The 53,060-nt window shown below is 68.1% G+C and carries 63 protein-coding genes (2 of these 63 only partly in view); 39 read left to right on the top strand and 24 right to left on the bottom strand.

Annotated features, from left to right (window positions below):
- From HDC96_RS16995 to HDC96_RS16975, 5 genes are all read left to right on the top strand, one after another.
- Window positions 1-557, top strand: the 3' portion of a protein-coding gene (locus tag HDC96_RS16995; RefSeq protein ID WP_179460967.1) for a PepSY-associated TM helix domain-containing protein. Its footprint begins 82 nt before the window's first position; the window shows 557 of its 639 coding nt (coding positions 83-639); its start codon lies off the left edge, out of view; it ends in the stop codon at window positions 555-557.
- 23 nt (window positions 558-580) lie between these two features.
- Window positions 581-1,099 carry a DUF2271 domain-containing protein gene (locus tag HDC96_RS16990; RefSeq protein WP_179460966.1) on the top strand — a complete coding sequence of 173 codons (519 nt, stop codon included), beginning with the start codon at window positions 581-583 and terminating at the stop codon, window positions 1,097-1,099.
- A 25-nt stretch (window positions 1,100-1,124) separates the two neighbouring features.
- Window positions 1,125-1,931, top strand: a complete 807-nt coding sequence (locus tag HDC96_RS16985; RefSeq protein WP_179460965.1) for a DUF4198 domain-containing protein — start codon at window positions 1,125-1,127, stop codon at window positions 1,929-1,931.
- A 122-nt stretch (window positions 1,932-2,053) separates the two neighbouring features.
- The gene (locus tag HDC96_RS16980) at window positions 2,054-3,034 is read left to right on the top strand and encodes an FAD:protein FMN transferase (protein WP_179460964.1); all 981 of its coding nucleotides are present in this window, start codon (window positions 2,054-2,056) and stop codon (window positions 3,032-3,034) included.
- Entirely contained in the window at window positions 3,031-4,644 is a 1,614-nt protein-coding gene (locus HDC96_RS16975) for a flavodoxin domain-containing protein (RefSeq protein ID WP_179460963.1), read from the top strand. Before HDC96_RS16980 ends, HDC96_RS16975 begins: the two co-directional genes overlap by 4 nt.
- 17 nt (window positions 4,645-4,661) lie before the next feature.
- Here HDC96_RS16975 and HDC96_RS16970 read toward each other — a convergent pair whose 3' ends face one another.
- From HDC96_RS16970 to HDC96_RS16955, 4 genes are all read right to left on the bottom strand, one after another.
- Window positions 4,662-5,273: a HutD family protein gene (locus HDC96_RS16970; RefSeq protein ID WP_179460962.1), complete on the bottom strand. Its 612-nt coding sequence runs from the start codon at window positions 5,271-5,273 to the stop codon at window positions 4,662-4,664.
- 36 nt (window positions 5,274-5,309) lie between these two features.
- Window positions 5,310-6,017 (bottom strand): murein L,D-transpeptidase catalytic domain family protein, encoded by a 708-nt coding sequence (locus HDC96_RS16965; RefSeq protein WP_179460961.1) that lies wholly within the window; start codon window positions 6,015-6,017, stop codon window positions 5,310-5,312.
- 27 nt (window positions 6,018-6,044) lie between these two features.
- On the bottom strand, window positions 6,045-7,124 hold the full coding sequence (locus HDC96_RS16960) for a L,D-transpeptidase (protein WP_179460960.1): 1,080 nt from the start codon (window positions 7,122-7,124) through the stop codon (window positions 6,045-6,047).
- Window positions 7,125-7,507: 383 nt separating this feature from the next.
- Window positions 7,508-7,783 (bottom strand): ComEA family DNA-binding protein, encoded by a 276-nt coding sequence (locus tag HDC96_RS16955; RefSeq protein ID WP_179461006.1) that lies wholly within the window; start codon window positions 7,781-7,783, stop codon window positions 7,508-7,510.
- 253 nt (window positions 7,784-8,036) lie between these two features.
- Here HDC96_RS16955 and HDC96_RS16950 point away from each other — a divergent pair, with 253 nt between their 5' ends.
- The 4 genes from HDC96_RS16950 to murU are packed head-to-tail and all read left to right on the top strand — an operon-like array spanning window position 8,037 to window position 11,645.
- Window positions 8,037-9,530 carry a M20 family metallopeptidase gene (locus HDC96_RS16950; RefSeq protein WP_179460959.1) on the top strand — a complete coding sequence of 498 codons (1,494 nt, stop codon included), beginning with the start codon at window positions 8,037-8,039 and terminating at the stop codon, window positions 9,528-9,530.
- A 60-nt stretch (window positions 9,531-9,590) separates the two neighbouring features.
- On the top strand, window positions 9,591-9,860 hold the full coding sequence (locus tag HDC96_RS16945) for a GlsB/YeaQ/YmgE family stress response membrane protein (RefSeq protein ID WP_176990824.1): 270 nt from the start codon (window positions 9,591-9,593) through the stop codon (window positions 9,858-9,860).
- A gap of 58 nt (window positions 9,861-9,918) precedes the next feature.
- Window positions 9,919-10,944: a phosphotransferase gene (locus HDC96_RS16940; RefSeq protein WP_179460958.1), complete on the top strand. Its 1,026-nt coding sequence runs from the start codon at window positions 9,919-9,921 to the stop codon at window positions 10,942-10,944.
- Window positions 10,941-11,645, top strand: a complete 705-nt coding sequence (gene murU / locus HDC96_RS16935) for an N-acetylmuramate alpha-1-phosphate uridylyltransferase MurU (protein WP_179460957.1) — start codon at window positions 10,941-10,943, stop codon at window positions 11,643-11,645. The genes HDC96_RS16940 and murU overlap by 4 nt, the downstream gene beginning before the upstream one ends.
- A gap of 8 nt (window positions 11,646-11,653) precedes the next feature.
- Here the strand turns inward: murU and hda are convergent, their stop codons facing one another.
- From hda to HDC96_RS16920, 3 genes are read right to left on the bottom strand one after another with little or no spacing between them, the layout of a single operon-like run.
- On the bottom strand, window positions 11,654-12,364 hold the full coding sequence (gene hda, locus HDC96_RS16930) for a DnaA regulatory inactivator Hda (protein WP_176990827.1): 711 nt from the start codon (window positions 12,362-12,364) through the stop codon (window positions 11,654-11,656).
- Window positions 12,361-13,533, bottom strand: coding sequence for an AI-2E family transporter (locus tag HDC96_RS16925; RefSeq protein WP_179460956.1), 1,173 nt, complete (start codon window positions 13,531-13,533; stop codon window positions 12,361-12,363). Before HDC96_RS16925 ends, hda begins: the two co-directional genes overlap by 4 nt.
- Window positions 13,530-14,648 carry a DUF2066 domain-containing protein gene (locus tag HDC96_RS16920; protein WP_257018780.1) on the bottom strand — a complete coding sequence of 373 codons (1,119 nt, stop codon included), beginning with the start codon at window positions 14,646-14,648 and terminating at the stop codon, window positions 13,530-13,532. The genes HDC96_RS16925 and HDC96_RS16920 overlap by 4 nt, the downstream gene beginning before the upstream one ends.
- A gap of 108 nt (window positions 14,649-14,756) precedes the next feature.
- Here HDC96_RS16920 and purM point away from each other — a divergent pair, with 108 nt between their 5' ends.
- The 5 genes from purM (at window position 14,757) to HDC96_RS16895 (ending at window position 18,484) form a co-directional block, all read left to right on the top strand.
- The gene (purM, locus tag HDC96_RS16915) at window positions 14,757-15,812 is read left to right on the top strand and encodes a phosphoribosylformylglycinamidine cyclo-ligase (RefSeq protein WP_179460954.1); all 1,056 of its coding nucleotides are present in this window, start codon (window positions 14,757-14,759) and stop codon (window positions 15,810-15,812) included.
- Window positions 15,813-15,820: 8 nt separating this feature from the next.
- Window positions 15,821-16,303 carry a hypothetical protein gene (locus tag HDC96_RS16910; protein WP_257018779.1) on the top strand — a complete coding sequence of 161 codons (483 nt, stop codon included), beginning with the start codon at window positions 15,821-15,823 and terminating at the stop codon, window positions 16,301-16,303.
- On the top strand, window positions 16,300-16,953 hold the full coding sequence (purN, locus tag HDC96_RS16905; protein WP_179460953.1) for a phosphoribosylglycinamide formyltransferase: 654 nt from the start codon (window positions 16,300-16,302) through the stop codon (window positions 16,951-16,953). Before HDC96_RS16910 ends, purN begins: the two co-directional genes overlap by 4 nt.
- A gap of 101 nt (window positions 16,954-17,054) precedes the next feature.
- The gene (locus HDC96_RS16900; protein WP_257018788.1) at window positions 17,055-17,798 is read left to right on the top strand and encodes a DUF3108 domain-containing protein; all 744 of its coding nucleotides are present in this window, start codon (window positions 17,055-17,057) and stop codon (window positions 17,796-17,798) included.
- Between the two features lie 2 nt (window positions 17,799-17,800).
- The gene (locus tag HDC96_RS16895) at window positions 17,801-18,484 is read left to right on the top strand and encodes a DUF3108 domain-containing protein (protein WP_179460951.1); all 684 of its coding nucleotides are present in this window, start codon (window positions 17,801-17,803) and stop codon (window positions 18,482-18,484) included.
- A gap of 34 nt (window positions 18,485-18,518) precedes the next feature.
- Here the strand turns inward: HDC96_RS16895 and HDC96_RS16890 are convergent, their stop codons facing one another.
- From HDC96_RS16890 to HDC96_RS16880, 3 genes are all read right to left on the bottom strand, one after another.
- Window positions 18,519-18,827 carry an EF-hand domain-containing protein gene (locus HDC96_RS16890; RefSeq protein ID WP_179460950.1) on the bottom strand — a complete coding sequence of 103 codons (309 nt, stop codon included), beginning with the start codon at window positions 18,825-18,827 and terminating at the stop codon, window positions 18,519-18,521.
- Window positions 18,824-20,098 (bottom strand): UDP-N-acetylglucosamine 1-carboxyvinyltransferase, encoded by a 1,275-nt coding sequence (murA, locus tag HDC96_RS16885; RefSeq protein WP_179460949.1) that lies wholly within the window; start codon window positions 20,096-20,098, stop codon window positions 18,824-18,826. The genes HDC96_RS16890 and murA overlap by 4 nt, the downstream gene beginning before the upstream one ends.
- 82 nt (window positions 20,099-20,180) lie before the next feature.
- The gene (locus HDC96_RS16880) at window positions 20,181-20,411 is read right to left on the bottom strand and encodes a BolA family protein (protein WP_088432818.1); all 231 of its coding nucleotides are present in this window, start codon (window positions 20,409-20,411) and stop codon (window positions 20,181-20,183) included.
- A gap of 53 nt (window positions 20,412-20,464) precedes the next feature.
- On the opposite strand from HDC96_RS16880, the gene HDC96_RS16875 reads away from it, so the two are divergent.
- The 17 genes from HDC96_RS16875 to HDC96_RS16795 all read left to right on the top strand — a co-directional run bounded on the left by HDC96_RS16875 (window position 20,465) and on the right by HDC96_RS16795 (window position 34,073).
- Complete coding sequence (locus HDC96_RS16875; RefSeq protein WP_179460948.1) at window positions 20,465-21,466, top strand: KpsF/GutQ family sugar-phosphate isomerase; 1,002 nt, start codon at window positions 20,465-20,467, stop codon at window positions 21,464-21,466.
- A 43-nt stretch (window positions 21,467-21,509) separates the two neighbouring features.
- On the top strand, window positions 21,510-22,058 hold the full coding sequence (locus HDC96_RS16870; protein WP_179460947.1) for an HAD hydrolase family protein: 549 nt from the start codon (window positions 21,510-21,512) through the stop codon (window positions 22,056-22,058).
- Window positions 22,055-22,615: an LPS export ABC transporter periplasmic protein LptC gene (gene lptC / locus HDC96_RS16865; protein WP_179460946.1), complete on the top strand. Its 561-nt coding sequence runs from the start codon at window positions 22,055-22,057 to the stop codon at window positions 22,613-22,615. Before HDC96_RS16870 ends, lptC begins: the two co-directional genes overlap by 4 nt.
- Before the next feature lie 115 nt (window positions 22,616-22,730).
- Entirely contained in the window at window positions 22,731-23,279 is a 549-nt protein-coding gene (gene lptA, locus HDC96_RS16860) for a lipopolysaccharide transport periplasmic protein LptA (protein ID WP_179460945.1), read from the top strand.
- Window positions 23,279-23,998, top strand: coding sequence for an LPS export ABC transporter ATP-binding protein (gene lptB, locus HDC96_RS16855; RefSeq protein ID WP_019185407.1), 720 nt, complete (start codon window positions 23,279-23,281; stop codon window positions 23,996-23,998). Before lptA ends, lptB begins: the two co-directional genes overlap by 1 nt.
- Window positions 23,999-24,040: 42 nt before the next feature.
- Window positions 24,041-25,480, top strand: a complete 1,440-nt coding sequence (locus HDC96_RS16850; RefSeq protein ID WP_179460944.1) for an RNA polymerase factor sigma-54 — start codon at window positions 24,041-24,043, stop codon at window positions 25,478-25,480.
- A 58-nt stretch (window positions 25,481-25,538) separates the two neighbouring features.
- Window positions 25,539-25,865 carry a ribosome-associated translation inhibitor RaiA gene (gene raiA, locus HDC96_RS16845; RefSeq protein WP_046274055.1) on the top strand — a complete coding sequence of 109 codons (327 nt, stop codon included), beginning with the start codon at window positions 25,539-25,541 and terminating at the stop codon, window positions 25,863-25,865.
- A 21-nt stretch (window positions 25,866-25,886) separates the two neighbouring features.
- A complete protein-coding gene (locus tag HDC96_RS16840; RefSeq protein ID WP_088432825.1) occupies window positions 25,887-26,339 on the top strand; it encodes a PTS sugar transporter subunit IIA in 453 nt (150 codons plus the stop codon).
- Entirely contained in the window at window positions 26,336-27,286 is a 951-nt protein-coding gene (gene hprK, locus HDC96_RS16835) for an HPr(Ser) kinase/phosphatase (protein WP_176990842.1), read from the top strand. Before HDC96_RS16840 ends, hprK begins: the two co-directional genes overlap by 4 nt.
- Window positions 27,283-28,173: an RNase adapter RapZ gene (gene rapZ, locus HDC96_RS16830; RefSeq protein WP_179460943.1), complete on the top strand. Its 891-nt coding sequence runs from the start codon at window positions 27,283-27,285 to the stop codon at window positions 28,171-28,173. Before hprK ends, rapZ begins: the two co-directional genes overlap by 4 nt.
- 128 nt (window positions 28,174-28,301) lie before the next feature.
- Window positions 28,302-28,694 (top strand): PTS sugar transporter subunit IIA, encoded by a 393-nt coding sequence (locus tag HDC96_RS16825; protein WP_019185401.1) that lies wholly within the window; start codon window positions 28,302-28,304, stop codon window positions 28,692-28,694.
- On the top strand, window positions 28,687-28,956 hold the full coding sequence (locus tag HDC96_RS16820) for an HPr family phosphocarrier protein (RefSeq protein WP_179460942.1): 270 nt from the start codon (window positions 28,687-28,689) through the stop codon (window positions 28,954-28,956). Before HDC96_RS16825 ends, HDC96_RS16820 begins: the two co-directional genes overlap by 8 nt.
- Before the next feature lie 59 nt (window positions 28,957-29,015).
- On the top strand, window positions 29,016-30,725 hold the full coding sequence (ptsP, locus tag HDC96_RS16815; protein ID WP_179460941.1) for a phosphoenolpyruvate--protein phosphotransferase: 1,710 nt from the start codon (window positions 29,016-29,018) through the stop codon (window positions 30,723-30,725).
- A 226-nt stretch (window positions 30,726-30,951) separates the two neighbouring features.
- Window positions 30,952-32,313: a magnesium transporter gene (mgtE, locus tag HDC96_RS16810; RefSeq protein WP_176990845.1), complete on the top strand. Its 1,362-nt coding sequence runs from the start codon at window positions 30,952-30,954 to the stop codon at window positions 32,311-32,313.
- A gap of 15 nt (window positions 32,314-32,328) precedes the next feature.
- The gene (locus HDC96_RS16805; protein WP_176990846.1) at window positions 32,329-32,595 is read left to right on the top strand and encodes a hypothetical protein; all 267 of its coding nucleotides are present in this window, start codon (window positions 32,329-32,331) and stop codon (window positions 32,593-32,595) included.
- A gap of 67 nt (window positions 32,596-32,662) precedes the next feature.
- Complete coding sequence (locus tag HDC96_RS16800) at window positions 32,663-33,463, top strand: prolyl oligopeptidase family serine peptidase (protein ID WP_179460940.1); 801 nt, start codon at window positions 32,663-32,665, stop codon at window positions 33,461-33,463.
- A gap of 151 nt (window positions 33,464-33,614) precedes the next feature.
- Window positions 33,615-34,073, top strand: a complete 459-nt coding sequence (locus HDC96_RS16795) for a transposase (RefSeq protein WP_179460939.1) — start codon at window positions 33,615-33,617, stop codon at window positions 34,071-34,073.
- An 85-nt stretch (window positions 34,074-34,158) separates the two neighbouring features.
- Here the strand turns inward: HDC96_RS16795 and HDC96_RS16790 are convergent, their stop codons facing one another.
- From HDC96_RS16790 to HDC96_RS16780, 3 genes are read right to left on the bottom strand one after another with little or no spacing between them, the layout of a single operon-like run.
- Window positions 34,159-35,109 (bottom strand): aspartate carbamoyltransferase catalytic subunit, encoded by a 951-nt coding sequence (locus HDC96_RS16790; protein WP_123728554.1) that lies wholly within the window; start codon window positions 35,107-35,109, stop codon window positions 34,159-34,161.
- A gap of 16 nt (window positions 35,110-35,125) precedes the next feature.
- Window positions 35,126-35,623: a Holliday junction resolvase RuvX gene (gene ruvX / locus HDC96_RS16785; protein WP_179460938.1), complete on the bottom strand. Its 498-nt coding sequence runs from the start codon at window positions 35,621-35,623 to the stop codon at window positions 35,126-35,128.
- Window positions 35,616-36,182, bottom strand: a complete 567-nt coding sequence (locus tag HDC96_RS16780) for a YqgE/AlgH family protein (RefSeq protein ID WP_179460937.1) — start codon at window positions 36,180-36,182, stop codon at window positions 35,616-35,618. Before HDC96_RS16780 ends, ruvX begins: the two co-directional genes overlap by 8 nt.
- Before the next feature lie 109 nt (window positions 36,183-36,291).
- Between HDC96_RS16780 and HDC96_RS16775 the strand changes: the two genes are divergently transcribed.
- On the top strand, window positions 36,292-36,828 hold the full coding sequence (locus HDC96_RS16775) for a DNA-3-methyladenine glycosylase I (RefSeq protein WP_179460936.1): 537 nt from the start codon (window positions 36,292-36,294) through the stop codon (window positions 36,826-36,828).
- The gene (locus HDC96_RS16770; protein WP_179460935.1) at window positions 36,825-37,964 is read left to right on the top strand and encodes a hypothetical protein; all 1,140 of its coding nucleotides are present in this window, start codon (window positions 36,825-36,827) and stop codon (window positions 37,962-37,964) included. The genes HDC96_RS16775 and HDC96_RS16770 overlap by 4 nt, the downstream gene beginning before the upstream one ends.
- 7 nt (window positions 37,965-37,971) lie before the next feature.
- Here HDC96_RS16770 and HDC96_RS16765 read toward each other — a convergent pair whose 3' ends face one another.
- Window positions 37,972-38,679 carry a YitT family protein gene (locus tag HDC96_RS16765; RefSeq protein WP_179460934.1) on the bottom strand — a complete coding sequence of 236 codons (708 nt, stop codon included), beginning with the start codon at window positions 38,677-38,679 and terminating at the stop codon, window positions 37,972-37,974.
- 187 nt (window positions 38,680-38,866) lie between these two features.
- Here HDC96_RS16765 and HDC96_RS16760 point away from each other — a divergent pair, with 187 nt between their 5' ends.
- Entirely contained in the window at window positions 38,867-39,688 is an 822-nt protein-coding gene (locus tag HDC96_RS16760; RefSeq protein ID WP_179460933.1) for an alpha/beta hydrolase, read from the top strand.
- 87 nt (window positions 39,689-39,775) lie between these two features.
- Here the strand turns inward: HDC96_RS16760 and HDC96_RS16755 are convergent, their stop codons facing one another.
- Both HDC96_RS16755 and HDC96_RS16750 read right to left on the bottom strand, forming a co-directional pair.
- On the bottom strand, window positions 39,776-40,912 hold the full coding sequence (locus tag HDC96_RS16755) for a PilT/PilU family type 4a pilus ATPase (RefSeq protein ID WP_179460932.1): 1,137 nt from the start codon (window positions 40,910-40,912) through the stop codon (window positions 39,776-39,778).
- Between the two features lie 51 nt (window positions 40,913-40,963).
- A complete protein-coding gene (locus HDC96_RS16750; RefSeq protein ID WP_038690018.1) occupies window positions 40,964-42,001 on the bottom strand; it encodes a type IV pilus twitching motility protein PilT in 1,038 nt (345 codons plus the stop codon).
- A gap of 108 nt (window positions 42,002-42,109) precedes the next feature.
- Here HDC96_RS16750 and HDC96_RS16745 point away from each other — a divergent pair, with 108 nt between their 5' ends.
- Genes HDC96_RS16745 through HDC96_RS16735 form a run of 3 tightly spaced genes read left to right on the top strand, consistent with a single transcriptional unit; the run spans window position 42,110 to window position 44,302 of the window.
- A complete protein-coding gene (locus HDC96_RS16745; RefSeq protein WP_179460931.1) occupies window positions 42,110-42,790 on the top strand; it encodes a YggS family pyridoxal phosphate-dependent enzyme in 681 nt (226 codons plus the stop codon).
- A gap of 27 nt (window positions 42,791-42,817) precedes the next feature.
- A complete protein-coding gene (proC, locus tag HDC96_RS16740; RefSeq protein ID WP_179460930.1) occupies window positions 42,818-43,639 on the top strand; it encodes a pyrroline-5-carboxylate reductase in 822 nt (273 codons plus the stop codon).
- A 60-nt stretch (window positions 43,640-43,699) separates the two neighbouring features.
- Window positions 43,700-44,302 carry a short chain dehydrogenase gene (locus tag HDC96_RS16735; RefSeq protein WP_179460929.1) on the top strand — a complete coding sequence of 201 codons (603 nt, stop codon included), beginning with the start codon at window positions 43,700-43,702 and terminating at the stop codon, window positions 44,300-44,302.
- Between the two features lie 25 nt (window positions 44,303-44,327).
- On the opposite strand, the gene soxR is transcribed toward HDC96_RS16735, so the two are convergent.
- Window positions 44,328-44,762: a redox-sensitive transcriptional activator SoxR gene (soxR, locus tag HDC96_RS16730; protein ID WP_179460928.1), complete on the bottom strand. Its 435-nt coding sequence runs from the start codon at window positions 44,760-44,762 to the stop codon at window positions 44,328-44,330.
- A 91-nt stretch (window positions 44,763-44,853) separates the two neighbouring features.
- Between soxR and HDC96_RS16725 the strand changes: the two genes are divergently transcribed.
- Window positions 44,854-46,227 carry an MFS transporter gene (locus HDC96_RS16725; RefSeq protein ID WP_179460927.1) on the top strand — a complete coding sequence of 458 codons (1,374 nt, stop codon included), beginning with the start codon at window positions 44,854-44,856 and terminating at the stop codon, window positions 46,225-46,227.
- Between the two features lie 19 nt (window positions 46,228-46,246).
- Here HDC96_RS16725 and HDC96_RS16720 read toward each other — a convergent pair whose 3' ends face one another.
- Together HDC96_RS16720 and HDC96_RS16715 are read right to left on the bottom strand one after the other, a co-directional pair.
- On the bottom strand, window positions 46,247-48,154 hold the full coding sequence (locus HDC96_RS16720) for an alpha/beta fold hydrolase (protein ID WP_257018787.1): 1,908 nt from the start codon (window positions 48,152-48,154) through the stop codon (window positions 46,247-46,249).
- 38 nt (window positions 48,155-48,192) lie between these two features.
- On the bottom strand, window positions 48,193-49,170 hold the full coding sequence (locus HDC96_RS16715) for a DUF4105 domain-containing protein (protein ID WP_179461004.1): 978 nt from the start codon (window positions 49,168-49,170) through the stop codon (window positions 48,193-48,195).
- Between the two features lie 211 nt (window positions 49,171-49,381).
- On the opposite strand from HDC96_RS16715, the gene HDC96_RS16710 reads away from it, so the two are divergent.
- On the top strand, window positions 49,382-49,588 hold the full coding sequence (locus HDC96_RS16710; protein ID WP_179460925.1) for a hypothetical protein: 207 nt from the start codon (window positions 49,382-49,384) through the stop codon (window positions 49,586-49,588).
- On the opposite strand, the gene HDC96_RS16705 is transcribed toward HDC96_RS16710, so the two are convergent.
- From HDC96_RS16705 to HDC96_RS16685, 5 genes are all read right to left on the bottom strand, one after another.
- Window positions 49,585-49,809, bottom strand: coding sequence for a hypothetical protein (locus HDC96_RS16705; RefSeq protein ID WP_241696635.1), 225 nt, complete (start codon window positions 49,807-49,809; stop codon window positions 49,585-49,587). The two genes, HDC96_RS16710 and HDC96_RS16705, sit on opposite strands and share 4 nt — an antisense overlap.
- A gap of 116 nt (window positions 49,810-49,925) precedes the next feature.
- Window positions 49,926-50,804 carry an SDR family NAD(P)-dependent oxidoreductase gene (locus tag HDC96_RS16700; RefSeq protein ID WP_179460924.1) on the bottom strand — a complete coding sequence of 293 codons (879 nt, stop codon included), beginning with the start codon at window positions 50,802-50,804 and terminating at the stop codon, window positions 49,926-49,928.
- Window positions 50,805-50,890: 86 nt separating this feature from the next.
- Entirely contained in the window at window positions 50,891-51,274 is a 384-nt protein-coding gene (locus HDC96_RS16695) for a YbjQ family protein (protein WP_088432854.1), read from the bottom strand.
- A 120-nt stretch (window positions 51,275-51,394) separates the two neighbouring features.
- Window positions 51,395-51,691 (bottom strand): hypothetical protein, encoded by a 297-nt coding sequence (locus tag HDC96_RS16690; protein WP_179460923.1) that lies wholly within the window; start codon window positions 51,689-51,691, stop codon window positions 51,395-51,397.
- 99 nt (window positions 51,692-51,790) lie between these two features.
- Window positions 51,791-53,060, bottom strand: partial view of an alpha/beta fold hydrolase gene (locus tag HDC96_RS16685; protein ID WP_179460922.1) — the 3' portion only. The gene runs 248 nt beyond the window's last position; 1,270 of the gene's 1,518 nt are visible here — the last part of the coding sequence; the start codon falls outside the window, past its right edge — the gene reads right to left on this strand; it ends in the stop codon at window positions 51,791-51,793.

Genomic DNA, 53,060 nt, shown 5'->3' with positions numbered 1-53,060 from the left:
TCAGCTCCGCGGTGTGCCTGATCGGCATGCTGCTGTTCGCCGCGACCGGCATCACCTTGAACCACGCGTCCAGGATCGAAGCCAGGCCGGAGGTGGTCAGCCGCCAGCTGGCGCTGCCTGCCGACCTGCTCGGCAAGCTCGGCGACCGCGCCGATGGCAACGCACCGATTCCCCGCGTGGCCACCCGCTGGCTGGATGCGCAGCTCGGCATTTCGATCGGGCGGCGCCCGGCCGAGTGGTCCGATGGCGAAATCTACCTGTCCCTGCCCAGCCCGGGAGCCGATGCCTGGTTGAGCATCGACCGCGAATCGGGCGCTGTGGAGTACGAATCCACCGCGCGCGGCTGGGTGTCCTATTTCAACGATCTGCACAAAGGGCGTAACGCCGGGCCAGCCTGGGGCTGGTTCCTGGATATCTTCGCCGTGGCCTGCCTGGTGTTCTGCATCACCGGCCTGTTCCTGCTGCACCTGCATGCCCGCCAGCGCCGCATGACCTGGCCGCTGGTCGGCCTGGGCCTGCTGATCCCGCTGCTGATCGCCCTGATCCTCATCCACTGACCTTCCCTTCCCGGAGCCGCACCATGCGCGTCACCCTGACCATCGCCCTGAGCGGCCTGCTGGCCACCTCGCCGGCCTATGCCACCACCCTGGACATCAACGTCGAGGTGCCCAAGCTCAACGTGGCCGAGTACCACCGCCCATATGTGGCCATGTGGCTGGAAGGCGCCGACCAGAAGGTCGCCGCCAACCTGTCGGTCTGGTACCAGCAGACCGGCAACAGCGAAGGCCATGGCACCAAGTGGCTGCCCGACCTGCGCCAGTGGTGGCGCAAGAGCGGCCGCACCCTGGAGGTGCCGGTGGACGGCGTGACCGGTCCGACCCGCCCGGTCGGCAAGCATGCGCTGTCGTTCAACGACAGGCAGCCGGCGCTCAAGGCACTCGCGCCGGGCAACTACACCCTCGTGGTGGAAGCGGTGCGCGAAGTCGGCGGCCGCGAACTGCTCAAGATCCCCTTCACCTGGCCGGTCACGGCCGCACAGACGGGCAAGGCCCAGGGCGCGACCGAACTCGGTCTGGTCACCCTGTCCGCCAAGCCCTGATACCCCATCCACCTGGAGTTTTTCGATGAAGCGCACGCTCGTCCTCGCCGCCGCCATGGCCGCCGCACTTCCGTTCTCCGCCCTGGCCCACAAGGCCTGGCTGCAGCCCTCGCAGACCGTGATCGCAGGCACCCACCCGTGGATCACCGTCGATGCGGCGGTCTCCAACGACCTGTTCTACTTCAACCACGTGCCGCTTCGCCTGGACAACCTGGTCATCACCGCGCCCGATGGCAGCACCGTGCAGCCGCAGAACGCGGCGACCGGCAAGTTCCGCAGCGTGTTCGATGTCGAGCTGACCCAGCAGGGCACCTACCGCCTGGCCACGATCAACAACGGCCTGTCGGCCAGCTGGGAAGAAGACGGCAAGCCCAAGCGCTGGCGGGGTACCCCGGCCACCTTCGCCACCGAGGTGCCGAAGAACGCGAAGAACCTGCAGGTCTCGCAGTCGGTCGGCCGCGTGGAAACCTTCGTCACCAACGGCACCCCGAACGACACCGCGCTCAAGCCGACCAACCAGGGCATCGAGATGATCGCGCTGGCCCACCCGAACGATCTGGTCGCCGGTGAAGCCGCGCGCTTCCGCGTGCTGGTCGACGGCAAGCCGACCGCCGGCCTGGCGTTCGAGATCACCCGCGGCGGCACCCGGTACCGCAACGCGCAGGACGAGATCAAGGTCAGCACCGATGCCAAGGGCGAGTTCGCCGTCACCTGGCCGGAAGCGGGCATGTACTGGCTGGAAACCGGCACCGAAGACAGCAAGACCTCGATCAAGGAAGCCAGGAAGCGTCGCCTGAGCTACGTGGCCACGCTGGAAGTGCTGCCGGAGTAACCGCCTGCGGCGCGGGCGCTGCACGCGCCCTCCACCTCACCCGCCCCCGTCGACACGACGGGGACTTTTCACCCGACGCAGTCCGGCCATCGGGCTTACTAGGCCCCGACGTGCCCACCTCCATGAACAACCCGGATCTCGACATCGCCAGCCTCGGCGGCCACACCATGGGCACCACCTGGCAGGTAAAGCTGGCCGTGGCGCGCAGCCGCGACCTGCACCCGCTGCACGTCGGCATCCAGGCGCAGTTGGACGCCATCGTGGCGCAGATGAGCACGTGGGAAGCCGACAGCGACATCGCGCGTTTCAACCGGGCGCCCGCCGGTGAATGGCAGGCGTTGCCGCCGTTGTTCGACACGGTGATGCAGTGCGCGCTGGAGATCGCACAGCGCAGTGGCGGCGCCTTCGATCCGACCATCGGCCCGTTGGTGGCCTTGTGGGGGTTCGGCGCACAGGCGCAGGCCCGGCAGATTCCCGATGCGGCCACCCTCGCCGCGGCCCGTGCGCGGTGTGGCTGGCAACGCCTGCAGTGGCAGCCCGGTCGCCTCCGGCAACCCGGTGGGCTGGCGTTGGATCTCTCAGCGATCGCCAAAGGCTTTGGGGTCGATCAGGTCAGCGCGTGGCTGCGCCAGAACGGCGTGCACGCAGCGCTGGTGGAGGTCGGCGGCGAGCTGCACGGGTTCGGCCACAAGCCCGACGGTCAGCCGTGGCGCGTGCTGGTGGAATCCGCGCCGGAAGACGATGCACAGGCAGACCATCCGCCGCGCGTGCTCGCGCTGACGGAGCGTGCGGTCGCCACCTCCGGTGATCGTTGGCACCATTTCGAGCACGGCGGTGAGCAGTACAGCCACACCCTGGATCCGCGCATCGGTGCGCCGGTCACACGCGCCGCGGCCGCAGTCACCGTGGTTGCCGACAGCGCCATGCAGGCCGATGCCTGGGCTACCGCATTGACGGTGATGGGCGCCGACGACGGCATGGCATTTGCGCGCACCCATGCGCTGGCCGCACGCTTTGTCAGCCGGGGGACGCACGGTATCGAGGAACACATGAGTCCCGCCTTCGAGCACCTGCTCGCCGACGATCGCGTGGACGCGGCATGAGCCTGCGTCCTTCCCGTGCGTGGCTGGGCAACCTGGCGGTGATGCTGGTGCTGGCGGCCGTCGCCTGGGCGCTGCTGCGGCTGCACCTGGGTGAAGCGTGGTGGCAGAGCGCACCCCTGGCCTCGCAGTGGCGCTGGGCCGCCGGCAGCCTGGTTCTGTATGCGGCGTTCTGCGCGCTGATCTGGTGGCGTGGACGACCGCGCGAGGCGCGCGTGGCCGATGACGGACCCGCCCCGATCCTGCTGGTCTGGGCGAGCCAGACCGGCTTCGCGCAGCAGCTGTGCGAACGCAGTGCGGACGCGTTGCGCGCTGCCGGACTGCCGGTCCGCATCCGCGCGCTGCATGCGGTGACGGCCGAGCTTCTGCAGCGCAGCGGGCAGGTGCTGTTCGTGGTCAGCACCACCGGCGAAGGCGATGCGCCGGATCATGCGCTGCCCTTCCTGCGCAACGTGATGCCGCAGGCGCTGGCCCTGCCACAGCTGCAGTACGGCGTGCTGGCGCTGGGCGACCGCAGCTATGGGCACTTCTGCGCGTTCGGCCACCAGCTCGATGCGTGGCTGCGCCAGCACGGCGCGCATCCGCTGTTCGACACGGTCGAGGTGGACAACGCCGATCCCGGCGCACTGCGCCACTGGCAGCAACTGCTCGGCCAGCTGGGCGGTGAAGCCACCGAACTGCCGGACTGGGCGCCGGCCGAGTACCTGCCGTGGCAACTGCAGGCGCGGCACCTGGAAAACCCGGGCAGCCCGGGCGCACCGACCTACCGCATCACGCTGGTGCCGTCCGACGGCGTGATGCCGGTGTGGCAGGCCGGCGACGTGGTCGAGATCGGACCGCAGCATGCACCGGCCGAGGTCGAGGCCTGGCTGCGGGATACCGGGTGGGAGGGCGATGCGGACATCGATGGACAGCCGCTGCGCGCGCATCTCGCGCGTGCGCACCTCCCGCACGCCGATGAAATTCCAGCATCGGCCGACATGGCCGCACTGGTGGCCGCACTCCGTCCGCTTCCGCACCGCGAGTACTCGATCGCCAGCCTGCCCGCCGAAGGCCAGGTGCAGCTGCTGCTGCGCCGCCAGCTGCGTCCGGATGGTACGCCGGGGCTGGGCAGCGGGTGGCTGTGCGATCACGCCGCGCTGGAGGGACAGATCGATCTGCGCTTCCGCAGCAATCCGAATTTCCACGGTGTGGCCGCCGCGACGCCGCTGATCCTGATCGGCAACGGCACCGGCATCGCCGGCCTGCGCGCCCACCTGCGCGAGCGCATCAGCGCCGGCGCGCGCCGCAACTGGCTGCTGTTCGGCGAACGCACGGCCGCGCACGATTTCTTCTTCGGCGACGACCTGCGCGCCTGGCAGCGCGATGGCTGGATCGCGCAGCTGGATACGGTGTTCAGTCGCGATGGTGGCGAGCATCACTACATCCAGGACCGTCTGCAGGCGCACATCGGCGAACTGCAGCAGTGGGTGCATGACGGGGCCACCATCCTGGTCTGCGGCAGCCTGCAGGGCATGGCGCCGGCGGTGGATGCGGTGATCGAGCAGGCGCTGGGCCGCGACGGCAAAGAAGCGCTGATCGTGGCCGGGCGCTACCGGCGCGACGTGTACTGAGGGTCGCCTGCAGACCCTCAGGCGTTGCGGCCGCCCGCACTGACGCGGATCGCCAGCAATTCCCCGCCGCCGTGCAATGCGAACCGACGGCGCTCACCGGCCGCCAACCAGGCGGTATCACCGGCGGCCAGCGGTGCCAGCGACGGCTCGCCCTCGAATTCGGCCTGCCCGGCAAGCAGATGAATCGCCCACGCCGCCTCGGGCTCGGTGAAGAAGAACATACTGCCCACCAGCGGCCGGTGCAGCAGCTCGGCCTGCACGGCATCGCGCCGCCACATCAGATTGAAATCGTGGGTCACGCCATCGATCAGTTCGCCGGTGACCTGCGCTTCGCCGGCGAAGCGCAGGCGCTCATGCGGCGGCATCAGTGTGTGCACGGCGCCATCGGCAAAGCGCAGGCGCAGGCCTTCGCCACGCAGCAGCACCAGTTCGCGGTCGATGCCGGGAAACGCGGAAAACGCGGCGTCCTGTTCGATCTCGGCGATCGACAGGCGTACCTGCCAGTCGTCGTTGTCGGGCAGGCGCAGGATCTCGCGGGTCCAGCCGAGGCCATTGCGCCAGCGTTCGCGGCGGTACTCGAAGGAGGGAATGACGCGGCTGGCCGCGCCCAGGACGGTATCGGTCGACATGCGCGTAGTGTGCCTGAGCGGCGCACCGCAGTGCGGTCAGGACACGCCGCCGCAATCGGGTTCGAGCAGGCGCGAACGCGCCAGCCAATCCTTGTCCGGGTAATACGCGAACACCATCGTGCCGCCGCGCAGGCTGTCGATCAGCGGCCGGGCCACGGACAGACGCACCGCCGGGCAGCCCAGGCTGCGGCCCAGGCGCCCCTGCAGGCGCGCGATCGCGGGATTCACGTACGGCGCGCCGTGGATGACGATCGCGCGGTCGCGGGCATGGTCATTGAAGCCCGGTTCCAGCCCTTCCAGCCGCAGCGAATAGCCGTTGCCGCCCATGTAGGTTTCCTTGGCGGTGAACGCGCCCAGGCTGGACATGAAGCTGCCGTCCTTGTTGGAGAAATGCTGGGTGCGGTTGTCGCCGCTGTTGCGGCCATGCGCGACCCACTCCTCGAACAGCAGCCGCTGGCGCGTGAGATCGAAAATCCACATGCGCGGTTCGGTCGAGGGCCGGGAGTAATCGATCACGCTCAGTTTGCCCGGGTCGATGCCGAGCTCCGGCCGGCGCAACGCACAGCGCATCGCACGGGCCGCCAGCTGCAGTACCTGTTTGTCCGCGGCCGGCGCGGCCTTGGCCAGCATCTCGGCCATCTGCACCGGGCTGGTGGTCGGGGCCGGCGCAGGGCTGGCCGCGCCCGCCGTGGCGGACGCGATCAGACCGCAGAACGCGGCGGGCAGCAATTTCACAACGGACATGGGCAGCACGCCAACCGGAGGCAACCCTTACAAAGTGGACCCACCGGCGTCGGATTCCAAGACGGGCTGCAGGTTCTGTTCATCGGCCACCGGGCGTACCGCCGGCAGGCTGGTGACCAGCAGCGTGGTGCCAGGCACCAGCACGCTGTAGAGCTGCTCGGCGAATTCCGGCGGCAGCGCCATCGGCAGGCTCGGCGTGGCGAGCAGGTCCGGCGTCGCATTGGCGGCGGTCTGGCCCAGCAGCGGATAGGCGGTCCAGCGGTGCAGCGGGCGGTGCGGGTCCAGCGGGCTGGGGTTGTCCTGGTAGCCCTGGCCCATCACGAACAGGGTCGTCCCCTCGAAGGCCGGCAGGGCCTTGGCTTCCAACCGCGACTCACCGATCAGCACGCCGTCGCGCAGCACGTACAGGCGCTGGTCGTGCAGGCTGACCAGGATGCCCACCTGGCCGGCCGGGGCCGCCGCATCGTTCCAGTAATGCGCCGGGGCGTCGGTGCTCTCGACCAGCGGTTTGCCGGTGCTGCTGACCGGTGCCAGCACCGCCGGATAGGCCAGCGTCATCGGTGCGCTCTTGGCATCGGCCACCACCACCGTATCGCCGCGATGGGTCTCACCGAACAGTTTCTGCGCGAACGCCTGCGGCAGCCGCACGCAACCGTGCGAGGCCGGATGCCCGGGCAGGCTGCCGCCGTGCAGCGCGATGCCATCCCAGGTCAGGCGCTGCATGTAAGGCATCGGCGCGCTGTTGTAGAGGTTGGACTTGTGGTCCTTGTCCTTCTGCAGGATCGTGAACACACCGGTCGGCGTTTCATGCCCGGTCTTGCCCGAGCTGATCGTGCTCATGCCGATCGCGATGCCGTTGCGGTAGACGTAGGCGCGCTGCTCATCCAGGCTGACCACCAGCACGATCGGGCCGGCCGGGGAGATCTCGGGGTGCCAGAGGAATTCGCCGGGCTTGAGATCGGTCGGGCCGCGCGGGGCCTCGGTGGCCGTGGTGGCCGTGGTGGCCGTGGTGGCCGTGGGCGCAGTGTTGGCGGCGGTGGCGGGAAGCATCCCGGTCGCCAGCAGCGTCCCGAGCGCCAGACTCAACAGCGTGCTGCGTACTGCCATGTCGTGCATCCATTCGAAGAGATGCCGCCACGCTACACGAACTGCCTGCATGCGTTCGCGAAAACAGGGGAGCACAAAAAGTAATTGCCCGGCCACACATCCCTGTGCAGACCAGGCAATCGATACATCCTTGTCGGCATCCCGCCTTCCCCCTGTGCATCCTGCCCAGTCTGGGTGCCGGCCATGCTCCGTGCACTCGGCCGTATATGCTTCCGCCATCACAGCCCTTCCCGGGGTCTGGATGCCACCGTCCTGGTGGGTCCGCGCCAATCCTTCCGCGCCGCTTCCGTGCGTGCTGCGTCCTGCAGCTGTCGGTGCCGCCGCGGCGTCCTGCCGTGGCGACCAGTGACCGGCGTCCTGCCTGTCCCGACCCGTCCTGTTGTTCAGCGCCTTGGTACGGAGGCCGGCGCTGCCCTCCTGGGCGGTGCCTCGACCGGTGCCTGCCTGGCGCCGGTCGTCATCCGTTGTCGATTCCGTTCGACGGTTGCTGTCCCTATCCCCTTCACCCGCGCCAGATCCTCGACGCGTTCGAAGGGTCCGTGTTGTCGCCGGTACGCGACGATCGCTTCGGCCTTCATCGGCCCCACGTTCGCCAATCCCTGCTGCAGCGTCGACGCATCCGCCGTATTGATGTTGATCCGATCGGCCGCGAAGGCCATTCCGCTCAACAGCAGTCCCAGCACCAGCGCCCTGCACGAAAACCAAGGTCCCACTGTGTAACTCCTTGTGGCTCGGAACCGGCCCCTGCCGGCAATCCTGTCGAAGGTTCCAGCGTCCCTCGCCACATACACACAGCCTATCGTCCACGGCACCTTCACACAGCAGGCCTAACACCCGACGTGGTGTAGGGAAATACCTACCCCAGCGCAGGCGTAGAATGGCGGGACTTGTCAAAAGCACTCCGGAGTTCAGATGGACAGCGCCAAGCTCGGCCAATTCGTCAGTGAAAAGTGGGACAACGAGATCGTCCCGCAATTGGTCGATTACATCCGTATCCCCAACAAATCGCCGATGTTCGACGCCGATTGGGTCGCCAACGGCTACATGGAACAGGCCGTCACCCTGATGGAAACCTGGGCCAAGGCCCAGAAGCTGCCGGGCCTGACCGTCGAGGTCGTGCGCCTGGAAGGCCGCACCCCGCTGCTGCTGCTGGAAATCCCGGCCTCCGGCGCCGAGACCGGCGACGACACCATCCTGCTCTACGGCCACCTGGACAAGCAGCCGGAAATGACCGGCTGGGACGACGATCTCGGCCCGTGGATTCCGGTGCTGCGCGGCGACAAGCTGTATGGCCGCGGCGGCGCCGATGACGGCTACGCGATGTTCGGTTCGCTGGCCGCCGTGCTGGCACTGCAGGAACAGGGCCTTCCGCACGCGCGCTGCGTGATCCTGATCGAAGCCTGCGAAGAATCCGGCAGCTACGACCTGCCCGCCTATGTCGACCACCTGGCCGACCGCATCGGCAAGCCGTCGCTGGTCGTCTGCCTGGATTCGGGCTGCGCCAACTATGACCAGCTGTGGTGCACCACCTCGCTGCGCGGCCTGACCGGCGGCAACTTCTCGGTCAAGGTGCTCAACGAAGGCGTGCATTCCGGCGATGCCTCCGGCGTGATCCCGTCCAGCTTCCGCCTGCTGCGCCAGCTGATCTCGCGCATCGAGGACGAGAACACCGGCCGCATCCTGATCGACGGCATGAACGTCGAGATCCCGGCCGAGCGCCAGGAACAGGCCAAGCGTGCCGCCGAAGTGGTCGACACCGCGATCTTCGAGAAATTCCCGATGGTCGACGGCCTGCGCCCGATGAACGACGACCTGGCCGAACTGGTGCTCAACCGCACCTGGCGCCCGGCGCTGTCGGTTACCGGTGTGGACGGCCTGCCGCCGCTGGCGTCTGCCGGCAACGTGCTGCGTCCGCAGACCGCGGTGAAGCTGTCGCTGCGCCTGCCGCCGACCGCGGACGGCAAGGCCTGCGGCGAGCTGCTCAAGGAAGCCCTGCTGCGCGATCCGCCGAACGGTGCGGAAGTGAAGCTGGACCTGGAAAAGGCCTCCAGCGGCTGGAACGCCCCGGCGATGGCGCCGTGGCTGACCCAGGCGATCGACGATGCCAGCCAGACCTTCTTCGGCAAGCCGGCGATGTACATGGGCGAAGGCGGCTCGATCCCGTTCATGGGCATGCTCGGCGAGAAGTTCCCGGGCGCGCAGTTCATGATCACCGGCGTGCTCGGCCCGCACTCCAATGCACACGGCCCGAACGAGTTCCTGCACATCCCGATGGGCAAGCGCGTGACCGCGTGCGTGTCCAAGGTGATCAGCGAGCATTACGCGGCCAGCCTGCGTGGCGAGACCAGCGGTTCGCCGGTCGCCGCCGACAGCGGCACCCGTCACGGCGGCCACGGCTGCTGCTGACGTTGGCGGACGCAGCCTGGCCTTGCTAGGCTGCGTCCACCCTCTACTGACGTCTTTGGCATGAACGGACTGTTTGGCAGCACCAGCTGGCTCTACATCATCCTGGTCGGCTTCGTCGTCGGTCTGCTCGGGCGTTTCTTCATGCCCGGCAACAACCGCATGGGCTGCCTGCTGACCATCGTGCTCGGCATCGTCGGCGCCCTGCTGGCCGGCTGGTTCGGCCAGTACATGGGCTGGTATGCGCGCGGCGAGCCCGCCGGGTTCATCGGCGCCATCCTCGGCGCGGTCGTGGTCCTGGCCGTGCTCCGGCTGTTCAGCAGCAAGCGCTGAGCACCGCCCCTCTCTTCTTTCCCGCGCGCCCCCCGGCGCCGCTTCGACGTACCCGTCCATGAACGATCCTGCTTCCGATCCGCTGCGCGCCGAACTCCGCCGGCAGTGGACCTGCGCCGCCCTCGGCGACCCGGCCACCGCGCTCGACCGTGCCTCGGTGGACGCCGGTTTCCGCAGCTACTGGCGCGCCACCAGCGCGCGCGGCAGCCACATCGTGATGGACTCCCCGCCGGGGCTGGAGGACGTGCGGCCGTGGCTGCGCATGCACGACCTGCTCGAGACCCATGGCGTGCGCGTGCCGCAGGTACTGGCGCGCGATGAGGACAACGGTTTCCTGCTGCTGGAAGACCTGGGCGGCCCCACCCTGGCCCGCCATATCGACAACGACAACGCCGATGCCTGGTTCGATGCCGCGTTCGCACAGCTGATCCGGCTGCAGTCGATCCCGGTGCCGGAGGGCATGGGCAGCTTCGGCGAGGCGCTGCTGCAGCGCGACGCCGGCCTGTTCGACGAATGGTTCCTGCAGCGTCACCTCGGTCTGGAACTGGACTGCGGCGAAATCGAGAACCTGCAGCGCATGCATCGCCTGCTGATGGACAACGCGCTGCAGCAGCCGCAGGTGCTGACCCACCGCGATTTCATGCCGCGCAACCTGATGCCGATCGACGGTGGCCCGGCGGTGCTGGACTTCCAGGATCTGGTGCGCGGGCCGATCGCCTACGACCCGGTCAGCCTGTTCAAGGACGCGTTCCTGAGCTGGCCGATCGCGCGGGTGGATACCTGGCTGGCGCGCTATCACGCGCTCGCCTTGGCCGCCGGGTTGCCGGTCCGGCCGTGGCCGCAGTTCCTGCGCGATGCCGACTGGATGGGCGTGCAGCGGCACCTGAAGATCCTCGGCCTGTTCGTGCGCCTGCGCGACCGCGACGGCAAGGGCCATTACTTCGACGACGCCCCCCGTTTCATCCAGTATCTCGACGAGGTGCTGCCCCGCCATCCCGAACTGGCACCACTGCACGCTCTGTTCGAGCTGCGGATCAAACCGGCGCTGGCCCGCATCGCCGAGCCGGTGCTGGCGCGCCCATGAAAGCGATGATCTTCTCGGCCGGCAGGGGCGAGCGCATGCGCCCGCTGACCCTGCACACGCCCAAGCCGCTGCTGGTCGCTGGCGGCAAGCCGCTGATCGTCTGGCACCTGGAACGGCTCGCCGCGGCCGGCATCGATGAGGTGGTAATCAATACCGCGTGGCTCGGCGACCAATTCGCGCCCGCGCTCGGCGACGGTGCGCGCTGGGGCCTGCGGCTTCACTTCATCGACGAAGGCGCGGTGCCGCTGGAAACCGGCGGCGGCATTCTCAACGCGCTGCCGATCCTCGGCGAGGCACCGTTCCTGGTGATCAACGGCGATGTGTGGACGGATGTGGATGTCGCCACGCTGCCGCGCACGCCCGCCGGTGATGCGCATCTGGTGCTGGTCGACAATCCCGCGCAGCATCCGCGCGGCGATTTCATCCTGCACGCCGATGGTCGCGTCAGCGATGACGGCGACAGCGCGCGACTCACCTATGCCGGTGTGGGCGTGTATCGCCCGGCGATCATCGACGGGTGGCGCGCGGTGATCGGCGCGACCGTCGGCGCCGCCGCAACGCCCCCGCAGTTCGGCCTGGCCCCGCTGCTGCGGCATGCGATGGCGCAGGGCCGCGTGACCGGCCAGCACCATCGCGGGCGATGGACCGATGTGGGCACGCCCGAACGCCTGGCGCAGCTGGATGCGGAACTGAACGCCTGACCCTGCCCTTACAACAGGTGCGGACCGTCTTCCAGAACCTGGCGCAGGAACGGCACGGTGATGCGGCGTTGCGCCGCCAGTGATTCGCGGTCCAGCCAGTCCAGCAGGCTGACCAGGCTGCCCAGCTCACGACCGGTGCGGGTCAGCAGCCATTCGATCGCCGCCTCATCGATCGCCAGGCCACGTCGCGCCGCGCGCTCGCGCAGCACCGCCGCGCGGCCTTCGTCGTCCAGCGGCTGCAGCACCACGCGCACGCACTGCTGCAGGCGTGAACGCAGGTCCGGCAACACCAACCCGAGCTGGTCCGGTGCGTGCTGCGCGGTGTACAGCAGGGTGATCCCCGTCGCGCGCGCACGGTTGTGGAAATCGAACAGCGCCACTTCGTCGTCGCGCTGCCCGGCCACGGCATCCAGCCCATCCAGCGCGACCAGGTCGCGGCCTTCCAGTGATTCCAGCGCAGCGCGCGTGCGCCCGACCACCGCCTTCAGCGGCAGGTAGGTCGGCTGGCGGCCGGCCTGTTCGGCCAACGAGCACATCGCCAGCGCCTGATGGGTCTTGCCGGTGCCCGGCGCGCCCTCCAGGTACACCCAGTCGTGCGCGGCGCCCACGGCAATGGCGCGCAGCTGCGCCAGCGCACCATCCGGCGCACCGATGAACGTCTCCAACCGCTCGTCCTGCGGGTAGCGCAGGGCAAGCGGCAACTGCGGAACGACACTCACTGCGCGTCCGGCCCCTTCGGGTTGCCCACGACCACGATCTCGGGCTTGTCGACGTAGGCGTCGAGCACGATCGCCGACTTTTCACCGGCATACAGATCGCTCTGGCGATAGCGCTGGTGCGCGTAACGCAGCAGCACGTTGCTGACCGCCGCCACCGGCAGCGCCAGCAGCATGCCGAGGAAACCGAACAGCTGGCCACCGGCCATCACCGCGAAGATCACCGCCACCGGGTGCAGGCCGATCTTGTCGCCGACGATGCGCGGGGTCAGCACGTAGCTTTCCAGCAGCTGGCCCACGGTGAACACCACGCCGACCAGGATCAGCAGCTTCAGATCGAAGCCCTGCGCCTGCACCAGCGCGGCCGCCACCGCCATCACGATGCCGGTGGTCGCGCCCAGGTATGGGATGAAGCTGATCAGGCCGGCGACCAGCCCGATCAACAGGCCCAGCTTCAGGCCGACCAGCGACAGGCCCGCGGCGTAGACCACGCCCAGCGCGATCATCACCAGGAACTGGCCACGGATGAACGCACCCAGCACCTCGTCCGACTCACGCGCCAGCTTGGTGATGGTGCCGACATGGTTGCGCGGAATCATCGAGGCCACGCGCTCGACCAGCTTGTCCCAGTCGCGCAGGAAGTAGAACGCCAGGATCGGCAGCAGCAGGATGTTGACCACCCAGGTCACCATGGTGAAGCCCGAGCGCTGCACGTAGCCAAAGAAGGTCTTGGCGAACCCGCCGGCCTGCTGCCAGTGGCTGCGCACCCATTCGATCAGGCGGTCTGGGTCCATCCACTGCATGATCTCCAGCCCGGTCTTCTGCTCGAACCACGGGATGCCTTTTTCCATCAGCCACTGCTGTGCCTGCGGGATCGCCGCCACCAGGGTGGCGATCTGGCGTTCGATCATCGGCACCAGGATCAGCAGCGCGGCGGTGATCAGCAGGATCATGGCCACGAACACCAGCACCACGCCGGTGTTGCGCGAGCGGCCGGTGGCCTCGATCCGGTCGACCAGCGGGTCGCCCAGCCACGCCAGCGCCAACGCCAGCACGAACGGGGTCAGGATCGGGCCGAGCAGCCAGATCACCCAGCCGGCGAAAAGCGCCACCAGTACGAATTTCAACCGTCGGAGGAACTGCGCGATTTCTGCTTCGGGGGTGAGGATCATCGCAGGCGGTACTCGTTGCTGGCAGGCGGCGGCAGGGCCGAGGGACTGGTTTCATCGATCGGCACCGGCAGCGGCGCGGTCGGCGCGATCACGCCGTTGTCGCCCAGCATGCGGTTCAGGCCGGCCAGGCCGGTGGTCATCTCCAGCGACAGCTCCAGGCGGTCGCCCGAGGCACGCACCGGGGTGACGTTACGAACCACGGCGGTCTCACGCAGGCCGGCGGCCAGGCGCATGTAGTCCTCGGCGCTGTTCAGGCCCAGCACCACGATGGTGTACGTGCCGGCGGCACCGGTGGCGGCACCGGCCTTGGCGTACCGGCGCACCAGCGCATCGGCGGCACCGTCGGCGCCACTGGCCATGGCGCGACGGGCATCGCTGTCCTTGGTCGTCCACTTGTTCAGCTCTTTGCCACCGTCGACGAACACCCAGTCGGCGACCCAGCCGCTGCCCTGCCGGTACAGCTTGCCGATCAGCTGCATCGGCGGGGCGTAGCGCGCCGAGGCACGGGCGACAGACGCGGTGTCCTGGCGCCAGATCGCGCCGACCAGCGCCTGCTCGGCCGCGCTGCCCGAGGGCAGGCCGAGCTTGTAGCCGCGCTCGATGGCGCGATTCAGCAGCGGGCGGGCCGCATTGGCCTGCTGGACGGTCACCAGGCGCGGGCCGGAGCCGTCGTCGATGGCCAGCCAGATCACCGGCTTGGGACGCGGCTGCGGCCACAGCGGCAGGCCGAGGGCCGAGATCAGGCCGTCAACGTCATCCTCGCGGAACCGGGCGACCAGGATCGTGCGGTAGCTCGGCGCGCCACCGGCCGAGGTGCTCTGGTCCTGGCGGTAGTCATAGCTGGCCACGTAATCCTTGGCATTGCGCAGGGCCTGCATCACCCCCGGGCGGCTCATCACACTGCGGTCGCCCGACAGCTTGGCCAGCACGTTGCCCAGCGCCCTGGCCAGGGCACCGTTGCGGTCCGAATCGGCCTGGCTGTTGACCGGGACCTCGGCCTCGTAAGCGCCACTGGCACTGGCCACATCGCCTTCGGTGCGCAGGCCGCTCTGGGCCATCGAGGCCACCGGCAGGCACAGCGCGAGGAACATCATGAAAAAGAGGCTGCGGCGCATCAGGACTTCCATTGAGCGTATCCGGGGGGAATTGTTGCCCGAATAGGGCCTGCGCGCCAACGTGGCCTGTTAAAATCGCGCTTTCACCCCAGCGCAGCGCCGACGCCCGTGACCAATTCCCCGTCCCATCCCTCTCCCCTGACCTACCGCGACGCCGGTGTCGACATCGACGCGGGCAATGCGCTGGTCGAGCGCATCAAGCCGCTGGTGAAGCGCAGTTTCCGCCCGGAAGTCATGGGCGGGCTGGGCGGCTTCGGCGCCCTGTTCGACCTGTCCAACAAGTACCGCGAGCCGGTCCTGGTCTCGGGTACGGACGGCGTGGGCACCAAGCTGAAGCTTGCACAACAGCTGGGCCGCCACGACACGATCGGCATCGATCTGGTCGCCATGTGCGTGAACGACGTGCTGGTCCAGGGCGCCGAGCCGCTGTTCTTCCTGGATTATTTCGCCACCGGCAAGCTGGACATCGACACCGCTGCGGCGGTCGTGGGCGGCATCGCCAACGGCTGCACCGAGGCCGGTTGCGCGCTGATCGGCGGTGAAACCGCGGAAATGCCGGACATGTATGCCCCGGGCGAGTACGACCTGGCCGGCTTCACCGTCGCCGGCGTCGAGAAGAGCGAACTGAAGGACGGCGCCAGCGTGGCGGCCGGCGACGTGCTGATCGGCATCGCCTCCTCCGGCCCGCACTCCAACGGCTACTCGCTGGTGCGCCGCATCTACGACCGCGCCGGCCAGCCGGCCGACCTGGAGCTGGAGGGCGGGGTCAAGCTGGTCGATGCGCTGATGGCGCCGACCCGCCTGTACGTCAAGCCGATCCTGGCGCTGCTGAAGACCCACGGCGCGGCGATCCACGGGATGGCCCACATCACCGGTGGCGGCCTGACCGAGAACATCATCCGCGTGGTGCCCGAGGGCCTGGGCCTGGACATCCAGGCCAATGCCTGGACCCTGCCGCCGGTCTTCCAGTGGCTGCAGAAAGAAGGCGCCGTGGCCGACAGCGAAATGTGGCGCACCTTCAACTGCGGCATCGGCTTCGTGCTGATCGTGGCCGCCGACGAGGTCGCCGCGGTCAGTGCGGCCGTGGCCGCGCAGGGCCTGGAGCACTGGACCATCGGTGAAGTGACCACCGCCGACGGCGCCGAACGCGTCAAGATCGGCTGAGCCTGGTCATGGAGCCCCGCCCGGAGGCCGCTGTTCAACCGCCGTCGCTGCCCGTCGCAGCGGCGCCGGCCCTGCCGGCCACCACGGGTGACACCTCGCAACTGCAGTTGCTGTCGGTCTTCCACTATGTGGTGGCGGGCCTGACCGCCCTGTTCTCGCTGTTCCCGCTGATCTACCTGCTGATGGGGGTGGCGGTGATCTTCGCCGCGCCGACCCCGCTGGCGCCCGGTGAGGCGCCGCCGCCGTTCGATCCGCGCCTGATCGGCTGGGTGTTCGTGTTGATCGGCGGCCTCGGCTGCGCGGCCGGACTGGTCCTGGCCGGCTACATGGCCTACGCCGGGCGCTGCCTGGCGCAGCGCCGACGCTACCTGCTGTGCATGGTCGTGGCCGGCATCGCCTGCATCTTCATGCCATTCGGCACCGCGCTGGGGGTGTTCACCCTGGTGGTGCTGTCACGCCCGGCAGTCAAGGCGGCCTTCGAAACCGCATGAGCAGCCGTATCGCCGTACTCGCCTCCGGCCGGGGCAGCAATCTGCAGGCCATCCTCGACGCCATCGCCGCGCAGCGGCTGGAGGCGCAGGTTGTGGCCGTGCTCTCGGACAAGCCCGAGGCCTCGGCCCTGCTCAAGGTCGGCCCGGAGCAGCGCTGGGCACGTTCGCCCAGGGACTTCGCCGACCGCGCCGCCTTCGACGCGGCGATGGCCGAGGCGCTGGAGGCCTTCGCCCCGGACTGGATCGTCTGCGCCGGCTACATGCGCATCCTCGGCCCGGACTTCGTGGCGCGTTTCGACGGGCGCCTGGTCAATATCCATCCGTCGCTGCTGCCGCTGTACAAGGGCCTGCACACCCATGCCCGCGCGCTCGAGGCCGGTGATGCCGAGCACGGCGCCAGCGTGCACTTCGTGGTGCCCGAACTCGATGCCGGCACCGTGCTGGCCCAGGCCCGGGTGCCGGTGCAGGCCGGCGACACCGCCGAAGCGCTGGCTCTGCGGGTGCTGGCGGTGGAGCATCCGCTGCTGATTGCGAGCCTCTCGCTGCTGGTCAGCGGCCGCGTAACTGAACAGGCAGGTCAGCTCCAGCTCGATGGTCACCCCCTGTTTAGCCCGCTACGCCTAGATTGCGCCGGACAGCTGAACCGATAAGCGCCGCGCACACGCGCCGCTGATCCCGGCGCTGGCATTCTTTCCCCCTCCTCCCCCGACCGGCCCGCATGAGAACGCCTGTGTTCAAGCCCGTGCTGCTGATGGCATCCCTGCTGTGCACCGCTGCTCTTGCCCACGCGCAGGAGACGCCCACGCCACCGCTGCCCGCGTTGCCTGCCATGGACTGGGAGGCGCCGCCGCTGCAGCCGTTCACCGCCACCTACCAGGCCATCTACAAGGGCAAGCAGGCCGGCGATGCGACCATGCGCGTCACCCACACCGGCGGCGACCAGTGGCGCGTGGACATGCAGGTGATCGGCCGCAGCGGCTTTGCCAGCGTGCTCGGGCTGAACCTGGAACAGAGCACCGTCTTCGAGAACCGCAACGGCACCTATGTGCCGCTGAGCCAGAGCACGGTGCGCAAAGGCCTGTTTCTCGGCAAGAAGGTCACCGGCACCTATGACTGGAAGGCCGGCACCGCGCAGTGGCTGGGCGACCTGAAGAAGGAACGCCGCCAGCCGATTCCGCTGCAGCCCGGCGACCAGAGCGCGCTGCTGCTGAACCTGGCGATCATGCGCGACGCCCGCCCCGGCGGGCAGATGCATTACCGCTATGTGGACGTGGGCCGCGTCCGCCAGCACGACTACCAGGCCGCGCCGGACACCGAAAACGTGCCGGTCGGCGATCTGTCCTACAACGCGCTGCGGGTGTATCGCACCAACGGCGGCAATGACGAAACCATCCTCTGGATCGCCAACGGTGTCCCCACGCCGGTGCGCATCCTGCAACGCGAAGACGGCGAAGATCGGATTGATCTGCGCCTGATCGAATACCAAGGAGTCTGAGCATGACCACACTGAACCGTCCGCTGACCTGGATCGCCGCTGGCGCGCTTGCCGTGGTGAGCCTGCCCGCGATGGCCCTGCAGCCGTTCAAGGCCGATTACCAGGCCAGCTACATGGGCATGCAGGCCAACGGCACCATGACCCTCACCAGCGAAGGCGCCAACAAGTGGCGTTACAGCCTCAACGTGAAGAACCAGCTGGCCGATCTCAGCCAGAGCACCGTGTTCGAGGAAGCCAACGGCCGCCTGCGCCCGCTGAGCAGCAATGACCGCTCGGTGCTGCTGGTCAAGAAGCGCAACGTGGATGCCAATTACAACTGGAACAGCAACCAGGCCACCTGGACCGGCGACGTGAAGCCGGATCGCCGTGGTCCGGTCGCGCTCAAGGCCGGTGACATGGATGCCCTGCTGATCAACCTGGCGATCGCGCGCGATCTGGCCGCCGGCAAGCCGCTGAATTACCGCATGGTCGACGAAGGCCGGATCAAGCCGATGTCCTACAAGGTGGTCGGCAAGGAAAAGATCACGGTGGGCGGCAAGTCCTACGACGCCACCAAGGTCTCGCGCGTGGATGGCAACAAGGAACTGATCGCCTGGATCGTGCCGGAGTTCCCGGTGCCGGCGCGCCTGCTGCAGCGTGAGAGTGGCAAGGATGCGCTGGATCTGACGATCAAGGGCATGAACTGACCAAGAAAAACGCCCGCTTGCGCGGGCGTTTTTTTCATTCCGGCTTGGCTTCGCCGAACACCGTTTTGCAGTCGACCCGGATCTGCTGACGCGTGTCGCGCCAGTAGTAGGTGCTGCAGTGGCGGTTGCCGTCGACCTTCTTCTCCACGCCGACCGCATAGAACGACTGGAACACCTCGGTACGGCTGACCGTGCCGTCCGCGTTCCAGTCCATGTCTTCCTGCTGGATGCCCTGGGTGATCGCGATGCCGGCGTACCAGGCATAGCCCAGCCACGCCAGCACGATCAGCACCAGGACCAGCAGCGCCTTGCGGCGGCGGGTGAACCGGCCGCGCAGGATCATGCCGCGACACGCCGGATGGTGGCGCCCAGCGAAGACAGTTTCTCTTCGATGTTCTCGTAGCCGCGGTCGAGGTGGTAGATGCGGTCGATGGTGGTATCCCCCTCGGCCATCAGGCCCGCCAGGATCAGCGAGGCCGAGGCGCGCAGGTCGGTCGCCATCACCGGCGCGCCGCTGAGCTGCTCGGCACCGCGCACGATCGCGGTATGCCCTTCCACCTGGATGTCCGCGCCCAGGCGCAGCAGTTCGTTGACGTGCATGAAACGGTTTTCGAAGATCGTCTCGTTGATCACGCCCACACCGTCGGCCACGCAGTTGAGCGCCATGAACTGCGCCTGCATGTCGGTCGGGAACGCCGGGTACGGCGCGGTGGTCAGATTGACCGCGCGCGGGCGTTTGCCTTCCATGTCCAGGGTGATGCTGTCTTCGGTGGTCTCGATCTTCGCACCGGCCTCGACCAGCTTGGCCAGCACCGCATCCATGGTGTTCGGGCGCGCGCGGTTGACCGTGACCTTGCCGCCGGTCATCGCCGCGGCCACCAGGAAGGTGCCGGTTTCGATGCGGTCGGGGAGCACTTCATGACGGCCGCCGGAGAGCTTCTCCACGCCTTCGATCACCAGGCGGGCGGTGCCCAGGCCTTCGATCTTCGCGCCCAGCGCGATCAGGCAGTGCGCCAGGTCGGTGACTTCCGGCTCCATCGCCGCGTTGTCCAGCACGGTGGTGCCTTCCGCCAGCACGGCGGCCATCAGCACGTTCTCGGTGCCGGTGACGCTGACCATGTCGAAGGTGAAGTGCGCACCCTTCAGGCGCTTGGCCTGGGCCTTGATGAAGCCGTTCTCGACGGTGATTTCCGCCCCCAGGGCCTGCAGGCCCTTGATGTGCTGGTCAACCGGACGCGAGCCGATCGCGCAGCCGCCCGGCAGCGACACTTCGGCCGCGCCGAAACGGGCCAGCAGCGGGCCCAGCACCAGGATCGAGGCGCGCATGGTCTTGACCAGCTCGTACGGGGCCACGTGCTGGTCCACCGAACGCGGGTCGACCACGATCGCACTGCCGCGCGACAGGGTGCCCTGGTCGATGGTGACCTTGGCACCCAGCTCGCCGAGCAGCTTCACGGTGGTGACCACGTCGTGCAGGTGCGGCACGTTGGTGATCTCCACCGGCGCATCGGCCAGCAGGGTCGCGCACAGGATGGGGAGGACAGCGTTCTTGGCGCCGGAAATGTTCACTTCACCGTGCAGCGGCTTGCCGCCGGTCACTACGATCTTGGCCATGGAATCTACTTGGAATGAGGTAGAGCCGACCGTTGGTCGGCTGATTGAATCGGTGAGGTATAGCCAACCATCACTCGGCTGACTAGCCCGCTTCGGCCGGGGTGACGGTCTTCAGCGCCAGCGCGTGGATCGCCCCGCCCATCAGATCGCCCAGGGTCGCGTAGACCATGCGGTGGCGCGCCAGCGGCATTTTGCCGGCAAAGGCGTCGCAGACCACGGTGGCCTCGAAGTGCACGCCGTCGTCACCCTGCACGTCCGCGCGGGCGCCAGGCAGGCCGGTTTCGATCAGATTGCGGATGGTCTCGGCGTCCAACGGGCTTTCCTAATAAAATGAGCGCTCATTCTACTCTTCCACGTGGCGCTCGCATGGCTGTCTCGCCCCAACTCCCCCATCCGGCCGACGCTGCGGCACTGGTCGCCAGCGGCCGCCGCGTGTTCGAGATCGAGCGCGATGCGCTGGACGCGGTCGCCGACCGGCTGGGCGAGGCGTTCAGCCAGGCCTGCCAGCTGATGCTGCAGAGCAAGGGCCGCGTGGTCGCCACCGGGATGGGCAAGTCCGGTCATGTGGCGCGCAAGATCGCCGCCACGCTGGCCTCGACCGGCACCCCGGCCTTCTACGTGCATCCGGGTGAAGCCGGGCATGGCGACCTGGGCATGATCACCAGCGCCGACGTGGTGCTGGCGCTGTCCTACTCGGGCGAGTCCGACGAGCTGCTGATGCTGCTGCCGGTGCTCAAGCGCCAGGGCAACCGCCTGATCGCGATGACCGGGCGGCCGCAGTCCAGCCTGGCCACCGCCGCCGACGTTCATCTGGATGTCAGCGTGCCGGCCGAGGCCTGCCCGCTGGCCCTGGCCCCGACCTCCAGCACCACCGCCTCGCTGGCCATGGGCGATGCACTGGCCGTGGCCCTGCTGGATGCCCGCGGCTTCACCGCCGACGATTTCGCCCGCTCGCACCCGGCCGGCAGCCTGGGCCGCCGCCTGCTGCTTCACATCACCGATGTGATGCACAGCGGCGATGAGCTGCCGCGCGTGGGCGTCGATGCCAGCCTCAGCGAGGCCCTGGTGGAAATGAGCCGCAAGCGCCTGGGCATGACCGCCGTGGTGGATGCGGACAACCGCCTGATCGGTCTGTTCACCGATGGCGACCTGCGCCGCGCGCTGGATACCGACCTGGACGTCCGCAGCGCGCGGATCGCCGATGTGATGACCCGTGGCCCGCGCACGATCGGCGCCGATCAGCTGGCGGCCGAGGCGGCGCAGCTGATGGAAGCCCACAAGATCACCGGCCTGCTGGTGGTCGATGCCGAGGGCCACCTGGTCGGCGCACTCAACATTCATGACCTGTTGCGGGCCCGGGTGGTTTAAACCACAGTTGTCTTCCTCCATTCAGCTGAGCTCCCCCCAGACGATGCCTTACTCCCCGTTGCCCGGTTTCCCGTCCCACCTGCATGCCGCTGCCGGCCGTATCCGGCTGGCCTGCTTCGACGTGGACGGCACGCTCACCGACGGTCGGCTCTACTACGACAAGGACGGCAACGAGAGCAAGGCGTATTACGTGCAGGACGGACTCGGCCTGAAACTACTCCAGCAGCAGGGTATCCACCCGGTGCTGATCACCGCGCGCAACAGCCAGTCCGCGCTCCGGCGCGGCGCGGACCTGGGCATCGATACCCAGATCGCGGTCGGCGACAAGCTGGCCAGCGTCAAGGCGCTGTGCGGGCAGCACGGCATCGGCCTGGACCAGGTGGCCTTCATGGGCGATGACCTGCCCGACCTGGCGCCGCTGTGCGCGGTCGGCCTGGCGGTCGCCCCGGCCAACGCCCACCCGTGGATCGCCGAACGCGTGCACTGGCAGACCCGCAGCGACGGCGGCCAGGGCGCTGCGCGCGAGCTCTGCGATGTGCTGCTGGCCGCGCAGGGCCATGTGGACGCGGTGCTGGCGAGGTTCGGCGCATGAACCTGCGTACCGCCCTCGGCATCGGTCTGCTGGTGGCTGCCGCCTTCACCGGCTGGCTGGCGCTGCATGATCGCGACAAGGGCACGGCCGAGGTGGGGGACGACGCCACCAAGGATTACGTGCTGCATGATTTCCAGATCGTGGCGCTGGACGAACAGGGCAAGGAATCCACCACCCTGCGCGCCCCGCTGCTGGAACGCGCGCGCAGCGATGAGACGATGAACATCACCACGCCCCTGTTCCTGCTGCCCGATCAGGACGGCAATCATTGGGAACTGCGCAGTGATACCGGCTGGGTCAGCGCGAAGGGCGATCAGCTGAAGCTGGTCGGCAACGTCAGCGGCGACAGCCCGAAGATCGCCAGCGTGCCGCCCACCACCTTCCGCACCGATCACCTGGATGTCTTCCCGAACGAAAGCCGCGCCAAGACCGATGCCCTGGTCACCATGACCCGCCCGGGCATGAGCCAGTCCGGCGTCGGTTTCGAGCTGGATTCCAAAACCAAGACCTACCATTTCCTGAGTCAGGCCAAGGGCCGTTACACGCCCCAGCGCTGAGCCACGGCAGCCCCGGCGACGTCCACCGACCGGCGGCGGCTGCACAGGAACCCCGATTCACCGGCCAGGCTTACCGCTGGTCACGACCCCTACTCTGGCAGGACAGACCCATTCAATGAAGATCCTATTTGCAGCCGCCTGCGCGATCAGTCTTCTCGCCCCCGCGTTCGCGGCCAGCGCGAAGTCCACCGACCGCAATGAACCGATGACCATCGATGCCGGCACCCAGTCGGGCACGCTGGTGGGCGATGGCAAGACCACGCTGTCCCAGGGCGTGGTGGTCACCCAGGGCACGCTCGATCTGCGCAGCGCCGACGCCGAGATCTACATGAAGGACGGCGAAGCGGTGCGCGCCGTGTTCACCGGCAAGCAGGCCAAGCTCAAGCAGCAGCTTGATGACGGCAGCTGGATGGACGCCAGCGCCGACCGCATCGATTACGACATCAAGGCCGAAGTGCTGACCATGACCGGCAACTACCAGGTCAAGAGCGCGCGCGGCACCAATGCCGGCCAGAAGATGACGTACAACACCCGCACCGGCGAGATGAACAGCGGTGGCGACGGCACCCGCGTGCGCACCGTGATCCAGCCCAAGAACAAGACCGCGGCGCCGGCCACGCCGGCCGCCAAGACCACCGTACCGACCCCCGGGAGCAAGAAGTAATGCTCGTCGCCAAAGGCCTGCGCAAGCGCTACAAGCAGCGTGAAGTCGTCAAGGATTTCGGGCTGACCCTGGAGGCCGGTGAAGTGGTCGGCCTGCTCGGCCCCAACGGTGCCGGCAAGACCACCTGCTTCTACATGATCGTCGGCCTGGTCGAGACCGACGCCGGCAGCATCGTGCTGGACGGCAAGGACATCACCAGCGACCCGATGTACACCCGCGCCAAGCAGGGCGTGGGCTACCTGCCGCAGGAACCCTCGGTGTTCCGCAAGCTGACCGTGGCCGACAACCTGCGCCTGGTGCTGGAACTGCGCGAGGACCTGGACAAGGCCGGCCGCGAAAAGGAACTGGCCAGCCTGCTGGACGAGCTGCAGATCAACCACGTGGCCGACCAGCTGGGCGCGAGCCTGTCCGGTGGTGAGCGCCGCCGCTGTGAAATCGCCCGCGCGCTGGCGGCCAAGCCGCGCCTGATCCTGCTCGATGAACCGTTCGCCGGCGTCGACCCGATCTCGGTCGGTGAAATCCAGCGCATCGTCACCCACCTCAAGCAGCGCGGGATCGGGGTACTCATCACCGACCACAATGTCCGCGAAACCTTGGGAATCTGCGACCGCGCGTATATCCTCAACGAGGGCAGCGTGCTGGCACAGGGCGCGCCGGACGAGATCCTGGCCAACGCCGACGTCCGCCGCGTCTACCTTGGGGACACCTTCAAGCTCTGATCCAGCGGCCGCCGCAACGCCTTCCTTCCGTTCGGCACAGGCATGAAAGCACGGCTGCAGACATCGATGGGGCAACACCTGGTCATGACGCCGCAGCTGCGTCAGGCGATCAAGCTGTTGCAGATGTCCAGCGCCGAGCTGGAGCTGGAAATCAACGAGGCGGTGGAGACCAACCCGCTGCTGGACTGGGCCGAGAACGCTGAACCGGCGCTCGAGGCCAGTCCCGGCGAAGACGCGCCCCCGCCCGCTCCCACCGATACCCACGCCGATGGCGAGCACCAGGTCTCGGCCAGCGATGACTGGTCGCCCGGCGAAGGCGACTGGACCAGCGGCAGCAGCGGCGGCTCGTTCGACGATGACGACAACGGCAGCGCCGCCGAGCGCGTGGCCGAGACCGAATCGCTGGCCGACCACCTGCTCTGGCAGCTGCACCTGTCCCACCTCTCGGCCCGGGACCGCAGCATCGGCGCGGCCCTGATCGACGCCTTCGAAGACGACGGCTACCTGCGCGAGCCGCTGGCGACCATCGCCGAGACCCTGCGCCCGGGCATCCAGGCCGACGAGGCCGAGATCCTGACCGTGCTGCACCAGATCCAGCGTTTCGACCCGGTCGGGGTCGGTGCGCGCTCGCTGGGCGAATGCCTGGACCTGCAGCTGCTGGTGCTGCCCGCCGACACCCCCGGGCTGGCCCTGGCCCGGCGCATCGCCGATGGGCCACTGGAGCGCCTGCCGCGCAGCGGCGTGGCGGGCATCGCCCACGAACTGCGCGAGCCGGTTGCCGAGGTCGAGGTCGCCGTGCAGCTGCTGCGCTCGCTGGACCCGCGCCCGGGCACCCAGATCGGCGAGCTCTCCCACGACAGCTACGTGGTGCCGGACTGCGTGGTCTGGCGCCAGAACGGCGTCTGGCGCGCGGCACTGGCCGGCCATGCCGGGCCCCGGGTGGTCATCCACCGGGGCTATGAACAGATGATCCGCCGCTGCGGGGAGGCCGACGCCGGTTACATGCGCGCTCACCTGCAGGAGGCGCGCTGGCTGCTCAAGGGCCTGGAGGCCCGCGGCGAGACCCTGCTGCGGGTCATGCGCTGCCTGCTCGACCAGCAGGCCGCCTTCCTGGAGTTCGGCGAACAGGCGCTGCGCCCGCTGACCCTGCGCGAAGTGGCCGGCGAGCTCGGCCTGCACGAATCGACCATTTCCCGGGCGATCGCCCGCAAATACGTGCGCACGCCGCGCGGGACCCTGCCGCTGCGCGGGTTCTTCGCCTCGGGCATCGATACCGACAGCGGTGGCGAAGCCTCCAGTACCGCCATCCAGGCCATGCTGCGCCGCCTGATCGATGACGAGAACCCGCGCAAGCCGCTTTCTGACGCCAAGCTGGCTGACCTGCTCAAGACCTCGGGAATACCGGTGGCGCGACGCACCGTGGCGAAGTATCGTGAAGCCATGAACATTTCCGCCTCGCACGAAAGGGTAAGAATCGTCTGACGCTCCACCGCGCCCGGCGGGAAGGTTCATTGGCACATCCGAACAAAGGAGAAACCCGATGCACATCGAGACGTTTGGCAAGGACCACCTTGAGATCACCCCGGCTCTGAACGAGTACGTGGAGACCAAGCTGGAACGGCTGAGGAAGCACTTCGACCAGCACTGCGAGGTTCGCGTGCAACTGTCGATCCGCAAGCCGGAGCACCATGCCGATGCGAGTGTGAATGTTCCCGGGCAGACTCTGCACGCGGACGCCAGCGGCCCCACCATGTACGCCGCGATCGACATCCTGGCCGACAAGCTCGACCGCCTGGTCATCAAGCACAAAGAGAAAAAGCAGCAGCACGCACCGCAACCGCTGCCGGTGGGCGACAATGAGGGCTGATGCCCTCGTTTCCACCCCGACATGCCTCTGACTGATCTTCTGGCGGCCGTCCGCACGCAAGTGTTGCCGGCCGCCGATCGCGACAGCGTGCTGAAGGCCGCAGCCCGTCTGCTGGCCTGCCGCGAAGCCAACGCCGAGCTGCTGTACCAGAACCTGTGCCAGCGCGAGACGCTGGGCAGCACCGCCATCGGCCATGGCATCGCCATCCCGCACGGCCGTGCGCCCCTGCTCGAACGCCCCCGCGGCGCGCTGCTGCGGCTGGAGTCGCCGGTGGAGTTCGGCGGCGATGAGCCGGTGGACCTGGTCTTCGCGATTGCCGTTCCCGCGCATTACACCCATCAACACCTGATGCTGCTGTCCGAGCTGGCCGAGCTGTTCTCCGAGCCGGCCATCCGCCAGGCGCTGCGCGAAGCGCGCGACGGCGACGCACTGCGTCGGGTCATCGAATTCCCCCCGCCGGCGAGTGCCGCATGAATACCAGCATCACCGCGCGCGAACTGTTCGAGCAGCAGCGTGACCGTCTCGCCCTGCGCTGGATCGCGGGGCAGAAAGGCGAGCGCCGTGAGCTGGAAGCCGGCAACAAGGTCTCGCGCCGCCCCTCGCTGGCCGGTTACCTCAACGCGATCTACCCGAACAAGGTGCAGATCCTGGGCACCGAAGAGCTGTCCTGGCTGGACTCGCTGGACTCGCGCCAGCGCTGGGAGACCATCGAGCGGATCATGCAGTCGCATCCGCTGGCGCTGGTGATCACCCGCAACCAGTCCTGCCCGGAAGACCTGCGCGCGGCCGCGGACGAATCGCAGACGCCACTGTGGATCTCGCCCAAGCGCGGTCATGAGCTGCTCAACCACCTGTCCTACCACCTGGCACGCACGCTCGCGCCGCGGGTGATCCTGCATGGCGTGTTCATGGAGATCTACTCGATCGGCGTGCTGATCACCGGCGAGGCGGGCTCGGGCAAGAGCGAGCTGGCGCTGGAACTGCTCAGCCGCGGCCACCGGCTGGTCGCCGACGATGCCCCCGAGTTCACCCAGATCGCCCCGGACGTGCTCGACGGCACCTGCCCGGAGCTGCTGCAGGACCTGCTGGAAGTCCGTGGCCTGGGCGTGCTCAACGTGCGCGAGATGTTCGGTGACACGGCTGTAAAGAAGAACAAGTACCTTCGGCTGATCGTCCACCTGACCAAGCCGATGACCGAGCCCACCCCCTACGGCTATGAACGCCTGACCGGCGACTCGGGTACCCGCCACGTGCTGGACCTGGACGTGCCGCTGATCACCCTGCCGGTGATGCCCGGCCGCAACCTGGCCGTGCTGACCGAAGCCGCCACGCGCCTGCACATCCTGCGGACCAAGGGCATCGACCCGGCCGCGATGTTCATCGCCCGCCACAGCAACATGTTGGAACGCCGCACGCCATGACCACCCCCGCCTCCGCCCCGACCGCCGCCACCCTGATCATCGTCAGTGGCCTGTCCGGTTCCGGCAAGACGGTCGCGCTGAAGACCTTCGAAGACCTCGACTACTACTGCTCGGACAACCTGCCGATCGACCTGCTGCCGGATTTCGTGCGCAGCCTGCTCGGCGATCCGGGCCGCGAAGCCCCGCGACGGCTCGCGGTCGGCATCGACGTACGCGCGCAGAGCGACCTGACCCAGCTCTCACACTGGCGCGAAGACGCCAAGGCCGCCGGCCTGGATGCGCAGCTGCTGTTCTTCGATGCCACCGATGAAAGCCTGCTCAAGCGCTACGCCGATACCCGTCGCCGCCATCCGCTGAGCCAGCTTGGCCTGTCGCTGCCCGAAGCGATCGCCCGCGAACGCGAACTGACCGCGCCGCTGCGCCGCGCCGCCGATGCGGTGATCGATACCACCAGCCTCAACGTGCACCAGCTGCGCCGCAAGGTCGTGACCGAATTCGCGCTCGCCCACGGCAACAAGCTGTCGCTGCTGTTCGAATCGTTCGCCTACAAGCGCGGCGTCCCGGCCGAAGCCGACTTCGTGTTCGACGTGCGCGTACTGCCCAATCCGCACTGGGACCCGGAGCTGCGCCCGCTGTCCGGCCGCGATGCCGGCGTGCGCGAGCATCTGGACGAACAGCCCGATGTGCAGCGTTACGCCGCCCAGCTCGTCGATTTCCTGGATACCTGGCTGCCGCGGCTGGGCAACGACACCCGCAGCTATGTGACCGTCGCCTTCGGCTGCACCGGCGGCAAGCACCGCTCTGTCTACATGGCCGAGCGCATGGCCCGGCATGCCCGCGACCAGGGCTGGCCCGAAGTGGCCACCTTCCACCGGGAACTGGACTGAACGGGTCGCTTCCGGACCGCCCTGTCCTGCCCCGACCCGGGACCGGCCATCGGCACGCTGAACCGCGGAACACAGCAGTCTTTCACGCGTGCTATCGCCAATTCATGTTGACCTGTTAACGTTCGGGAATGACCTGTGGCATTCTCCTCGTAACTCATCCCGGTGTCGGCACGGCCCTGCTGGACGTGGCGACACGGCTGCTGCGGCACCTGCCGCTGAAGACCGAAGCTTTCGAAGTACCGTTCGACGCAGATATGGACGTCCTGCTCCCGCTCGCCTCGGCCGCTTTGCGCCGGGTGGACAGTGGCCAGGGCGTGCTGATCCTGACCGACCTGTACGGTGCCAGCCCCAGCAATCTGGCCGGGCAACTGGCGCGTCTGGGCACCCCGGCGCGCCGGGTTTCGGCGCTGAGCCTGCCGATGTTGATGCGGGTGATGAATTATCCGGAACAGGGACTGGATCAACTGCCTGCCACAGCCGCGGCAGGCACTCGCAATGGAGCGATTGTCGACGATGCTTGAACGTGAACTCACCGTATCCAACCGCCTGGGCCTGCATGCCCGCGCCACTGCCAAGCTGGTGCAGGAGCTGGCGCCGTTCCGCTGCAACGTGACCATGGCCGCCAAAGGCCGTGAGATCAATGCCAAGAGCATCATGGGCGTCATGCTGCTGGCCGCCGGCCAGGGCACCCCGGTCACCGTGCGCATCGACGGCGAAGACGAAGCCGCCGCGATGGACGCGGTGGTGTCCCTGTTCGAACGGCGTTTCGACGAGGACAACTGAGGATGGGGGGGCAGCCGCGATCGGGATCTTCCGCACCGGCCCGGACCGCGTCCGGGGCGATGCTGTTGTCCGGCCACGGTGCCTCGCGCGGCAACGCCCTGGGCCGTGCCCGGGTGCGCCTGCCGCACGCCCTGGAAGTCGCCGAGCAGCGCATTCCCACGTCCAAGATCGACGCCGAACTGACGCGCCTGCATGTGGCCGTGGAAGCGGCACGCGGCGAAATGCACGATCTGCGACAGCGCCTGCATGGCGCGCTCAACCAGGAGGTCGGCGAGTTCCTCGACCTGCATGCCCTGCTGCTCGATGACCCCGAGCTGCTGTTCGGACTGGACGAGCTGATCCGCAGTGGCCCGTACAGCGCCGGCTACGCCCTGCGCGTGCAGCGCGATCGGCTGGCCAAGGTCTTCGATGGCATGGACGATGCCTACCTGAAGAGCCGCATGGACGACCTGGACCATGTGATCGGGCGCATCCATGCCTTCCTGCAGAAGCGCCCGCCGGACGTCAAAGGCATGGCCGGCGAGATCCTGATCTGCGACAACATCGCCCCCTCCGAGCTGGCCCAGCTGCAGGCCCACGGCGTGGTCGGCATCGTCACCGCCGGCGGCAGCGCGCTGTCGCACAGCGCGATCCTGGCGCGCAGCCTGCACCTGCCCTTGATCGTCAACGTCCCCAACGTGCTGCAGAAGGTCGCCGACGGCGACGTGCTGATCATGGACGGCAGCGACGGCACGGTCACTATCAACCCGCAGGCACCGGACCTGCGCGATTACCGCGTGCGGCTGCGCGAACACGCGCGCGAACAGCGCGAGCTCGGCCGCCTGCGCACCAAGCCGAGCCGCACCCGCGACAACGTCGACATCGCCCTGCTGGCCAATGCCGAATCCAGCGAGGACGTCACCCAGGCGCATGCGCTGGGCGCACACGGGCTGGGCCTGTACCGCACCGAGTTCCTGTTCCTGCAGCGCAACGAGCTGCCGGACGAGCAGGAACAGTTCGAGACCTACCGCGATGCCGCCCTCGGCATGAGCGGACGGCCGGTCACCATCCGCACCCTGGACCTGGGCGCGGACAAGGCCGACCGCACCGGGCTGACCCTGAGCAATGAAGAAAATCCCGCGCTGGGCCTGCGCGGCGTGCGCCTGTCGCTGGCCCGGCCGAAAGTGGCCGACACCCAGCTGCGCGCGATCCTGCGGGCGTCGGCCTACGGCAAGCTGCGCATCCTGATCCCGATGGTCAGCACCCGCGAGGAAATCCTCGCCGTGCGCCGGCGCCTGCACAAGCAGGCCGAGCTGCTGCGCGCCGAGGGCCACGAGGTGGCCGAGCACATCCCGTTCGGCGCGATGATCGAAGTCCCGGCCGCAGCGATCGCGCTGGAGAGCTTCATCGACCTGGTCGACTTCCTCTCGATCGGCACCAACGACCTGGTCCAGTACCTGCTCGCCGCCGATCGCAACAACGAAGCCGTGGGCGAGCTGTATTCGCCGCTGCATCCGGCGGTGGTGCGGCTGCTGGCGCATATCCTGCGCACCGGCCAGGCCTACGACATCCCGGTGGCGGTCTGTGGCGAGATCGCGGGCGACCCGATGATGACGCGCCTGCTGCTGGCGCTGGGCCTGACGGAATTCAGCCTGCACCCGGGCACGCTGCTGGAAGTGCGCCGCGCGGTGCGCGACAGCGACCTGTCCGTGCTGCAGGCGATGGCGCCCAAGCTGCTGCAGGCGCGCGACCGCCGCGGCATCGAACGCTGGATCGAGAAGGCCCGGTAGTGCCGGCCGCTGGCCGGCTCCGCATGAACCTTCGGATCGGTATGCGTGGTTGCCGGCCAGCGGCCGGCACTACCGGAGCACTCCGTCCCATGCATGCATCCGTGCACCGCAACGGTCGTGCCCTACCCGATTGACACACAAGCACGCGATAATGACGCGGTGACCACCGCCCATGCCGCATCCTCTACCGGATAGCGGCCTTTTTCTTTTCCCGCAGGAGCTGTGCATGGCCGAAGCCGTACGCCACGACAAGACGGCACGCCAGCTGCGGCTGTTGTCCGATGCACTGGACAGCGGGCGACTGGGTCCGGTGCGCCGGCTGGTCAATACCCTGGCGCCGGCGGAGATCGGCAACCTGCTCGAATCGCTGCCCCCGGGCAAGCGCGAAATTGTCTGGGGTCTGGTCGATCCGGAAGACGACGGCGAGGTGCTGGTCCACGTCGGCGAGGAAGTGCGCGAAAGCCTGCTGGCCGACATGGACCCGGACGAGATCATCGCCGCGGTCGAAGACCTGGACATCGATGACCTTGCCGACCTGGTCGAAGACCTGCCGGACACGGTCATCGATGAAGTGCTCAAGTCGATGGACCGCGAGAACCGCGAGCGGCTCGAGCAGGTGCTCTCCTACCCCGAGGACAGCGCCGGCCGCCTGATGAACCCGGACGTGGTGACCGTGCGCGCCGACGTCAACGTCGATGTAGTGCTGCGGTACCTGCGCCTGCGCGGCGAACTGCCGGACCACACCGATCACCTGTTCGTGGTCAGCCGCCGCCATCAGTACCTGGGCCGGCTGTCGCTGGCCGCGCTGGTGACGCACGAGGACAACACCCCGATCAACCGCCTGATCGATGACGAACAGCCGGCGATCGACGTCGGCGAGAGCGCCGAGGAAGTCGCGCGCCAGTTCTCCGATCATGACTGGGTCTCCGCCCCGGTGGTGGACGACAACAACATCCTGCTCGGCCGCATCACCATCGATGACGTGGTCGACATCATCCGGTCGCAGGCCGAGCACCAGGCGCTGGGCGCGGCCGGTCTGGACGAAGAAGAAGATCTGTTCTCGCCGATCAAGCGCGCCGTGCGCGGCCGCGTGGTCTGGCTCGGCATCAACCTGTGCACCGCGTTCCTGGCGGCCAGCGTGATCGGCCAGTTCGAGCTGACCCTGCAGAAGGTGGTCGCCCTCGCTGTGCTGATGCCGATCGTCGCCGGCGTCGGCGGCAATGCGGCCGTGCAGGTGCTGACCCTGATGGTGCGCGGCATCGCGCTGGGCCAGGTCGGCCAGAGCAACGCGCGCATCCTGCTGTGGAAGGAATCGCGGGTTGCGCTCATCAACGGCACCCTGATCGGCACCGTGGTCGGCATCATCGCCTACCTCTGGTTCCACAGCTTCCTGCTCTCGCTGGTGATCACGATGGCGCTGATCATCAACTTCTGCGCGGCCGCCCTGGCCGGCGTCCTGCTGCCGCTGCTGCTCAAGCGAATGAACGTCGATCCGGCCGTGGCCGGTACCGTGGTGGTCACCGCCGTCACCGACGTCATGGGCTTCTTCAGCTTCCTCGGCCTGGCCAGCCTGATCCTGCTGCACTGACCCTTGGACCCCCGCATGGCCGTGACCCTCGACAATTACTTCGTCCCCGGCTGGCGCGACGCGACCTATACCTGCGCCGCCTGCGAATGGCAGGGCAGCGCGCGGCAGATGCCGATGGAACTGCACGAAGACGAAGCGCAGTTCGACTGCCCGCAGTGCGAGAACCCGATCCTGCTGGTGGTTCATCCCAGCCTGGCCCAGGTGCAGGCCGCCGCCGCCGAGGGTCACCCCGAGGCGATCGAACAGCTGGACATCCTCGCCTCGGTACCGCGCCCGCACTGATGCACTGCAAGATGCCCCGGCGCACCACCGGGCCTAGACTGAAATCGATTTCAATCAAGGCACGACAATGGCGCGACGCTGGGGTGGATGGCTGCTGTGGGCGGTGGCGATGATGACGGTGGCCGGCTGTGCGAGCAGCCCGGACACGTCAGGGGGCCGGTTCGTCGGCCGTGCGGTCAAGGTCGATGGCCAGACCGCCTACTACCAGGTGTTCGTACCGCGCACGGCAGCCGCCTCGCGCGGCGACCTGCCGGTGGTGCTGTTCCTGCATGGCTCCGGCGAACGGGGTCGCGACGGCCGCCGCCAGACCCAGGCCGGTCTCGGGCCTTACCTGCGCCAGCACGCCGCCACCTTCCCCGCGCTGGTCGTGCTGCCGCAGACCCCGGACGACCAGGAGTGGTCGGGCGGGAACAACCGCATCGCGCTGGCCGCGCTGGATGCCGCCATCGCCGAATTCGGTGCGGATCCGCGGCGGCAGTACCTGACCGGGATGTCGATGGGCGGCTACGGCAGCTGGAACATCGCGCTGGACGCACCACAGCGCTTCGCCGCGATCGTGCCGGTGTGCGGCGCGGTGCTGGCCCCGCGCGCGGTGCGCCCCACCCTGTTCGTGGAGGCCGTCGCCCACGAAGCCGATCCGTACGCGGCCATCGCCCAGCGCCTGCGCAACGTCCCGATCTGGATGTTCCATGGCGCGCTGGACGACGTGGTGCCGCCGGAGGACGACCGCAAACTGCACGCCGCGTTCCAGCAGGCCGGGGCAAAAGATGTGCGTTACACCGAGTACCCCGACGGCAACCACAACGCGTGGGACGCGACGTATGCCGATGCCGCGATGTGGGAATGGATGTGGGCGCAGCGGCGGTGATGCGCATTTCCGGTAGTGCCGGCCGCTGGCCGGCTCCGCAGAAATCCTGACACCTTCAGGTAGGTGCCGACCGTTGGTCGGTACTTTCCCCGACGCAACGTCATGCGTTCTAGCGATGCCCGCCGTGCGTTGACGAAGAGACGATGGCGGCATGAACAGTCCGCGCCTCAGGCTGGGGCGATCATCCATCGCCGGCCAGTCCTACACTCTCACCATGGCATGCCTGCACCGCCGCCCCTGGTTCAGTGACCCTCGCAACGCGACCACCATGATGGGACTGTTTCCACAGCTCGACGAGCAGGGGCTGAGCTGGTCACTTGCATGGGTGGTCATGCCTGATCACATTCATTGGCTGCTGGAGCTGCGCGCGCACCCGCTGCCTTACGTCGCCCAACGGATCAAATCACGCAGTGCGCTGCTGTTGAACCGACTGCACGGACGAACCGGTCCGGTGTGGCAATCCGGCTATCACGACCATGCCGTCCGCTCGGAAGATTCCCTGCGCAGGCATGCGATGTACATTGTTGGCAATCCCATCAGGGCAGGACTGTCAACGAAGATGGGTGACTATCCCTTCGCCTGGTGCAGATGGCCCATGGATGACCGATAGGTACCCACCGCAGGTGGGTACCGCCAACCGCACGCATCGACCAACGGTCGATGCCTACCGTGGGCCTCCCGTGGGCCGAGACGTTTTACCCCAGCAACGTTTCCAGCACCGCCATGCGCACCGCGACGCCATTGGCGACCTGGCGAAGGACCCACGACTGCGGGCCGTCGGCCACCTCGTCGGTGACTTCCACACCGCGGTTGATCGGGCCCGGGTGCAGCACGGCGGCATCGGTGCCCGCACGCTTCAGGCGCGCGGCATCCAGGCCGTACTGGGCGTGGTACTGCTCCAGCGAGGGCACCAGGCCTTCTTCCATGCGCTCGCGCTGCAGGCGCAGCATCATCAGCGCGTCGGCGCCTTCGAGCATGGCGTCGAAATCATCGCCGACGATGCAGCCCTTGAGCGTGTCATCGTCAGGCAGCAGCGACTGCGGGCCGCAGACGCGGATCTCGCCGACGCCCAGCGTGCGCAGGGCATGCAGATCGGTGCGGGCCACGCGCGAGTGCTTCACGTCGCCGACGATGATGACCTTCATCTTCGAGAAATCACTGCCCTTGGCCTGGCGCAGGGTGAGCATGTCCAGCAGGCCCTGGGTCGGGTGCGAGCTGCGGCCGTCGCCGGCGTTGACCAGGGCCGTGCCCTCGCCCGCCGCCGCCGCCAGCGCCGCCACCGCGCCATCATCGGGATGGCGTACCACGAAGCCGCGCACGCCCATCGCTTCCAGGTTCTTCAGCGTGTCGCAGGCGGTCTCGCCCTTGCGGGTGGAGGACGTGGAGGCATCGAAGTTCAGCACGTCCGCGCCCAGCCGCTGCGCGGCGAGCTGGAACGAGCTGCGGGTGCGCGTGGAGGGTTCGAAGAACAGCGTGCAGACCGCCGAACCGCCGAGCACGTGGCGCTTGTTGCCGACCCGGCCAACGGCCGCATCACGGATCTGGCCGGCGCGGTCGAGCAACTGCAGCAGGGTTTCGCGGGGCAGACCTTCCAGGGTCAGCAGGTGGCGCAGGCGTCCATCGGAATCGAGTTGCGAGGCGGTCATGGGCAGGGTCTGAGGGTCAGGAAACGGGGGTGGCGTCATCCGGGCTGGAGAGCCAGCGTTCGATGATGACCGCCGCGGCGACGGCGTCCAGCGCAGCGGCATCGCGGCGGCGTTTGCGGCCTTCGGCGCGCTCGACCGCGAACCGGCGTGCCGCCTCGACCGAGCTGGAGCGCTCGTCGACCAGCACCACCGGTAGTTTGAAACGTTCCCGCAGCTGGCGGGCAAAGCCCTGCGCACGCTTGCGGTTGGGCTGGTCCTGGCCGTCCAGGGTCAGCGGATCGCCGACCACCAGGCCGTCCGGCCGCCATTCCTTGATCAGGCGCTCGACCGCGGTCCAGTCCGGTCCGTTGCCGTGCACATCCACCACCGCGATCGCGCGCGCATGGGTGCCGAACGAGCTGCCGATGGCCACGCCGATCCGGCGCGAACCGACGTCGAAGCCGAGCACCGTGCCATCCCGGCGGATGGTCGGCGGCGCGGCCGCGGCGGGCGCTGGCGTCGCCGGCTCAGACATGGCCGCTGTAATCGGTGAGGCGGAACAGGTCCACGCCGATGCGTGCCGCCGCGCCCTGCCAGCGCTCGTCGAACGGGGTGCTGAAGAGCAGCTCGGCATCGGCCGGCACGGCCAGCCAGCTGTTTTCGGCGAGTTCCGTTTCCAGCTGCCCTTCGCTCCAGCCGGCGCAGCCCAGGGTGACCAGCGCATTGCGCGGGCCTTCGCCGCGGGCCATTGCTTCAAGGATGTCGCGCGAGGTGGTGAGGAACACGCCCTCGCCCACGGCCAGGCTGGAATCCCAGCTGCGCGCATCGTCATGGATCACGAAGCCGCGCTCGGGATGCACCGGGCCACCGTTGAGCACGACCTGGCTGCGCAGGGTGTCGCTGGTGGTGGTGATGTCCATCTGGGCCAGCACCTCGCCGAGGGTGTACTCAGAGGGCTGGTTGACCAGCACGCCCATCGCGCCGTTCTCGTCGTGCTGGCAGATCAGCGCCACGGTACGGGCAAAGGTGGGGTCGGTCAGCGACGGCAGCGCGACCAGCAGGTGGTGGGCAAGCGAAGTGGACAGTTCAGACATGTCCCTATTCTAGCCGCTGGCCGTGATGTGCGCTTTCGCGCTGACATAATGCAGGCCTGCGCACGTGCCCCGGCCCGCGCGCCTGATCCGCCATCGCAAGGAGCTGCACGTGTCCGGTTACTGCCTCATCGCCCCCGGCCATCCGGTCCACGGCCACTACCACGACCACGAATACGGCTTCCCGCAGCGCGAGGAGCGCGAATTGTTCGAGCGGCTGATCCTGGAGATCAACCAGGCCGGCCTGAGCTGGGAAACCATCCTGAAGAAGCGCGAGGGCTTCCGCGCCGCGTACGACGGCTTCGAGGTGGACACGGTGGCCGCCTATGGCGAGCGCGACATCGAGCGCCTGCTCAACGATGCCCGGATCATCCGCAACCGGCTCAAGGTCCATGCGGCGGTCCACAACGCCCAGGTGATCCAGCAGTTGCGGGCCAGCCACGGCAGCTTCGTCGCCTGGCTGGATGCCCACCATCCGCTGGACAAGGCCGGCTGGGTGAAGCTGTTCAAGAAGACCTTCCGCTTCACCGGCGGGGAGATCACCGGCGAGTTCCTGATGAGCCTGGGCTACCTGCCCGGCGCGCACAGCCCGGACTGCCCCGTGTTCAAGCGCATCGACACCCTCCAGCCCGCGTGGCGCCGGGCATGAGGCACACCGCACTGCGGGCCGCGCTGCTCGCCGCTCTCACCCTCCCCTCGCTGGCCAACGCCACCGGCCTGGACGACGTGCTGGCGCGCCTGCGCGCGGAAATCGCCGCGATGCCGGCCGACGACCCCGCCCCGATCGACACCGTGCTGGCCCGTTACCGCGATGAGACCGGCATCGACCTGCAGATTCCGGTGGCCGGCGACAGCGATGCGCCGCTGCCCGCGCTGGTGCGTCCGCCCACGGTCACCGCGGCCGATTGGGACGCGGTGAGCCGCTACCTGCGCGAGACCGATGCCCAGCACACCGTGCCGGTGGAGATGGGCGAGCTGTCGCTGTCCCTGCTCGATCTGGATGGCGACGGCCAGCGCGACCTGGTGCAGAGCGCCTACAGCGGCGGCACCGGCCTGTACACGCAGGTGGACATGCTGCGGCGGGATCCGCAGCGCGGCTTCGTCGTGTCGGATAGCCTGGACCCGCAGCGCTCCTGGGCACAGGGCCAGTACGGGCTCAGCGGGCGCGGCGCCGATCAGGGACTGTACTGGCTGCGCATCGACGGGGTCAGCTACATCGCCTACCGCGACGGCGACTATTACGGCGACACCCTGCTGCTGAACCGGCCGCTGTCGGCCGACCCGCGCGAGCGCAGCCCCACGCAGCAGTTGAAGGTGCGCTACGGCCGCGAGCATCGGCTGGCCGATCCGGTCATGCATATCGACGGCGATCCGCTGGATGCCCGGGCGACGGCGATCGCCGCCGACCGCCGCCTGCTCCGGCACATCGAGCGGCTGCTGGGCGCGCTGACCCTCGATGGCGACGGCGGCGCGCATTTCGGCGACGAGCAGGGACGCTGCCCGGTTCCGGCCGGCACCGACCCCGGTGAAGCGGAGATCTGGCCGTGGCGGGGCGCGGGCAGCTACACCTTCGACACCGCCGCGGACACCGTGATCCGCTCGGGCCGCCAGTGCTACAGCGCCACCCTCATCGCCCTGCGCAGCAGCTATGCCGGCGACCATGCGCTGTGCTGCCAGCTGTGGTTGTACCGCGGCCCCGGCGAGCAGGTGGCCACGCTGGACCTGCGCAGCCGCCGCTGGGTCTCCGGCGTAACCCTCGTGCCGGTCCCGCCGCAGGGGGAATGACCGGGCGTCAGACGCCCATGTAGCGGCCCGGGCGGTGGTTGAACATCAGCACCAGGCTGAGCACCACCGCGCCGATCGCCGAGTACATCACCTTGGACGGGGACAGCACCGAGAACGCCACGCACATCAGCAGCGTATCGAAGGACATCTGCACCTTGCCGGCGCTCCAGCCGCGGGTGCGCTGCAGGTAGACCGCCAGGATGCCGATGCCGCCGAGGCTGGCCCGGTGGCGGATGTAGAACAGGATGCCCAGGCCGGCCAGCGCCCCACCGACGATCGCCGAGTACAGCGAGCTCATGTGGGCGAAATCGGCCCAGCGCGGCAGCAGGTCGGTCAGCACGCCGCAGGCGGTGACCGCGGCGAAGGTCTTCAGGGTGAACTCCCAGCCCATGCGCCGCACGGCCACCCAATAGAACGGCAGGTTGACCAGCACGAATACCAGGCCGAAGTTCCAGCCGAAGGCGTAGTGGGCCAGGAACGCCAGCCCGGCCATGCCACCGATCATCAGCCCGCCCTTGGCGAAGATCGCCAGGCCGAGCGAGGCGACCAGGGTCGCCAGGACCATGCCCTGCACGTCCTCGGCCACGGAATGGCGCAGGGCTTTCTCGTCGGCCACGGTGCCGGCGCTGTCCGGTGGCGGGGTCAGCGGACCTGCGGTGACCAGGTGGCCGTCGGCGTCGTCGCACGGCGCGGGGCCATGGGAATCAAGGGACATGGGGGTGGGGGGTGTGACGTGGGGAGCGGTATTAGACACGATCGGCGTGACAGATGCTGCTGAAATCGATTCAGCCGGCCCAGGGACGCGAAATCGACATCCGCCGTTCATCCCGGCTGAACACCCTGCAGCTGCAGCATGCACGGGTACCCCGCTGTGCCCCTCCCTCCCTCAGGAGTTCCGTGCCATGCCCTACGTGACCACCGCCGACAACACCGAGATCTTCTACAAAGACTGGGGCAAGGGTCAGCCCCTCGTGTTCCATCACGGCTGGCCGCTCAGCGCCGATGACTGGGATACCCAGCTGCAGTTCTTCCTGCTGCAGGGCTACCGCGTGATCGCCCACGACCGCCGCGGCCATGGCCGCTCATCGCAGACCAGTGGTGGGCATGACATGGACACCTACGCCGCCGACGTCAACGCGCTGGCCGACCACCTGGACCTGCGCGATGCGATCCACATCGGGCATTCCACCGGGGGCGGCGAAGTCGCGCACTACGTGGCGCAGGCCAAACCCGGACGCGTGGCCAAGGCCGTGCTGATCGGGGCGGTGCCGCCGATCATGGTCAAGAGTGACGCCAACCCGGGCGGCACGCCGAAGGAGGTCTTCGATGGCTTCCGGCAGGCACTGGTGGCCGGCCGTGCGGCGTTCTACCGCGAGGTGCCGATTCCGTTCTACGGCTTCAACCGCGAGGGCACGCCCCCGCAGCAGGGCATCGTCGACAACTGGTGGCGGCAGGGCATGATGGGCGCGATCAACGCGCACTACGACTGCATCCAGGCTTTCTCGGAAACCGACTTCACCGAAGACCTGAAAAAGATCGACGTCCCGGTGCTGGTGATGCACGGCGACGACGACCAGATCGTGCCGATCGCCGATTCGGCGGAGCTGGCGATCACGCTGCTCAGGCACGGCACGCTGAAGGTCTACAAGGGCTATCCGCACGGGATGTGTACGACCCATGCGGACGTGATCAACGCGGACCTGTTGGCGTTCATCCGCGGGTGAGGCGTGTGCCGACCAACGGTCGGCACCTACCCGGGATGCGTGGCACCGGTAGCGCACGACCGTTGGTCGTGCGCCCCACCGCCCCGCTCAGCGGACCTCCGAGATCTCCACCCCATCCAGCCCCTGCGACAGCGTGCGCGCATCGCCGCCTTGGGAGAGCTTGATCCGCAGGCGGACTTCGTTCTGCGAATCGGCGTAACGCAGCGCGTCTTCGTAGCTGATCTCGCCCGCCTGGTACAGCTCGAACAGGCTCTGGTCGAAGGTGCGCATGCCCAGCTGCACCGACTCCTTCATCACTTCCTTGAGCTTGTGGATCTCGCCGTCGCGGATGTAATCCTGCACCAGCGGCGTGCCCAGCATGATCTCCATCGCCACCTTGCGCGACTTGCCATCCGGCGAAGGAATCAACTGCTGGGCGACCACGCCCTTGAGGTTCAGCGACAGATCCATCAGCAGCTGGTTGCGGCGGTCTTCCGGGAAGAAGTTGATGATGCGGTCCATCGCCTGGTTGGCGTTGTTGGCGTGCAGCGTGCACAGCACCAGGTGGCCGGTTTCAGCGAAGGCGATGGCGTGGTCCATGCCCTCGCGGGTACGGACTTCGCCGATCATGATCACGTCCGGCGCCTGGCGCAGCGTGTTCTTCAGCGCGGCTTCCCAGCTGTCGGTATCGATGCCGACTTCACGCTGGGTGATGATGCAGCCCTCGTGCTTGTGCACGAATTCGATCGGGTCTTCGATGGTGATGATGTGGCCGGTCGAGTTGTGGTTGCGATAGCCGATCATCGCCGCCAGCGAGGTGGACTTGCCGGTGCCGGTGGCGCCCACGAACAGGATGATGCCGCGCTTGGTCATCGCCAGCGTCTTGATGATCGGCGGCAGGTTGAGCTCTTCCACGGTGGGAATGCGCGTCTCGATCCGGCGCAGCACCATGCCGACCTGGTTGCGCTGGTAGAAGCAGCTCACGCGGAAGCGGCCGACACCGGACAGGCCGATGGCGAAGTTGCATTCGTGGGTCTTCTCGAACTCTTCGCGCTGCGCCGGCGTCATCACGTTCAGCACCAGGTCGCGGCTCTGCTGCGGCGTCAACGGGGTCTGGGTGATCGGCGAGATCTTGCCGTTGACCTTGATCGCCGGCGGCATGCCCGCGGTGATGAACAGGTCCGACGCCTTCTGGTGCGCCATCAGCTTGAGGAACGAGGTGAAGTCGATGGTGGTGGTGCTCATCGCGGTGTACTCCGAAGGTTTTCAGGAGCCGGCCAGCGGCCGGCACTACCACTATTCGAAAATCCGCTTGTCCTTGGCGTACTCGCGCGCCTGGTTGCGGGTGATCAGGCTGCGCTTGACCAGGTCCTGCAAGTGCTGGTCCAGGGTCATCATGCCCATCTGCTGGCCGGTCTGGATCGCCGAGTACATCTGCGCGACCTTGTCTTCGCGGATCAGGTTGCGGATGGCCGGGGTGCCGACCATGATTTCCCAGGCCGCGGTACGCCCGCCACCGACCTTCTTCAGCAGCGCCTGCGAGATCACCGCGCGCAGCGACTCGGACAGCATCGAGCGCACCATCGGCTTTTCGCCGGCGGGGAACACGTCGATGATGCGGTCGATGGTCTTGGCCGCCGAGCTGGTGTGCAGCGTACCGAACACCAGGTGGCCGGTTTCCGCAGCGGTCAGCGCCAGGCGGATCGTTTCCAGATCGCGCAGTTCGCCGACCAGGATGATGTCCGGGTCTTCACGCAGGGCCGAGCGCAGCGCTTCGTTGAAGCCATGCGTATCACGATGCACTTCGCGCTGGTTGATCAGGCACTTCTGCGAGGTGTGCACGAATTCGATCGGATCCTCGACGGTGAGGATGTGGCCGTATTCGTTCTTGTTGATGTGGTCGATCATCGCCGCCAGCGTGGTCGACTTGCCCGAACCGGTCGGGCCGGTGACCAGGATCAGGCCCTGCGGCTGGTCGATCAGCTCGCGGAAGATCGGCGGCACGGCCAGGTCTTCCAGCGTAAGCACCTCGGACGGAATGGTACGGAACACCGCACCCGCGCCGCGGTTCTGGTTGAAGGCGTTGACACGGAAGCGCGCCAGCGAGGGAATCTCGAACGAGAAATCGACCTCGAGGAATTCTTCGTAATCGCGACGCTGCTTGTCCGACATGATGTCGTACACCAGCGCGTGGACCTGCTTGTGGTCCAGGGCCGGAATGTTGATGCGGCGGACATCGCCGTCGACGCGGATCATCGGCGGCAGGCCGGCCGACAGATGAAGATCCGACGCTTTGTTCTTTACAGAAAACGCCAATAGTTCGGCGATATCCATGCGCTGCTACTCCCCATGACTGCTACGACTGGAAGGTTCTTTCCCCGGGCGGCAGTATAGAGCGAGATGTGCACAATACGCTCCAGCCCCTGATCCACCGGACCCGCCGTGACCACCCAGACCCTGCCTGCCATCCTGACGAACCTGCACAACGCGGCGGTGGCCGCCGGGCGGCCAGATCCCGCCCTGCTGGCAGTCTCCAAGACCCAGCCGGCCGAGGCCGTGCAGGCCCTGGCCGCACAGGGCCAGCGGGCCTTCGGCGAGAACTACGTGCAGGAAGCAGTGGCCAAGATCGAGGCGTTGGCGACACTGGGCCTGGAATGGCACCTGATCGGCCACCTGCAGTCCAACAAGGCCGAGCTGGCCGCCCGCCATTTCGACTGGGTGCAGAGCGTGGACCGCTTCAAGCTGGTCACCGCGCTGGCCGCGCACCGCCCGGCCGGCCAGCCGCCGCTGAACGTGCTGATCCAGGTCAACATCGATGACGAGGACAGCAAGCACGGCTGCGCCCCACAGGACATCCAGACCCTCGCCGCTGCCATCGCCGCCGCACCGCAGCTGCGCCTGCGCGGGCTGATGGCGATCCCGGCGCCCTGGCCGGAGGCGGACCGCCGGCAGGCGGCCTTCACCACCATGGCCGCGTTGTTCGCCACCCTGGCCACAGCGCATCCGCAGGTGGATACGCTGTCGATGGGGATGAGCAGCGACTACCCTGAAGCCATCGCCCATGGCGCCACGATGGTCCGCATCGGCACCGCGCTGTTCGGCGCCCGCCCGCGACCGGCCTGAGCGCCCCGCCCGTTCCAAGGAGAGTTCATGAGCACGTTCCCCATAACCTTCATCGGCGGCGGCAACATGGCCCGCAGCTTGATCGCCGGCCTGGTCCGCCAGGGCGTGGCCCCGGCCAGCCTCCATGTCGCCGAGCCGGTGACCGAACTGCGTGAGCAGCTGACTGCCGAGTTCGGCATCAGGACGTACGCCAGCGCGAGCGAAGCCGCCGCGCAGGGCACGGTCTGGGTGCTGGCCGTGAAGCCCCAGGTGCTGCGCGATGTCTGCGCGTCGCTGACCGATATCGCGCACGGCAAGCAGCCGCTGGTGGTCTCGATCGCCGCAGGCATCACCAGCGGCCAGCTGGACCGGTGGCTGGGTGGCGGCCAGGCCGTCGTCCGCGCGATGCCCAACACGCCGGCCCTGCTCGGCGCCGGCGTCACCGGACTGTTCGCCACCGCCGCGGTGAGCGACGCGCAGCGCGCGCAGGCCGATACCGTGCTGGCCAGCGCCGGGCGCACCGTGTGGATCGATGACGAAGCGCGCATGGATGCGGTCACCGCCGTCTCGGGAAGTGGCCCGGCCTACGTGTTCCTGCTGGCGGAAGCGATGGAAGCCGCCGGCATCGCCCAGGGCCTCCCCGCCGACGCGGCCCGCACGCTGGTCGTGCAGACCCTGCTCGGTGCCTCGCGCATGCTGGATGAATCCGGCGAAGCCCCCGCCGAACTGCGCCGCCGCGTGACCTCGCCGAACGGCACCACCCAGGCCGCGATCGAGAGCTTCCAGGCGGACGGGTTCGAAGCCATGGTCGCGCGCGCGATCGACGCGGCGACGACGCGCGGGCAGGCATTGTCGGCGGCGAATGATTGACGACCAGACGCAGCCACGCATGGCGTGGCGCTACCCCCTACGTTTACGGGAGACATGCACATGAAGATCCTGCTTGTCGGTGCCAGCGGCACCCTCGGCCAGGCGGTCGCCAACACACTCGGCGTCCACCACGAACTGATCCGCGCCGGTCGCCACGGCGGCGACGTGCAGGTCGATCTGACCGACGATGCCAGCGTGGACGCGCTGTTCGCGAAGGTGGGCAAGGTCGATGCGGTGATCGCCACCACCGGCCAGGTGCACTTCGGTCCGCTGGCGCAGATGCGGCCGGCCGACTTCAATCGGGGGCTGCAGGACAAGCTGCTCGGGCAGGTGCGGTTGAGCCTGGCCGCCCAGCATCACCTGAACACCGGCGGCTCGATCACCCTGACCAGCGGCATCATCAGCGCCCAGCCGATCCGCGATGGTGCCAACGCCACGGCCGCCAACGCCGCGCTGGAAGGGTTCGTGCGTGCGGCCGCCTGCGAACTGCTGCCGCGCGGACTGCGCATCAATGCAGTCAGCCCGAACGTGCTGGCCGAGTCGATGGACGACTACGGTGCGTATTTCCCGGGCTTTGAACCGGTGACGGCGCAGCGCGCGTCGCTGGCGTACCAGCGCAGCGTGGAAGGGATACAGAGCGGGCAGGTGTTCACCGTCTGGTGAGGGCGGTGCCGGCCAGCGGCCGGCACTACTCCCAGCGGCGGGGCCCATCGCCCTGATCGCCCAGCGTGTCGCCGGGATTGGTCAGCCGGCAGCGCTTCAACGACAGGCACCCACAGCCGATGCAGTCGGTGAGCTGGTCGCGCAGCAGCAGCAACTGCTCGATGCGCTGGTCCAGCTCGCTGCGCCACAGCGCCGACATCTTGGCCCACTCGGCCTTGGTCGGCGTCTTGTTCTCGGGCAGGGCGGCAAAGGCGGTCGCCACCGCTTCCAACGGCATTCCGACCCGCTGGGCCACGCGGATCACCGCCAGCCGGCGCAGCACATCACGGGCGAAACGGCGCTGGTTGCCGGCCGTGCGCAGGCAGCGGATCAGCCCCTTGCGCTCGTAGAAATGCAACGCCGAGACGGCCACGCCGCTCCGCTTGGCGACTTCGCCTACACTCAGTTCCTGCGCGATCACTGCTTGACCTCAACCATGGTTCAGGTGGCATCCTGCGCGCCGCCGGGGGTGTACTGCAAGCCCGGCCCTCCTCCCGATGTCTGGAATCCGCATGTCCGCTGACGCTTCCTCCCCGCCCGCCACCGCTCCGGTGGAGGACGCCCCTATTCCGTCGATCCTGTCGCCGGCCTATCGCGCGACCACGATCGGCATGGTCGCGCTGATCTCGCTGCATGCCTTCGAGGCCCTGGCCGTGGCCGCGGCGATGCCGACCGTGGCCCACGACCTGGACGGACTGCGCCTGTACGCCCTGGCGTTCGGCGGCACCCTGGCCACCAGCGTGATCGGGATGACGCTGTCCGGGCGCTGGAGCGACCAGCGCGGCCCGGCGCGGCCGCTGTGGCTGGGCCTGGCCTGTTTCATCGCGGGCCTGCTGGTGGCCGGTTTCGCCCAGCACATGCCGATGCTAGTGTTCGGGCGCCTGATGCAGGGGCTGGGCGCCGGTGCGATTTCGGTCGCGCTGTACGTGCTGGTCGGACGCTCATTTCCCGAGCCGATGCGGCCGCGCGTCTTCGCGGCGTTCTCCGCCGGCTGGGTGGTCCCGTCGCTGATCGGCCCCAGCATCAGCGGCCTGATCGTGCAGCACCTCGGCTGGCGCTGGGTGTTCCTGATCGTGCCGCTGCTGGCGATCCCGGCCGCGATGCTGCTGCGCCCCGCCCTGCGGCAGGTCGGCGTAGTGACAGCGGGCAGCACCGGCCGCAACGTCGTGCCGTGGGCAGTGGGGGCCTCGTTGGGCGCGCTGGCCCTGTACATCGGCGGGCAGCAGCAGGGATGGCATGCCGTGGCGCTGCTGATGCCGGCGCTGGGCGTGCTGGCGCTGTGCAGCTGGAAGTTGTTGCCGACCGGCACGCTGACCCTGCGTCGCGGACTGCCCAGCGTGATCGCGCTGCGCGGGATCGCGGCCTCCGCGTTCTTCGGCTGCGAAGCATTCCTGCCCTTGCTGCTGCAGCGCGAACGTGGCTTGACGCCCGTCGTGGCCGGTATCGCACTGAGCCTGGGCGCGCTGGGCTGGTTCTCCGGCTCGTGGCTGCAGGGCCACCAGCAGCGTGGCTGGTCGCGCCGACAGTTGCTGCAGGCCGGCGCGCTGCTGATGTGCGTGGGCATCCTGGCCACGTCGCTGGCGATCCAGCCGGGCATGCCGCTGTGGTCGGCGATGGTCGGCTGGGTGCTGACCGGGCTGGGCATGGGCTTGATCTATCCCAGCCTCTCGGTGCTCACCCTGTCGCTGTCACCGCCGGCACAGCAGGGTGCCAATACCTCCGCCCTGCAGCTCAGCGAGGCCCTTGCCGTCGCGACCACGCTGGCCGTGTCCGGCTCGCTGTTCGCGCTGTTCCTCGACGGCCGGGAAGCGCTGGGTTACCTGCTGACCTTCGCGATCATGCTGGTGTTGGCGCTGTCGAGCGTCGTCGTCGCGCGGCGCATCTGACCGTCACCGGACACGCCCCTTACGGGTGCGTGTCGCCGACCTCTTTCAGATCCTCGCGCAGGATGCGGCGGATCTCCAGCACGGCCTGCGGGGTTTCCTGCACGCTGTGCCCGGAGATGATCACCTTCTCCGAGACCGCGCCGTCCAGGTGCGCGCTCCAGTACGGCACCAGCCCATCGTCGGACTGCAGCAGCGGCACGTCCGGTTTGCGCTGGGCGATGATCGAGTGGTACTTCAGGCCCGGCGTGATCGGCAGCGCACCGGCCGCTTTCACGAACGGATCGCTGGCCTTGAGGTTGTCGATGCTGTTGGGAATCTGCAGCTTGGTGGTGCTGTTGGCCGATTCGGATTCCTGCAGGGTCAGGAACACATCCTCGAACTTGCCCAGGATGGTGATCGGCAGCCGCACCAGCCGGCCGATCAGACGCCCTACCCGATTGCCCGCGATATCCGTGCCCTTGTGCGGGGCGGCGATGAAGATCGCCCGCTCCACGTTCGGTTCGGCCGTGAAGTGCAGCAGCGGGCCCAGCTTGGTTTCGACCCGCTTGAGGCGCTCGCCCTTGAGGTCGTAGTTGGCCAGCAGGTCGTTCCAGAGCACATCACCGGAAGACGTCACCAGCAGGCGCGCGAGCACGCCGCCCATGCTGTGCCCGATGAACACCATGTCCTTGGCGGCCGGCGTGCTGCCGGTCGGATCGAAGTGCTTGAGCGTGTTGTCGAAGGCCTGGTTGATCTCGTGGCGGTTGAGCGCGATCGGGGCATTGGTCGGGTAATACACCTGCCAGACCTGGAAGTGCCGGCGCAGCTCGGGATCGCCCATGATCTCGTTGGCCACGTTCACCCAGGCCTCCGGGCTGCTGCCCAGGCCGTGCAGCATGAAGATGATGCGGCGGTTCGGATCCCACGGCTGCATCAGGTACATGTGCGGCGCGCCGATACCTTCGCTCAGGCCGAACAGCGTGCGCAGCGACTGCGTGGCAAAGCCGGACTGCGCCAGCCACATACCGTAGGCGGCGGTGAAGTTGCCGGCCAGCGGCACCTTCTCACCGTGCAGGTCCACGCTTTCGGTGGACTCGGGCGAGTACACATCGAACAGCACCTGGGTGGTATCGAGCACCTGCCGCAGGTCGTTGCCCTTGAAACGCAGCAGCGCGGTGGCGTTGATCGCCGACATCTCGCTGTACTGCGGAATCTCCGCCCTTTCGCCATCGGCCGGGGCCACCAGCGTGGGCGGGTCCATGATCACCACCAGCTCCGCACCAAAGCCGTCGCGCCGATAGGTGCTGCGCAGGCCGGCAAAGCTCACCGCCGAGGCGGACACCATCCGGGTCGGGATGCTCTGCATGCGCAGCTCATCGAAATCGGAGGTCAGCGTCCAGCGCTCACCGGCCACCGCGGCGTTGTAGTCCTCGCCCTCGAGCGCGCTTTCGCGGCTGCGCTTGAACACCACCGCGGCGGTCTGCTCGGCGGCGTAGTTGTAGTAATCCCGGACCTGGGTCTGGCGATCCTCGAAGGCGCGGTCGGACGGCGTGCGCCCGCTGAAAAACAGGTACGCATAGGCATAGCGCGCCGCTTCCAGCCACGCATCCAGCGCGGCATCGGACATCGGCGTTTTCTCGCGGTCCTTGGGCTTGGGGGTCAGCGCGAGCGCCGTCTTCACCCAGAGCTCGGACTGCGCCGACAAGCGCTGCTCCTCCGGCAGGACATCGGTATCGGCGAGGGTCTTCTGGCAGGCGGTGACATCCTTTTCGCACTGCGCCACGTCCATGCCGATCACGCTCAGCGTTTCCTGCGAGGCGGCGCTGAGCTTGCCCGAGGTGAGCACGTCGCCACGCTTGTTGGCGAGGTACTCGGTCGGGGCCACCTGCTTCATGGTGACCATCGCACAGCCGCTGGAGAGCAGCAGCGAGAGCACCACGGACGTCATCGGCACCGCGCGGTGCGCAAGCAGTTTCACAATGGATCTCATGGAACGCTTACCTGCCCTGTCCCCGGAACATCCCGGCGGATCACCTGTGAAAAATCATCGTTTTCATTGCTCGCCCGCGCACGATCGGTAATCCGCCCGCGCGCCTTCAGCGTCTCGAACGGCACGCCCGGCGTGAGCACACCGAGATCGCGCGCGTATTCGGCGAAGTAGCCCGAGGCCAGCAGCCGGTAGTCCATCGGCAGGCCCGGCGCGATCTGCCTGGCCAGTTCGTACACGATGGTCGTGCAGTTGCTGGTCAGCGTGTTGTAGAACGCCGGCGCGGCATCCAGCTTGCGGGCCTCGCCCAGGTAGGACATGAAGAGTGCCTTGAGCTGCGCCTGGGTCATGCCGTGCAGGCGGTACAGATAGACATCTTCGCCCCGAGCATTGGTGCGCGTGCGCACGATGTCGGTTTCCTCCGAGGCGACCAGGGTCATCTCGAACTTGCGGAAGAACCCGCCGAGCGCGGAGAAGGACTCGCCGCGCTCCTTGCGGATCTCCAGCGAGAACACCAGGTAACGGCCGTCATCGAAGCCGAACGAGATCAGCGTGTGCGCGATCATGGGGCCCATCCAGTAGGACAGGATCAGGTCGGCAGAGCGCAGCTGGTCCAGGTTGTACTCGCGGCGCACCCAGCGCGCGTCGTAGTCGGTCTCGCTGCGCCAGGTGAAGTCACGGACGTTGTCGAGCACCACGCGCGAACCATCAACCTGCACCACCTTCAGGCGCTGGGCGACATCATCGGCCCAGACCCGGTCCTGGCGTGGGGTCAGCAGCAGCCACCAGATGCCCGAGATCACCAGCGCCACGCCGTACAGCACGCCCGGCCAGCGCCCGGCGCGCGCACGCGCCACGCCGACCGCCCCGGTGACGGCGAACACCGCCCACACCCCGATCAGCAGATACCTCACCCAGCCCGGACCCGGCAGCTGGTAGGCCAGCAAACCGGTGATCCACAGCGCCGCCAGCAGCATCAGCAGCGCCAGCCCCCATCGTCCTGCCTTCTTCACGCATCGATCCGTCGTCTATCCGGGGCGCTAGTTAGCCATAACCCCTGTGTCCGCCGCATGTCGAGCCTGTTCAGCTTCGGGCCGCCGTTCACCCCGGGACCCGGCACCGCCTGGCTCTTCCCGCCGGGCCGGTCGCATACTTGCGCGATCAACGGCCATCAGGTAAGCGCCAAGCATGCAGGGTCTGACCACCGTGGGCGGAGTGCCCATCCAGCGCCACCATCTGCTGCGCTGCCATTGCGGGGCCGTGGTGCTGCGCCTCTACCTGCCCGACGAATACGGCTACAACGTCGGCTGCCTGGACGGGGTCAATCCGTTCGACATCGGCGAGGTACCGGTCAACGACGGGGTCAACCACCCGTCCGATGCGACCCGCGCTTAGCGGCGCTCGCGGCCCGGGCCGATCTTCTGCCACGGGGCCATGCCCTTGCGCCCATGCAGCAGCGGGCGCTTGAGCGGCAGCCGGCGCGGCATCGGAATACCCACCCCGGGTGCGGCTGTATCGTCCTCGCGCAGTGACTCGGCGCGCTGGCCGACCAGCAGCGCTGCCACTTCTTCCAGTCCGTTACGCATGGCGCGGGCCGCCGTCTGCAGGGGATTCATGGCATGTCTCCAACCGGTGTGGGGACGATCTACGCTACTGCCGCGCCGGCATGGAAACCGTGAATGGAATGGGTCAGAAAGATGAAATCGGCCGCTCCAGCAGGCGTACGCCGCCGTCAGCGTGGCTCGACAGCCGCCGTGGCGATCTGCGGCCACTGCCTGGCAACCACCTCGATGTTTCCAGCCACTACGGCCCGCAGATCACGCGGGTAGTGCACACCCTCGGCCTCGGTCAGTCGCGTGGCATGGAACTGGCCGTTGCTGGCGCGCAGGATCCAGCCGCCCTCGATGCAGGCGCGCGAGGCCAGGAACACGACGCCCGGCGCCACGGCCTCCGGGTGCAGCTCGTCCGGCTCGCCTTCCACGCCCCACATCCGGGTTTTGGCCACCGGTGATACCGCATTGACCACGATGCCATGCGCCGCACCTTCGGCCGCCAGCACGTTGACGATCCCGACCGCGGCCGACTTCGCCGCCGCGTACGCCGCCAGCCCGGGCTGCACGTACTGCGGATACAGCGCGCGGTCGGAGGTGGTCAGCACGATGCGGCCATGGCCCTGCGCCTGCATGGCCGGCCATGCGGCCTGGGCTAGCCAGAGCGGCGCCTTGGCCGCGACCGCCATCATGTGGTCGAAACGATCCTCGTCCAGCGCATCGATCCGCTGGTACTCGACCCAGCCCGCGTTGTGCAGGATCACGTCCAGGCGGCCATGCCGTTGCAGGATATCGGCGACCAGCGCGGCGGCCAGGGAGCGGGTCTGGATGTCCTGGCGGCTGGCCTCGACAGAGAGCCCCTCTGCACGCAGACGCGCAACAGCGTGATCGATCCGCTGCGGATCGCGGCCGGTACCGTCCAGCGTGGCGCCCACGTCCTGCATCACCACGTGTGCGCCGCGCTGCGCCAGCAACCGGCTGTAAGCGAAGCCGAGGCCACCCGCGGCGCCGGTGACCAGGGCGACCTGCCCGGCGAAAGAAAGGGTGTCGTTGATCGTCATGCGGACAGCCTCCGCCCTGGGCCGCGCGGATGCCAATACCGATGAGAGCTTGCTGCGATACGCAGGGCGTATCGCGCGCGAGATCCCTAGAGGTGCGTGGGCTCGACGATCACTGCCGTGCCGTAGCACAGCACTTCGGTCAGGCCGGTCATCACGTCGGTGGCGTCATAGCGCATCGCGATGATCGCGTTGGCGCCGAGCAGCCGCGCATGGTTGGACATGTCCCGGTAGGTCTCTTCGCGCGCCTGCTCGCACAGCTGCGTGTAGATGGTGATGTTGCCGCCGAAGATGGTCTGCAGCCCGCCGAGGAAGTTGCCCACGATCGAACGCGAACGCACGGTGATGCCACGCACCACGCCCAGACTGCGCACAACGCGGAAACCCGGCAGCTCCATCGCCGTGGTCACCATGGAATCATCGAGCCGGGTTGCCGGGCCTGCGCGGCCGCCACTGTTGTAAGGATCCGCCATTGCTGCCTCTATCCAGGGTGCGTGCATCGGTCAGGCCAGCGCGCAGGGTGCGGCTGGAGGTGGCGGAAGGATAGCGCCAAGGCGCGCATGGATGTGACGTCCACTCGCCTGCCGACGCCCCTATACCCCGCCGAGCCTGACCACCTGGTACACCGCCACGTTCTGCTCTGCCAGCGCGCGCACCACCTCGGGAATCAGCTGCATCGGCAGGTCCACTTCGTAGCCGTGCGGACGCGGGTGCAGCATAGAGGCGTCGAAATCAAAGGCAGGGTTGCCGCTGGCGCGCTCGACAAGGAACGTGATGATCGCATCGCGAGCAATGCCCTCCCACTCGCCCACTTCGAAGTACACCCGGTACAGCGTGTCGCCATAGTCGTCCGGCGTGCCGTGCACGGAATCCACCGTTGGATCGGTCATCGCGTCCTCCTGTGTTGGCGCAGCGCGCCGGGGTCAGCCGAAACCATACACCTCGGCCGGTTCCCAGCACCTGCACACACGGACGACATCGGATCGTCCTCAGCGACCGCGCGGATCCACCAGATCGCTTTTGCTCTTGGCGAACGCCGGCGCGGCCACCTCGAGCGCGCGGTCCTGCACCGGTCGACCGGCGAGGAAGTTGGTGATGCTCATGGCGATGGCAGGGTTCCCCACCCACAGTTCATTGTCGTGACTGGCGCCACGCACCCGCAGCGTGCGGTTGTCGCTGAAGCCCGGCCGCAGCGCCTCGGCGTTGGCCGGCGGTGTGCGCCCATCCAGCGTGCCACTGATGAACAGCACGGGCACCTTGCTGCGCAGCGGCCCGCGGAAAGCGTCGCCGAGGTCGACCAGCCCCAGGCCATCGCCGAGCTGCGGGAACGGGAAGTTCAGCGCATCACCGAACAGGCTCTCGCGGGCCTGCGCCTCGGCCAGGGCGCGGCGCTGCGGGGTCTGGCCGGAGGCCACATCCATCGCCAGCGACATCGCGCTGTAGCTGCCGTGCTCACTGCGCAGCAGCAGCACCATCGCCGCCAGCAGATCGTAGTTGCCGTGCTCGGCGTCACGGAGGATCAACGGCAGCCACTGCTGGGTCATGCGGCGCCCGAGGCAAGCGGTGATCGCCAGCTGTGCGTCGTACTCGCCGATGGTCACCTCCTTGCCGCCGTGCATGGCACTGCGGCCCTGCCGCGGCCGCTCGCGCAGTGCTGCCAGGACACGCGTGGCCGAGCCGGTGAGATCATCGAATCCCGCCGCCTTGGCCAGCACGCCCAGCTCCGCCAGCAACGCATCGGCCGACAGCGGCAGCTTCAACGTGTCATCCGGCCCCTCGCTCCCCATCAGCACCACGCGCTCGAGACCTGCGCCGTGCAGGCGCACCGTGGCCAGCGCCAGATGCGTGCCGTAGCTCATGCCCCACAGACTGATCTTCGGCACCTTCAACGCGCGCCGCAGGTCCTCCAGATCGCCGGCACTCTCGGCGGTGGTGTAGGCAGCCAGATCCACACCCGCCTCCCGCCAGTACGCCACGCAGCGGGCGGCAACATCACGCAGCGCGGCGAGCGCGGCATCGCGCTGCAGTGGCTGCGCATCATCGAACGTGTGCACATGCGGGCACGCCGGCGGTGGCTCGGACTCACCCGCCCCACGCTGATCGAGCAGCAGCACGTCGGTTTCGCGCCGGACCTGATCGAACACCGGCCAGCGCGGTCCGCGCCCGGTCCCGATCCCCGAGCCACCCGGACCACCGGCCAGATACACCACCGGTGCGGCGCGGCCATCGCCACCGGTCGCCGGCAGGCGTACCACCCGC

Origin of the sequence: Stenotrophomonas sp. JAI102, assembly GCF_013409105.1 — a bacterium.
Lineage (GTDB): Bacteria > Pseudomonadota > Gammaproteobacteria > Xanthomonadales > Xanthomonadaceae > Stenotrophomonas > Stenotrophomonas maltophilia_AA.
Note: the sequence above shows the minus strand (reverse complement) of the source record. Positions and strands in the feature narration are given on the sequence as shown.

What these genes read in the sequence shown, in the direction of transcription:
- HDC96_RS16990 (WP_179460966.1), top strand. Translation starts at nt 581, where the DNA reads ATGCGCGTCACCCTGACCATCGCCCTGAGCGGCCTGCTGGCCACCTCG.
- HDC96_RS16985 (WP_179460965.1), top strand. Translation starts at nt 1,125, where the DNA reads ATGAAGCGCACGCTCGTCCTCGCCGCCGCCATGGCCGCCGCACTTCCG.
- HDC96_RS16980 (WP_179460964.1), top strand. Translation starts at nt 2,054, where the DNA reads ATGAACAACCCGGATCTCGACATCGCCAGCCTCGGCGGCCACACCATG.
- HDC96_RS16975 (WP_179460963.1), top strand. Translation starts at nt 3,031, where the DNA reads ATGAGCCTGCGTCCTTCCCGTGCGTGGCTGGGCAACCTGGCGGTGATG.
- HDC96_RS16970 (WP_179460962.1), bottom strand. Translation starts at nt 5,273, where the DNA reads ATGTCGACCGATACCGTCCTGGGCGCGGCCAGCCGCGTCATTCCCTCC.
- HDC96_RS16965 (WP_179460961.1), bottom strand. Translation starts at nt 6,017, where the DNA reads ATGTCCGTTGTGAAATTGCTGCCCGCCGCGTTCTGCGGTCTGATCGCG.
- HDC96_RS16960 (WP_179460960.1), bottom strand. Translation starts at nt 7,124, where the DNA reads ATGGCAGTACGCAGCACGCTGTTGAGTCTGGCGCTCGGGACGCTGCTG.
- HDC96_RS16955 (WP_179461006.1), bottom strand. Translation starts at nt 7,783, where the DNA reads ATGGCCTTCGCGGCCGATCGGATCAACATCAATACGGCGGATGCGTCG.
- HDC96_RS16950 (WP_179460959.1), top strand. Translation starts at nt 8,037, where the DNA reads ATGGACAGCGCCAAGCTCGGCCAATTCGTCAGTGAAAAGTGGGACAAC.
- HDC96_RS16945 (WP_176990824.1), top strand. Translation starts at nt 9,591, where the DNA reads ATGAACGGACTGTTTGGCAGCACCAGCTGGCTCTACATCATCCTGGTC.
- HDC96_RS16940 (WP_179460958.1), top strand. Translation starts at nt 9,919, where the DNA reads ATGAACGATCCTGCTTCCGATCCGCTGCGCGCCGAACTCCGCCGGCAG.
- murU (WP_179460957.1), top strand. Translation starts at nt 10,941, where the DNA reads ATGAAAGCGATGATCTTCTCGGCCGGCAGGGGCGAGCGCATGCGCCCG.
- HDC96_RS16925 (WP_179460956.1), bottom strand. Translation starts at nt 13,533, where the DNA reads ATGATCCTCACCCCCGAAGCAGAAATCGCGCAGTTCCTCCGACGGTTG.
- HDC96_RS16920 (WP_257018780.1), bottom strand. Translation starts at nt 14,648, where the DNA reads ATGCGCCGCAGCCTCTTTTTCATGATGTTCCTCGCGCTGTGCCTGCCG.
- HDC96_RS16910 (WP_257018779.1), top strand. Translation starts at nt 15,821, where the DNA reads ATGGAGCCCCGCCCGGAGGCCGCTGTTCAACCGCCGTCGCTGCCCGTC.
- purN (WP_179460953.1), top strand. Translation starts at nt 16,300, where the DNA reads ATGAGCAGCCGTATCGCCGTACTCGCCTCCGGCCGGGGCAGCAATCTG.
- HDC96_RS16900 (WP_257018788.1), top strand. Translation starts at nt 17,055, where the DNA reads ATGGCATCCCTGCTGTGCACCGCTGCTCTTGCCCACGCGCAGGAGACG.
- HDC96_RS16895 (WP_179460951.1), top strand. Translation starts at nt 17,801, where the DNA reads ATGACCACACTGAACCGTCCGCTGACCTGGATCGCCGCTGGCGCGCTT.
- HDC96_RS16890 (WP_179460950.1), bottom strand. Translation starts at nt 18,827, where the DNA reads ATGATCCTGCGCGGCCGGTTCACCCGCCGCCGCAAGGCGCTGCTGGTC.
- murA (WP_179460949.1), bottom strand. Translation starts at nt 20,098, where the DNA reads ATGGCCAAGATCGTAGTGACCGGCGGCAAGCCGCTGCACGGTGAAGTG.
- HDC96_RS16875 (WP_179460948.1), top strand. Translation starts at nt 20,465, where the DNA reads ATGGCTGTCTCGCCCCAACTCCCCCATCCGGCCGACGCTGCGGCACTG.
- HDC96_RS16870 (WP_179460947.1), top strand. Translation starts at nt 21,510, where the DNA reads ATGCCTTACTCCCCGTTGCCCGGTTTCCCGTCCCACCTGCATGCCGCT.
- lptC (WP_179460946.1), top strand. Translation starts at nt 22,055, where the DNA reads ATGAACCTGCGTACCGCCCTCGGCATCGGTCTGCTGGTGGCTGCCGCC.
- lptA (WP_179460945.1), top strand. Translation starts at nt 22,731, where the DNA reads ATGAAGATCCTATTTGCAGCCGCCTGCGCGATCAGTCTTCTCGCCCCC.
- lptB (WP_019185407.1), top strand. Translation starts at nt 23,279, where the DNA reads ATGCTCGTCGCCAAAGGCCTGCGCAAGCGCTACAAGCAGCGTGAAGTC.
- HDC96_RS16850 (WP_179460944.1), top strand. Translation starts at nt 24,041, where the DNA reads ATGAAAGCACGGCTGCAGACATCGATGGGGCAACACCTGGTCATGACG.
- raiA (WP_046274055.1), top strand. Translation starts at nt 25,539, where the DNA reads ATGCACATCGAGACGTTTGGCAAGGACCACCTTGAGATCACCCCGGCT.
- HDC96_RS16840 (WP_088432825.1), top strand. Translation starts at nt 25,887, where the DNA reads ATGCCTCTGACTGATCTTCTGGCGGCCGTCCGCACGCAAGTGTTGCCG.
- hprK (WP_176990842.1), top strand. Translation starts at nt 26,336, where the DNA reads ATGAATACCAGCATCACCGCGCGCGAACTGTTCGAGCAGCAGCGTGAC.
- rapZ (WP_179460943.1), top strand. Translation starts at nt 27,283, where the DNA reads ATGACCACCCCCGCCTCCGCCCCGACCGCCGCCACCCTGATCATCGTC.
- HDC96_RS16825 (WP_019185401.1), top strand. Translation starts at nt 28,302, where the DNA reads ATGACCTGTGGCATTCTCCTCGTAACTCATCCCGGTGTCGGCACGGCC.
- HDC96_RS16820 (WP_179460942.1), top strand. Translation starts at nt 28,687, where the DNA reads ATGCTTGAACGTGAACTCACCGTATCCAACCGCCTGGGCCTGCATGCC.
- ptsP (WP_179460941.1), top strand. Translation starts at nt 29,016, where the DNA reads ATGCTGTTGTCCGGCCACGGTGCCTCGCGCGGCAACGCCCTGGGCCGT.
- mgtE (WP_176990845.1), top strand. Translation starts at nt 30,952, where the DNA reads ATGGCCGAAGCCGTACGCCACGACAAGACGGCACGCCAGCTGCGGCTG.
- HDC96_RS16805 (WP_176990846.1), top strand. Translation starts at nt 32,329, where the DNA reads ATGGCCGTGACCCTCGACAATTACTTCGTCCCCGGCTGGCGCGACGCG.
- HDC96_RS16800 (WP_179460940.1), top strand. Translation starts at nt 32,663, where the DNA reads ATGGCGCGACGCTGGGGTGGATGGCTGCTGTGGGCGGTGGCGATGATG.
- HDC96_RS16795 (WP_179460939.1), top strand. Translation starts at nt 33,615, where the DNA reads ATGAACAGTCCGCGCCTCAGGCTGGGGCGATCATCCATCGCCGGCCAG.
- HDC96_RS16790 (WP_123728554.1), bottom strand. Translation starts at nt 35,109, where the DNA reads ATGACCGCCTCGCAACTCGATTCCGATGGACGCCTGCGCCACCTGCTG.
- ruvX (WP_179460938.1), bottom strand. Translation starts at nt 35,623, where the DNA reads ATGTCTGAGCCGGCGACGCCAGCGCCCGCCGCGGCCGCGCCGCCGACC.
- HDC96_RS16780 (WP_179460937.1), bottom strand. Translation starts at nt 36,182, where the DNA reads ATGTCTGAACTGTCCACTTCGCTTGCCCACCACCTGCTGGTCGCGCTG.
- HDC96_RS16770 (WP_179460935.1), top strand. Translation starts at nt 36,825, where the DNA reads ATGAGGCACACCGCACTGCGGGCCGCGCTGCTCGCCGCTCTCACCCTC.
- HDC96_RS16765 (WP_179460934.1), bottom strand. Translation starts at nt 38,679, where the DNA reads ATGTCCCTTGATTCCCATGGCCCCGCGCCGTGCGACGACGCCGACGGC.
- HDC96_RS16760 (WP_179460933.1), top strand. Translation starts at nt 38,867, where the DNA reads ATGCCCTACGTGACCACCGCCGACAACACCGAGATCTTCTACAAAGAC.
- HDC96_RS16755 (WP_179460932.1), bottom strand. Translation starts at nt 40,912, where the DNA reads ATGAGCACCACCACCATCGACTTCACCTCGTTCCTCAAGCTGATGGCG.
- HDC96_RS16750 (WP_038690018.1), bottom strand. Translation starts at nt 42,001, where the DNA reads ATGGATATCGCCGAACTATTGGCGTTTTCTGTAAAGAACAAAGCGTCG.
- proC (WP_179460930.1), top strand. Translation starts at nt 42,818, where the DNA reads ATGAGCACGTTCCCCATAACCTTCATCGGCGGCGGCAACATGGCCCGC.
- HDC96_RS16735 (WP_179460929.1), top strand. Translation starts at nt 43,700, where the DNA reads ATGAAGATCCTGCTTGTCGGTGCCAGCGGCACCCTCGGCCAGGCGGTC.
- HDC96_RS16725 (WP_179460927.1), top strand. Translation starts at nt 44,854, where the DNA reads ATGTCCGCTGACGCTTCCTCCCCGCCCGCCACCGCTCCGGTGGAGGAC.
- HDC96_RS16720 (WP_257018787.1), bottom strand. Translation starts at nt 48,154, where the DNA reads ATGACGTCCGTGGTGCTCTCGCTGCTGCTCTCCAGCGGCTGTGCGATG.
- HDC96_RS16715 (WP_179461004.1), bottom strand. Translation starts at nt 49,170, where the DNA reads ATGCTGCTGGCGGCGCTGTGGATCACCGGTTTGCTGGCCTACCAGCTG.
- HDC96_RS16710 (WP_179460925.1), top strand. Translation starts at nt 49,382, where the DNA reads ATGCAGGGTCTGACCACCGTGGGCGGAGTGCCCATCCAGCGCCACCAT.
- HDC96_RS16705 (WP_241696635.1), bottom strand. Translation starts at nt 49,809, where the DNA reads ATGAATCCCCTGCAGACGGCGGCCCGCGCCATGCGTAACGGACTGGAA.
- HDC96_RS16700 (WP_179460924.1), bottom strand. Translation starts at nt 50,804, where the DNA reads ATGACGATCAACGACACCCTTTCTTTCGCCGGGCAGGTCGCCCTGGTC.
- HDC96_RS16695 (WP_088432854.1), bottom strand. Translation starts at nt 51,274, where the DNA reads ATGGCGGATCCTTACAACAGTGGCGGCCGCGCAGGCCCGGCAACCCGG.
- HDC96_RS16690 (WP_179460923.1), bottom strand. Translation starts at nt 51,691, where the DNA reads ATGACCGATCCAACGGTGGATTCCGTGCACGGCACGCCGGACGACTAT.